Source organism: Pseudonocardia xishanensis, from assembly GCF_039541715.1.
Taxonomy (GTDB): domain Bacteria; phylum Actinomycetota; class Actinomycetes; order Mycobacteriales; family Pseudonocardiaceae; genus Pseudonocardia; species Pseudonocardia xishanensis.
In genome coordinates this window covers 1-49,395 of the sequence record NZ_BAABGT010000049.1, presented here as the reverse complement: position 1 = coordinate 49,395, position 49,395 = coordinate 1, and the positions used below count along the sequence as shown (strand labels likewise).

Annotated in this window: 46 protein-coding genes; 28 read left to right on the top strand and 18 right to left on the bottom strand. The window is 73.8% G+C overall.

All coding sequences use genetic code 11. The annotated features are described in order from the left end of the window. Positions 1-371 (top strand): ATP-binding protein (locus ABD993_RS18875; protein WP_345419882.1); only part of this gene is annotated, 371 nt, incomplete at its 5' end. 168 nt (positions 372-539) lie between these two features. Here ABD993_RS18875 and ABD993_RS18870 read toward each other — a convergent pair. After that, positions 540-791 (bottom strand): WhiB family transcriptional regulator, encoded by a 252-nt coding sequence (locus ABD993_RS18870; protein WP_345419879.1) that lies wholly within the window; start codon positions 789-791, stop codon positions 540-542. Between the two features lie 456 nt (positions 792-1,247). Beyond that, complete coding sequence (locus tag ABD993_RS18865; protein WP_345419876.1) at positions 1,248-2,198, bottom strand: diacylglycerol/lipid kinase family protein; 951 nt, start codon at positions 2,196-2,198, stop codon at positions 1,248-1,250. Positions 2,199-2,233: 35 nt separating this feature from the next. Here ABD993_RS18865 and ABD993_RS18860 point away from each other — a divergent pair, with 35 nt between their 5' ends. Then, a complete protein-coding gene (locus ABD993_RS18860) occupies positions 2,234-2,623 on the top strand; it encodes a hypothetical protein (RefSeq protein ID WP_345419873.1) in 390 nt (129 codons plus the stop codon). Here the strand turns inward: ABD993_RS18860 and ABD993_RS18855 are convergent. After that, positions 2,609-3,079: a GNAT family N-acetyltransferase gene (locus ABD993_RS18855; RefSeq protein WP_345419870.1), complete on the bottom strand. Its 471-nt coding sequence runs from the start codon at positions 3,077-3,079 to the stop codon at positions 2,609-2,611. The genes ABD993_RS18860 and ABD993_RS18855 overlap by 15 nt on opposite strands. After that, positions 3,076-3,666, bottom strand: coding sequence for an acid phosphatase (locus ABD993_RS18850; RefSeq protein ID WP_345419867.1), 591 nt, complete (start codon positions 3,664-3,666; stop codon positions 3,076-3,078). The genes ABD993_RS18855 and ABD993_RS18850 overlap by 4 nt, the downstream gene beginning before the upstream one ends. 93 nt (positions 3,667-3,759) lie before the next feature. On the opposite strand from ABD993_RS18850, the gene ABD993_RS18845 reads away from it, so the two are divergent. From ABD993_RS18845 to ABD993_RS18830, 4 genes are all read left to right on the top strand, one after another. Continuing rightward, positions 3,760-4,368: a carboxymuconolactone decarboxylase family protein gene (locus ABD993_RS18845; protein ID WP_345419864.1), complete on the top strand. Its 609-nt coding sequence runs from the start codon at positions 3,760-3,762 to the stop codon at positions 4,366-4,368. Between the two features lie 100 nt (positions 4,369-4,468). Beyond that, a complete protein-coding gene (locus ABD993_RS18840) occupies positions 4,469-5,623 on the top strand; it encodes a globin domain-containing protein (RefSeq protein WP_345419861.1) in 1,155 nt (384 codons plus the stop codon). 37 nt (positions 5,624-5,660) lie between these two features. Further along, on the top strand, positions 5,661-7,253 hold the full coding sequence (locus ABD993_RS18835; RefSeq protein ID WP_345419858.1) for a CocE/NonD family hydrolase: 1,593 nt from the start codon (positions 5,661-5,663) through the stop codon (positions 7,251-7,253). Further along, on the top strand, positions 7,250-7,819 hold the full coding sequence (locus ABD993_RS18830) for a helix-turn-helix domain-containing protein (RefSeq protein ID WP_345419855.1): 570 nt from the start codon (positions 7,250-7,252) through the stop codon (positions 7,817-7,819). Before ABD993_RS18835 ends, ABD993_RS18830 begins: the two co-directional genes overlap by 4 nt. A gap of 64 nt (positions 7,820-7,883) precedes the next feature. Here ABD993_RS18830 and ABD993_RS18825 read toward each other — a convergent pair whose 3' ends face one another. The 3 genes from ABD993_RS18825 to ABD993_RS18815 all read right to left on the bottom strand — a co-directional run bounded on the left by ABD993_RS18825 (position 7,884) and on the right by ABD993_RS18815 (position 9,934). Further along, entirely contained in the window at positions 7,884-8,135 is a 252-nt protein-coding gene (locus tag ABD993_RS18825) for a hypothetical protein (protein ID WP_345419852.1), read from the bottom strand. A 208-nt stretch (positions 8,136-8,343) separates the two neighbouring features. Beyond that, positions 8,344-9,159 carry a mycofactocin-coupled SDR family oxidoreductase gene (locus tag ABD993_RS18820; protein ID WP_345419849.1) on the bottom strand — a complete coding sequence of 272 codons (816 nt, stop codon included), beginning with the start codon at positions 9,157-9,159 and terminating at the stop codon, positions 8,344-8,346. Between the two features lie 88 nt (positions 9,160-9,247). After that, a complete protein-coding gene (locus tag ABD993_RS18815; protein ID WP_345419846.1) occupies positions 9,248-9,934 on the bottom strand; it encodes a CGNR zinc finger domain-containing protein in 687 nt (228 codons plus the stop codon). Positions 9,935-10,049: 115 nt separating this feature from the next. Between ABD993_RS18815 and ABD993_RS18810 the strand changes: the two genes are divergently transcribed. Beyond that, positions 10,050-10,937, top strand: coding sequence for a pyridoxamine 5'-phosphate oxidase family protein (locus ABD993_RS18810; protein WP_345419843.1), 888 nt, complete (start codon positions 10,050-10,052; stop codon positions 10,935-10,937). 68 nt (positions 10,938-11,005) lie between these two features. Here the strand turns inward: ABD993_RS18810 and ABD993_RS18805 are convergent, their stop codons facing one another. Continuing rightward, positions 11,006-12,037 carry a glycoside hydrolase family 113 protein gene (locus ABD993_RS18805; RefSeq protein ID WP_345419840.1) on the bottom strand — a complete coding sequence of 344 codons (1,032 nt, stop codon included), beginning with the start codon at positions 12,035-12,037 and terminating at the stop codon, positions 11,006-11,008. A gap of 46 nt (positions 12,038-12,083) precedes the next feature. Between ABD993_RS18805 and ABD993_RS18800 the strand changes: the two genes are divergently transcribed. After that, entirely contained in the window at positions 12,084-12,671 is a 588-nt protein-coding gene (locus ABD993_RS18800) for a TetR/AcrR family transcriptional regulator (RefSeq protein WP_345419837.1), read from the top strand. 61 nt (positions 12,672-12,732) lie between these two features. On the opposite strand, the gene sodN is transcribed toward ABD993_RS18800, so the two are convergent. Further along, entirely contained in the window at positions 12,733-13,140 is a 408-nt protein-coding gene (gene sodN / locus ABD993_RS18795) for a superoxide dismutase, Ni (RefSeq protein WP_345419835.1), read from the bottom strand. Between the two features lie 84 nt (positions 13,141-13,224). Here sodN and ABD993_RS18790 point away from each other — a divergent pair, with 84 nt between their 5' ends. From ABD993_RS18790 to ABD993_RS18760, 7 genes are all read left to right on the top strand, one after another. Next, complete coding sequence (locus ABD993_RS18790; protein ID WP_345419832.1) at positions 13,225-13,533, top strand: S26 family signal peptidase; 309 nt, start codon at positions 13,225-13,227, stop codon at positions 13,531-13,533. A 176-nt stretch (positions 13,534-13,709) separates the two neighbouring features. Continuing rightward, on the top strand, positions 13,710-14,897 hold the full coding sequence (locus ABD993_RS18785; protein ID WP_345419829.1) for an NAD(P)-dependent malic enzyme: 1,188 nt from the start codon (positions 13,710-13,712) through the stop codon (positions 14,895-14,897). 253 nt (positions 14,898-15,150) lie between these two features. Continuing rightward, positions 15,151-18,012, top strand: a complete 2,862-nt coding sequence (locus ABD993_RS18780) for a putative bifunctional diguanylate cyclase/phosphodiesterase (protein WP_345419826.1) — start codon at positions 15,151-15,153, stop codon at positions 18,010-18,012. Positions 18,013-18,156: 144 nt separating this feature from the next. After that, on the top strand, positions 18,157-19,221 hold the full coding sequence (locus ABD993_RS18775) for an ABC transporter ATP-binding protein (RefSeq protein WP_345419823.1): 1,065 nt from the start codon (positions 18,157-18,159) through the stop codon (positions 19,219-19,221). Beyond that, on the top strand, positions 19,221-19,871 hold the full coding sequence (locus ABD993_RS18770; protein ID WP_345419820.1) for an ABC transporter permease: 651 nt from the start codon (positions 19,221-19,223) through the stop codon (positions 19,869-19,871). Before ABD993_RS18775 ends, ABD993_RS18770 begins: the two co-directional genes overlap by 1 nt. A gap of 70 nt (positions 19,872-19,941) precedes the next feature. Then, positions 19,942-20,691 (top strand): ABC transporter permease, encoded by a 750-nt coding sequence (locus tag ABD993_RS18765; RefSeq protein WP_345419817.1) that lies wholly within the window; start codon positions 19,942-19,944, stop codon positions 20,689-20,691. Further along, positions 20,688-21,611 (top strand): ABC transporter substrate-binding protein, encoded by a 924-nt coding sequence (locus ABD993_RS18760; RefSeq protein WP_345419814.1) that lies wholly within the window; start codon positions 20,688-20,690, stop codon positions 21,609-21,611. The genes ABD993_RS18765 and ABD993_RS18760 overlap by 4 nt, the downstream gene beginning before the upstream one ends. Before the next feature lie 4 nt (positions 21,612-21,615). Here the strand turns inward: ABD993_RS18760 and ABD993_RS18755 are convergent, their stop codons facing one another. Beyond that, positions 21,616-22,521: an SDR family oxidoreductase gene (locus ABD993_RS18755; RefSeq protein ID WP_425569046.1), complete on the bottom strand. Its 906-nt coding sequence runs from the start codon at positions 22,519-22,521 to the stop codon at positions 21,616-21,618. Between the two features lie 121 nt (positions 22,522-22,642). On the opposite strand from ABD993_RS18755, the gene ABD993_RS18750 reads away from it, so the two are divergent. From ABD993_RS18750 to ABD993_RS18740, 3 genes are all read left to right on the top strand, one after another. Next, positions 22,643-23,209 carry a hypothetical protein gene (locus ABD993_RS18750; RefSeq protein WP_345419811.1) on the top strand — a complete coding sequence of 189 codons (567 nt, stop codon included), beginning with the start codon at positions 22,643-22,645 and terminating at the stop codon, positions 23,207-23,209. Continuing rightward, entirely contained in the window at positions 23,206-24,717 is a 1,512-nt protein-coding gene (locus tag ABD993_RS18745) for a multicopper oxidase family protein (protein ID WP_345419808.1), read from the top strand. The genes ABD993_RS18750 and ABD993_RS18745 overlap by 4 nt, the downstream gene beginning before the upstream one ends. A 288-nt stretch (positions 24,718-25,005) precedes the next feature. Continuing rightward, positions 25,006-25,680 (top strand): DUF5134 domain-containing protein, encoded by a 675-nt coding sequence (locus ABD993_RS18740; protein WP_345419805.1) that lies wholly within the window; start codon positions 25,006-25,008, stop codon positions 25,678-25,680. A gap of 84 nt (positions 25,681-25,764) precedes the next feature. Here the strand turns inward: ABD993_RS18740 and ABD993_RS18735 are convergent, their stop codons facing one another. After that, positions 25,765-27,060 (bottom strand): Nramp family divalent metal transporter, encoded by a 1,296-nt coding sequence (locus tag ABD993_RS18735; protein ID WP_345419802.1) that lies wholly within the window; start codon positions 27,058-27,060, stop codon positions 25,765-25,767. Between the two features lie 147 nt (positions 27,061-27,207). Between ABD993_RS18735 and ABD993_RS18730 the strand changes: the two genes are divergently transcribed. From ABD993_RS18730 to ABD993_RS18715, 4 genes are read left to right on the top strand one after another with little or no spacing between them, the layout of a single operon-like run. Beyond that, entirely contained in the window at positions 27,208-27,468 is a 261-nt protein-coding gene (locus ABD993_RS18730; RefSeq protein WP_093082274.1) for a hypothetical protein, read from the top strand. Positions 27,469-27,474: 6 nt separating this feature from the next. After that, positions 27,475-27,723 carry a hypothetical protein gene (locus ABD993_RS18725; RefSeq protein ID WP_345419796.1) on the top strand — a complete coding sequence of 83 codons (249 nt, stop codon included), beginning with the start codon at positions 27,475-27,477 and terminating at the stop codon, positions 27,721-27,723. Beyond that, positions 27,723-30,500 carry an FtsK/SpoIIIE domain-containing protein gene (locus tag ABD993_RS18720; protein WP_345419793.1) on the top strand — a complete coding sequence of 926 codons (2,778 nt, stop codon included), beginning with the start codon at positions 27,723-27,725 and terminating at the stop codon, positions 30,498-30,500. Before ABD993_RS18725 ends, ABD993_RS18720 begins: the two co-directional genes overlap by 1 nt. Next, complete coding sequence (locus tag ABD993_RS18715) at positions 30,497-30,853, top strand: hypothetical protein (protein ID WP_345419790.1); 357 nt, start codon at positions 30,497-30,499, stop codon at positions 30,851-30,853. The genes ABD993_RS18720 and ABD993_RS18715 overlap by 4 nt, the downstream gene beginning before the upstream one ends. Before the next feature lie 5 nt (positions 30,854-30,858). Here ABD993_RS18715 and ABD993_RS18710 read toward each other — a convergent pair whose 3' ends face one another. The 5 genes from ABD993_RS18710 to ABD993_RS18690 all read right to left on the bottom strand — a co-directional run bounded on the left by ABD993_RS18710 (position 30,859) and on the right by ABD993_RS18690 (position 38,429). Then, a complete protein-coding gene (locus ABD993_RS18710; protein ID WP_345419787.1) occupies positions 30,859-31,032 on the bottom strand; it encodes a DUF6104 family protein in 174 nt (57 codons plus the stop codon). Positions 31,033-31,036: 4 nt separating this feature from the next. Continuing rightward, the gene (locus ABD993_RS18705; protein WP_345419784.1) at positions 31,037-34,867 is read right to left on the bottom strand and encodes a multifunctional oxoglutarate decarboxylase/oxoglutarate dehydrogenase thiamine pyrophosphate-binding subunit/dihydrolipoyllysine-residue succinyltransferase subunit; all 3,831 of its coding nucleotides are present in this window, start codon (positions 34,865-34,867) and stop codon (positions 31,037-31,039) included. 128 nt (positions 34,868-34,995) lie between these two features. Further along, positions 34,996-35,781 (bottom strand): hypothetical protein, encoded by a 786-nt coding sequence (locus ABD993_RS18700; protein WP_345419781.1) that lies wholly within the window; start codon positions 35,779-35,781, stop codon positions 34,996-34,998. Between the two features lie 44 nt (positions 35,782-35,825). Beyond that, the gene (locus ABD993_RS18695) at positions 35,826-36,851 is read right to left on the bottom strand and encodes an LLM class F420-dependent oxidoreductase (protein ID WP_345419778.1); all 1,026 of its coding nucleotides are present in this window, start codon (positions 36,849-36,851) and stop codon (positions 35,826-35,828) included. A 30-nt stretch (positions 36,852-36,881) separates the two neighbouring features. After that, a complete protein-coding gene (locus ABD993_RS18690) occupies positions 36,882-38,429 on the bottom strand; it encodes a long-chain-fatty-acid--CoA ligase (RefSeq protein WP_345419776.1) in 1,548 nt (515 codons plus the stop codon). Between the two features lie 127 nt (positions 38,430-38,556). Between ABD993_RS18690 and ABD993_RS18685 the strand changes: the two genes are divergently transcribed. The 5 genes from ABD993_RS18685 to glmS all read left to right on the top strand — a co-directional run bounded on the left by ABD993_RS18685 (position 38,557) and on the right by glmS (position 46,347). Further along, positions 38,557-39,456 carry an ATP-binding cassette domain-containing protein gene (locus ABD993_RS18685; protein ID WP_345419773.1) on the top strand — a complete coding sequence of 300 codons (900 nt, stop codon included), beginning with the start codon at positions 38,557-38,559 and terminating at the stop codon, positions 39,454-39,456. Continuing rightward, positions 39,453-40,325, top strand: coding sequence for a hypothetical protein (locus ABD993_RS18680; protein WP_345419770.1), 873 nt, complete (start codon positions 39,453-39,455; stop codon positions 40,323-40,325). Before ABD993_RS18685 ends, ABD993_RS18680 begins: the two co-directional genes overlap by 4 nt. 31 nt (positions 40,326-40,356) lie before the next feature. Continuing rightward, positions 40,357-44,172, top strand: coding sequence for an ABC transporter ATP-binding protein (locus ABD993_RS18675; RefSeq protein ID WP_345419767.1), 3,816 nt, complete (start codon positions 40,357-40,359; stop codon positions 44,170-44,172). A gap of 61 nt (positions 44,173-44,233) precedes the next feature. Then, complete coding sequence (locus ABD993_RS18670) at positions 44,234-44,500, top strand: hypothetical protein (RefSeq protein WP_345419764.1); 267 nt, start codon at positions 44,234-44,236, stop codon at positions 44,498-44,500. Positions 44,501-44,511: 11 nt separating this feature from the next. After that, positions 44,512-46,347 (top strand): glutamine--fructose-6-phosphate transaminase (isomerizing), encoded by a 1,836-nt coding sequence (glmS, locus tag ABD993_RS18665; protein ID WP_345419761.1) that lies wholly within the window; start codon positions 44,512-44,514, stop codon positions 46,345-46,347. Positions 46,348-46,357: 10 nt separating this feature from the next. Here glmS and ABD993_RS18660 read toward each other — a convergent pair whose 3' ends face one another. Together ABD993_RS18660 and ABD993_RS18655 are read right to left on the bottom strand one after the other, a co-directional pair. Beyond that, positions 46,358-46,927: an MSMEG_0567/Sll0786 family nitrogen starvation N-acetyltransferase gene (locus tag ABD993_RS18660; protein WP_345419758.1), complete on the bottom strand. Its 570-nt coding sequence runs from the start codon at positions 46,925-46,927 to the stop codon at positions 46,358-46,360. Positions 46,928-46,958: 31 nt separating this feature from the next. Next, a complete protein-coding gene (locus ABD993_RS18655) occupies positions 46,959-48,119 on the bottom strand; it encodes an MSMEG_0568 family radical SAM protein (protein ID WP_345419755.1) in 1,161 nt (386 codons plus the stop codon). A gap of 65 nt (positions 48,120-48,184) precedes the next feature. Here ABD993_RS18655 and ABD993_RS18650 point away from each other — a divergent pair, with 65 nt between their 5' ends. Then, on the top strand, positions 48,185-49,339 hold the full coding sequence (locus tag ABD993_RS18650; protein ID WP_345419752.1) for an MSMEG_0565 family glycosyltransferase: 1,155 nt from the start codon (positions 48,185-48,187) through the stop codon (positions 49,337-49,339). The last annotated feature ends 56 nt before the right edge of the window (positions 49,340-49,395 follow it).

The following is a 49,395-nucleotide window of genomic DNA, read 5'->3' as shown; positions in this document are numbered from 1 at the left end:
ACGGCGCCACGGCCGAGGTCCGGGCGAAGGTCCGCCGCGACGGCTCGCTCGGCACCCTGAACTCCGCGATGGCGATCCCGCTGGTCCTGGTGCTCACCGAGCTGGCCCACAACGCGCTGGCCCACGGCTACGACCCGGGCCAGGCGGGGGAGGTCGTGGTGCGGGCGACCCGCAGCGCCTCGGCGTTGGAGGTCACCGTGGCGGACGACGGCCGCGGGATGCCGGAGGGCTTCGACGTGGACAGGGCCAAGGGGCTGGGCCTGCAGATCGTGCGCACGCTCCTCACGGAGCTGGAGTCCACGATCGTCCTGCGACCCCGCCCGGGCGGCGGAACCGAGGCCCTTATCACGGTCCCGATGGCGGCGCGATAGCCTTGGGGCGTGACCGTCGATCCCGGTGCCGTGGTCGCGCCGGTGCCGTGGTCCTCGGTCACAGGATCCGGGCGATGCGGTGACATCCCCGGAACCACAGAAGAGCGGGCCCGTCGCCGATGGCGTTCGGCTTCGGGCCCGCTCTTCGGGGGTTGCTGCTAGTGGATCTCAGGCGGTGCGGGCGCGGGTGCGGGAGTTGCGGCGCTTCAGGGCGCGGCGCTCGTCCTCACTCATCCCGCCCCAGACGCCGGCGTCCTGGCCACTCTCGAGGGCCCACGCGAGGCACTCGGTGACGACGGGACAACGACGGCAGACGGTCTTCGCCTCGGCGATCTGCAGGAGGGCCGGACCGGAGGTCCCCACCGGGAAGAACAGCTCCGGGTCCTCGTCGCGGCAGATAGCGCGGTGACGCCAATCCATGATGGTCCTACTCCTCGTGATGGCGATCGGGGTTCGCGCCGATCGCACGGCTGTGTAACACGGTGGTTCCGCGCTTGTGAATGATTTCACGAGCGCCGTCGCTCTTCAAGGGACAAGGTCCAGCCGGGTGAGGAGCCTCACCCACACTCCGCAACGACGCTCGACACTTTCGGTTACCGCATCGATACATCCTCACGAAGAGCGACGAATGTCCCTGCCCGTCGGTTCCGGGGGTTACCCCGTCCTCGGCGGACCATGCGGGGTTTTCAGGCCCCGCCGGTGTCCCTCGATCTCGTAGGACCTACCTTGGATCACGACTTCGCAGGATGCGAGCCCCTGGCTGCCCGACGGTCAGCGAGCATCGGTGAATGGCCGGCACGTGTCACTCGGCCGAGTGAGAGTGCCGCCCGGGATGCGACGAGGGGCGCCTTCCGCACGACGACTGTGAGTGTCCGGTCAGACCACGACGCGTAACGCCCCCGGGACGGACACGAACTCGACGTCCGTCCGCGCCCCGAGGTGGTCCCCGTCGAGCTGCAGGGCCAGTGGTTCCGCCGAGCGGATCCGGATGGAGGGAACGGCGTCCTGGCGCACGATGTTCCGCCCGTGCGGGTCCCCGTCCGGCGAGAGGATGTGCCGCAGGGTCCGCGAGACCGTGGCCAGGCCCAGGTGGCGCAGCCCGAACAGGGCCAGCCCCGCGCCGAACGTGGCGCCCGGGTTGGTGCGCACCGCCTTGCCGGACAGGTAGGTCCAGGGGTCGGTGTTGCTCACGAAGGCGAGCCGGATGTCCTCCAGCGGCGCCGCGCCGGGGATCTCGATGGTCATCGACGCCGGGTTCCGGCGCTGGCGCAGGTACTCGCCGACCGCCGTGCCCGCGTAGCGCAGCGGGCTGGCCTCCCGCCCGGAGGCCCGCTGCCGCTCGACGGCGGCGACCACCGCGGCGTCCCACCCCATCCCGGCGTTGAAGGTGAACCAGCGGTCGTCCGCCCGCCCGAGCCCGACGAGCCTGCTGCTGCGCCGCTCCAGCGCCGCCAGGATCGCTCCGGTGGCCTCCACCGGGTCCCGGGGCATGCCCAGGGCGCGGGCGAAGACGTTCGCCGAGCCGCCGGGCACCACGGCCAGCGCGGGTCGCTCGGGGTCGCTGCCGTCCGGCCGCAGCGGGCCGGTGGCCTCGCGGTCGACCAGCATCCCGTTGACGACCTCGTTGACGGTCCCGTCCCCGCCGAGGGTGATCACGAGCTCGATGCCCGCCGCGCAGGCCGCGGCCGTGGCCTCGGCCGCGTGGCCGCGGTAGCGGGTCTCCAGCACGTCCAGCTTGAGCTCGCTGGCGAGGGCGTGGGTCAGCACGTCCCGCCCCGCCGGGGTCGTCGACGTCGCCCGGGGGTTGACGACGAGCAGCGCGCGCACGACCCGAGCGTAGCCCGGCGCCTATCCTGGGCGCCGTGACGTCCACCCCTCCCGTCCAGGTCCGCGCCGCCGCCGTGCTGGTGGGCGTCGAGGCGCTGCTGGGTGTGGTCACCGCGGTGCTCTACGTGTTCTTCACCGGCCGCGGGATCGGCACCCGGCTGGTCGAGGCCTCCTACTTCGCCCTCATCGGCGCGGCGCTCGCGGCGGTGGCGGTGCTGCTCTACCGCGGCCGCCACGGCGCCCGGACGCCGGCGATCGTCACGCAGCTGCTGCTCATCCCGATGATCTACAACTCGTTGAGCACCGGGGACCTCGTCGTCGGGTTCGTCGCCCTGTTCTTCGTGGTCGGCACGTTCCTGCTGCTGATCAGCGAGCCCTCGCGGCGCTGGGTCCTCGGCGCCGACGAGGAGTCACGCTCCGAGTGAGCGCAGGGGGGCCCCGGTGAGCCGGAAGGTGGTCCACTCGTCCATCCCGACCGCGCCGAGCGCGCGGTAGAAGCCGATCGAGGGCTCGTTCCAGTCGAGGACGGACCACTCCAGCCGGGCGTACCCCCGCGCCACGCACTCCTGGGCGAGCGCGGCGAGCAGGGCGCGGCCCAGCCCCGAGCCGCGGTGCGCGGGCTGGACGTAGAGGTCCTCGAGGTAGATCCCGTGCACGCCCTCCCAGGTGGAGAAGTTCAGCAACCACAGCGCGCAGCCGACGACCACGCCGTCGACCTCCGCCACGTGTCCGAACAGCGCGGGGCCGTCCCGGAAGAGCGCGGTGTGCAGCTGCTCCTCGCGGAGCCCGCACTGATCCAGCGCCTTCTCGTACTCCGCCAGCTCCCGCACCAGCCCGACGACGGCGGGGACGTCCCCGGGCCGGACGCGCCTGACCGTCACGACGGCACCACCAGGTTGACGGCGTCCAGCCGCGGCACCCCGCGCTCGTCCCCGAGCACCGCCCAGGCGGCCGGGTCCATCGCGACGTGCACCCCGCCCTCGGCGGGCAGCCCCATCCAGCGCGCGATCAGCACGCGGGAGAAGTGGCCGTGCCCCACGAGCACGACGTCCCCGTCCGGCAGCACGGCGCGGACGTCCGCGAGCACCGCGTCCGCCCGCGCGCCGACCTGGGCCGCGCCCTCGCCGTGCGGGCACGGCCGGGTCCACACCGTCCAGTCCGGCACGGTCTCGCGGATCTGCGGGGTGGTGAGGCCCTCGTAGTCGCCGTAGTCCCACTCGTGCAGCCGGTCGTCGATCGCGTCGACCTGCAGGCCCGCCAGCGTCGCGGTGTCCTGGGCGCGCCGCCGCGGGCTCGACAGCACGCGCGCCGGCGGGGGCGACCCGCGGCGCAGCGCCGCCAGGGTCGGCGCGGCGGCGGCGGCCAGCTCCCGACCCCGCTCGGTCAGCGGGATGTCGGTGCGGCCGGTGTGCTTTCCGGTGGCGGACCATTCGGTCTCGCCGTGCCGGAGGAGGAAGACTCGTCCCACGTCTCGGACCCTAGTGGGGCCGGTCGGCCCTGGCCCGCCGTCAGTACAGCGCGGTACGATCCGATCACCATCGGTGAGCGGGGGGAGTGACTCGTGCTCGATCGCGTCGTGATCGCCCTCCTCCAGGCCGGATGTCGCGCCATGTGGGGCTTCTCCCCGCGGATGATCCCGCACATCGTCGCCGCGCTCGGGGCGGGCGGCGCGCTCCGGTGGTTCGCCGCCAACATGCCCCGCTACCTGGTCTCGATGCGCGTCCTCGGCGGCCAGCGGGTGCACCTCGCGGGCACCGTGATCTCCCTGCACAACGGCTGCCTCTACTGCGCCTACGGCCACGGCTACGCCCTGGAGCTGCTCTACCTGCGGGACCGGGACCGGCTGTTCCCGCTGGACGCGCGGGCCCTGGAGTCCTGGCTCGGGCTCCCGCCGCGGGAGCTGGGCGCCCGGATCCAGGAGGTGCTGCGCTCCGCGGGGATGCACGCCGAGGCGGTCTGGGCGGACACCGCGCTCGCGCTGGTGCGCGGCGAGCAGGCGCCGGTCGACGCCGCCGAGCACAGGCTCGCGCACCTGGTCCGGATGTTCGGCACGATGAACCGGATCGCGGTCGCCGCGGGGTGCCACGAGCCGGACGAGGCGCAGAACCCGGTCAACAAGGACGCCGCCGTCAAACGGCGCAACGCGGCGCTGCGCGCCACCGCCGTCTGACGGGCCGCCACCCGCCGTACCCCGGTCTGATGAACCTCTGTGGGCGGGCCCCCACCGGGCCGCTACCCTTCCGTCTCGTGGCCGCCCCTCGTTCACCGCGATGACGACCGGGAGCGTGCGCCCCGAGGAGACCGCCGACCTCGCCGCCCGGCTCGATCTCGCCCGGCGCAGCGTCGCCGACCTGGGGATCGACCCGGACGTCTTCGTCCCGCGCTTCTACCGCACCCTGTTCGGCTACGCCCCGGGCCTGCGGTCGCTCTTCCCGCTGTCGATGACTACGCAGCACTCGCGGTTCGGCCGGGCGCTCGTGCACGTGGTGAGCCATCTGGACGAGCCGGAGTCGCTGATCGGCTTCCTCGCGCAGCTCGGCCGGGACCACCGCAAGTTCGACGTCCGCGAGGAGCACTACGCCGTCGTCGGGCGGGCACTGGTGGCCGCGCTCGCCGAGACCGCGGGGGAGGCCTGGACGGCCGAGCTCGCCGAGGCCTGGGAGCACACCTACGGGTTCCTCGCGGGCGCGATGCAGGCCGGGGCACGCAGCGACGCCGGGCCCGCCTGGTGGGGTGCCACGGTGGTGGCACACGAGCGGGTCGACCGGGACCTCGCCGTCGTGCGGGTGCGGACGGACGAGCCGCTGGTCCACCGGGCCGGGCAGTACGTGGCCGTCGAGACCCCGCAGCACCCGCGGCTGTGGCGGTCGCTGTCCCCGGCCCGCGCGCCGGAGCGGGGCGGCGAGCTGGAGTTCCACGTCCGCGCGGTCGGCTACGGCAGCGTGAGCCGCGGGATCGTGGCCTCCGCCCGCGCCGGTGACCGCTGGCGGATCGGGCCGCCGATGGGGGCGCTGGACCGCGCCGTCGTCCCCGGCCGGGAGCTGCTGCTGATCGGCGGCGGCACCGGGATCAGCCCGCTGCAGGCGATTCTCGAGCAGATCGAGCGCGAGGGCGGGCGGCGCGAGCGGGCCGTCGTGTTCTACGGCGCCCGGGACTGGGACTCGCTGCACGCGCTGGACGGGCTGCGCCGGATGAGCTACCGCAACCCCTGGCTGGACGTGGTGCCCGTGGTGGAGGAGGCGCCCGCGGTGCCGGGCCCGCTCGTCGGCACCCTGGCCGAGGCGGTCACCGGCTTCGGGGCCTGGGCGGACTGCGAGATCCTGGTCTCCGGCTCCCCGGCGATGCTCACCAGCACGGTGCGTGCGCTCCGCGTGGCGGGGGCGGCGCCGGAGCAGATCCACTACGACCCCTTCGTCACCGACTGACCGCCGGGAGCCTGCGGATGCGACTACGGTCGGGTCCGTGATCTCCGCGCTCACCGACCGAGCCCTCGGCCTCGAGCCGGGCCGGGTCCGGTACACCCGCACCACGGTCCGCACCCCGATGCCCGACGGGGTCTCCCTCGTCGGCGACCTCTACCGGCCGGAGGGGGAGACGGGGCCGCTGCCGGTGGTGCTGATCCGGCTGCCCTACTCGCGGCGGGCCATGGGGCACCCACTGTTCGCGAGCCCGCTCGCCCGGCAGGGCTTCCAGGTGCTGCTGCAGTCCACCCGCGGCAGCTTCGGCTCGGGCGGACAGTTCCGGCCCTTCCGACACGAGCGCACGGACGGCCTGGCCACGGTGGCCTGGGTGCGCGAGCAGCCCTGGTGCGACGGCCGGATCGGCACCACCGGGGGCAGCTACCTGGGCCACACGCAGTGGGTGATCGCCGGCCACACGGACGTCGTCGCGGCGGGGCTGCACATCACCGCCTCACGGATGACGGACACGTTCTACCCGGGTGGCGCCCCGACCCTGCTCAACGCGCTGAGCTGGTCGGCGAGCATCGGGAACCAGGAGACGGACATCCCGCTGCTGCCGCACCCCGTCCGGAACCGGCGCAAGGCGGCGGCGCTGAAGCGGATGCCGCTCGAAGCACTGGACCTGGACGTCGCGGGCGGGCCCGTCGGTTTCTGGCGGGACTTCACCGGCCACGGCGCACCGGACGACCCGTTCTGGGAGGCGACCTACGCCGAGCGCAGCCGCGCCGTCCCGCCGACGTCGATGGTCACCGGCTGGTGGGACCTGTTCGTCGCGGCCCAGATGCGGGACTTCCGGGCGCTGCGCGAGTCCGGGGTGGACGCGCGGATCGTCGTCGGGCCGTGGCTGCACGGCGCGGTCGACGAGCTGCGCGAGATCCTGCGCACCGACATCCCGTTCCTGGACCACCACCTGCGGGGCGGACCCGCGCCGGACGGTGCGCGGGTGCGGCTGTTCCTGCAGCAGGCCGAGCAGTGGCTGGAGTTCGAGGAGTGGCCGCCGCCTGCGACCCCGCACGTGCTGGACCTCGGCGAGCTGGCCGGGACCCCCTCGTCGACGTTCGTGTTCGATCCCGCGGACCCCACGCCCGCGATCGGCGGCCCGCTGCTGCAGAAGCCCGCGGAGCAGGCGGACCAGCGGCCGGTCGAGACCCGGCCGGACGTGCTGGTCTTCACCGGGCCGGCGCTGGCGACGGACCTGGACGTGGTCGGGCCGGTGTCGGCGACGGTGCACGTCCGTCCGTCGCTGGAGCACGCGGACGTCTACGTGCGGGTCTGCGACGTCGGCGAGCGCGGTGTGTCCCGCAACGTCGTCGACGGGATCCGCAGGCTGGACCCGCGGACCGTGCCCGCGAAGGACGTGACGGTCGACGCGGACGGGGTGTACGCCGTCGAGATCGAGCTGTTCCCCACGGCGTACCGGTTCCGGGCAGGCCACCGGATCCGGGTACAGGTCGCGGGCGGGGCGTTCCCCCGGTTCGCGCGCAACACCGGCACGGCGGACCCGCTGGGGACCGCGACCACCGGACTGAGGTGCACCACGGAGGTGCTGCACTCGGCCGAGTACCCGTCGTCGGTGACGTTGCCGGTGCTGTGACCGACCTGGACGCGGTGCTCGACGCCGTCGGGCCCCGGCTGCGCGCCCTGCGCGCCGCCCGAGGTGCCACCTTGGCGCAGGTCAGCGGGGAGACCGGGATCTCGGAGAGCACGCTGTCCCGGCTCGAGGGCGGTGGCCGCAAGCCGACCCTGGAGCTGCTGCTGCCGCTGGCCCGGGCCTACGGCGTGGCGCTGGACGAGCTCGTCGGCGCCCCGGAGACCGGGGACCCGCGGGTCCGGTTCAAGCCCGTGCACCGCGGCGGGCGTACGTACGTCCCGCTGTCCCGGCGCCCCGGCGGGGTCCAGGCGTTCAAGATGATCGTGCCCCCGGCGGGCGAGCCGGAGCCGCAGGTGCACGAGGGCTACGAGTGGCTCTACGTGCTGGAGGGCAGGCTCCGGCTGGTCCTCGGCGACCGCGACCTGGAGCTCGCCCCCGGCGAGGCGGCGGAGTTCGACACCCGGGTGCCGCACTGGTTCGGCGCCGCCGACCCCCGCCCCGTCGAGCTGCTGGTGCTGTTCGGCAAGCAGGGCGAACGCGCCCATCTGAAGGCGCGCGCGACAGGTTAGACGGGGCAGTGCTCGTCCACGGTCTCCGTGAGCCGCGTGTAGTCCTCGGCGGACGCGGGACCGCTCAGCGACACGACGAGCCGGACCTCGCCGAACCCGGGCCGGACGGCGTCGTCGAACCCGAATACAGGGCGCCCTCGGTCTCGACGCTCACGTCCTCGAGCGGGATGCCGAGCTTGGCCGCCCGGAACCGGTAGGTGACGACGCCGTGGGCGGTGAAGACCGCGAGGGCCTGGTCCGGGTCGTCCGCGACCGCGGCGGCGGTGCCGTCGACGATCGCGCGCAGGTCGGCGTCGCGGGAGGTGGTCGTGGTCATGGGTGGGCTCCTGTCGGGCTCTCGGGAGGGGACGCGAGGCGTGCCTGCAGACGGAGGCACGCCTACCGACCGAGGTCCGGCCAAGTCCGACAGAGTCGACGTGCCTGCGCTCGGTGAGGCACGCGGAGATCACCCGCCGGGCACGCCCCGCGCCGGCCGCTGCGTCAACCGGAGTCCCGGACGGCGGGCCATCCGGTCGAATGTCCGATCAGTCGAGCCCGTTCGAGAGGATCATCGACTCGCCCGTCTTGAGCCTCCCGGTATCGGACACCAGGTAGAGCACGGCGTTCGCGACGTCCTTCGGTTCGAGCAGTCCCGGCCGCGGCCTGCCCTGTGCGAAGACCTCCTCGACGTCCGCGCGGCCGGGGTCCGCGAGGTCCGGCCGGATCATCCGGTAGATCGCCGGGTTGTGGATCATCGTGGTGCTGACGCCTGCAGGCAGCACGGCGTTGACCGTGATCCCGTGCTCGGCGACCTCGTACGCGACCGACTTGACCAGCGCGACCACCCCCGCCTTGGCCGCGGCGTAGTGCGCGGAGTTGCGCGCGCCCGTCGCCGCGACGATCGAGGAGGTGGCCACGAGCCGCCCGGAGCCGGCCGCGATCATCGGCGGCAGCGCGGCGCGGAAGGTGTGGAACACTCCCGTCAGGTTGACGTCGATCATCGTCCGCCACATCTCGGCGGACATCGTGGTCAGGGGTGCGCCGGTGGCGATGCCCGCGTTGGCCACGACGACGTCCAGCCGCCCGAAGTGCTCCCGCGCCGTGTCGACCACGCCCTCCATGGCCGCGAGGTCCCGCACGTCCGCCTGCACGGCCACGCACCGCCGGTCCAGCGCCTCGACCGTGCGGACCGTCTCCTCGAGGTCGCCCGGGGTGGCGTGCGGATACTCGAGCCCGTCGACGGGCCCCGCGATGTCGCTCACGACGATGTCCGCGCCCGCCCGGGCCAACGCGACCGCGTGCGCCCGCCCCTGCCCCCGCGCGCCACCGGTGATCAGGGCGACCCTGCCGGTCAGTGTCATGGCGCTCATTCTGGGCCGGACACCGTCGTCGACGGCGACCCGCTGGAGTCCACGCGGTCGATGGACGGCTTCGGCGTCCGAGGCGGGCTCAGGCCTGCGCCCTGTGCCGCCGGTAGTGCCGGGCGACGCGGGCCCGGTTGCCGCAGCCCGCGGAGCACCACTCCCGGCGCGGGTGCCGCTTGACGAAGTACAGCACGCACCCCGGCCCCGGACAGGCGCGCAGCTCCTGGTCGCCTGCGAACAGCTCCACGCCCTGCTCGGCGAGTGCCGCGACGACGGTCGGGGCGGGCGGGGCGTCGCCGTGTCGCTCGCGCCGAGGATGCTCACCCTCCGCCCAGACCAGGGACGACCAGGGTCTGGCGGCGGCGCAGGAGTGGCCGAGGATGCGGAGCGCTCGGGCGCGGTCGAGGGCGGAGTCCGCGCGGCCCGGCCTCGCGGTGGCGGGCGGGTCCGGCTCGGCGTCGGCGGTGGGTCGAGGGTCTGCCGGTGGTGCGGCCGCGGGTCGGGGGTCGTCGGTGGCCTCGGCGGCGAGGTGGCGGAGGGCGTCGCGGAGCTCGCGGAGCCGGCCGAGATCGTCCGGGTCGAGGGTCGGCTCGGCGAGCCACGCGGTGACATCCGCCGGCTGCGGGGCGAAGCGGTCGCGGACCGCGGCCAGCCAGGTCTCGGCGCGCCTGGTCGTGGCGAGCTCGTCGTGCACGTCGCCGCGGTCGGCCCAGACCGTGTTCATCAGCTCGACGGCGAGCGGTTCGCCGAGGAGCGGCGCGGGCGTGGTCACGGTGTCGAGCGTACCCGGTCCTAACGGTTGTGGGTGCTTCTTGCCGTTTGACGGGACCGAGCTGCTGTGCCAACCTAATGTCTGAGACGAAGAAATCCATTAGTCGGGAGGCGTCGTGGTGTTCCACGCCGGAGAGCTGGCCGTGCAGGCCCGAGCGGGTGTGCGGCAGGCCGCCGATCGGCTGTCCGGGATGCTCGAGGCCCCCGACCTGCGCGGCGGCATCGCCCACTTCCTGGTCGACCGCACGTTCGCGGCGATGACCGCGCGGGATCGGGAGGGTCGGCTGTGGATCACACCGCTGACCGGGGAGCCCGGGTTCCTCGAGGTCGCCGGGGCCGCTGAGCTGCAGATCCATGCCGCCCCCCGTGGTCCGCTGCAGGGCCTGGCGGCCGGGCAGCCGGTCGGCCTCATCGTGCTGGAGCTCGCCCGTCGTCGGCGGCTCCGGGTCAACGGCACCCTCGTCGCGGTCGGCGGCGGCGACATGGACGGCGGCATGGACGGCGACATGACGGTGCAGGTCGACCAGGCCTACGGCAACTGCCCGCAGCACATCCGCTCCCGCGCCCTCGCGCGGAGCGACGCCGCGACGGTCTCCCCGTCGGTCCGGACCGCGACGGCGTTGACGGAGGCGGACGTCGACCTCGTCCGGCGCGCGGACACGTTCCTGCTGGGCACGTCCCATGCCGAGCGCAGCGCGGACGCGTCGCATCGCGGTGGCCCGGCGGGCTTCGTCCGGGTGCTGGACGCGCGGACCCTGACCTGGCCGGACTTCCCGGGGAACGCCATGTTCAACAGCCTGGGCAACCTGGCCGTCGACTCCGCCGCCGCACTCCTGTTCGTCGACTTCGCCACGGGCGACACGCTGCACCTCTCCGGTACGGCCGAGGTCGTCTGGGGCGGAGCGGAGGACGAGAGCGGCACGGACCGGGCGGTGGCGTTCACCGTCGAGTCCGTCGTCGCGGGCCCGGCGATGCCGCTCAGGCTGTCCGAGGCGTCGCGCTGAGACTCCCGAGACGGTGGCCGGCAGCGGGGATGATCCTTCCCGAGGTCTGATGATCACCGCAGCGTTGGTCAGGCGCTGGCTCGGGCTCGGCCGTACTCGGCCAGTGCGGTGAAGGCGGCCTTCGGCTCCCACGGCATCCCCGGGTAGGCGGTGCCGGTCCGGCCTGCCGGGAGGACCTTCACGATCCCGAAGCTCCCGCGGTCGAAGTCCCGGTCGGGATCGTCCGACGTCGGCAGGTGGCGGCAGGCGAAGGTGTAGACGAACGCGGTGTCGACCCCGCCCGCGTCGTACACCTCGAGCAGGTCGCGCAGGTAGGAGGCCTGCTCGGCCTCGTTCCGCTCGACGGTCTCGGTGAGCCGCACCGCCAGCCCGGTGCGGTCGTCGTACCCGATGATGTCGCTGCGGCTGCCGCGGTCGGCGGCTCCGGTGAAGGGGGCGCAACCGAACTCGGCGACGGCGACCGGCTTGCCGAGCGACGTCAGCGCGGCGAGGCTCGCGGGGAGGGCGTCGGCGTTGGTGGCGTCCCGGTAGCCTGCGTCCGTCGCGACGACGTCGAACGGGGTCCAGTCGACCGCCTCCAGAGGGAGCGACGCGTACCCTATCGGCCCACCGAACCGCTCTCGGGCGCCCGCGACCGCGCGGGCGAGGAGCTCGTTCGTCCTCCGCTGGACCTCCGGGAGGAGCTCGCGCAGGCGCACGGGGTCCGTGAACGCGGCCGCCCGCTCGGTCAGCGTGGCGCCGGGGAGGAGGCCGAGCGTCATGATGCTGATCTCCGAGCCGGTGAGGAAGCGGACGTCCGCTCCGCCCCGACGGATCCGCTCGGCGCGGTCGGCCGCGTCGAGCAGGAACTCCACCAGCTGATCGGGGGTGAGGTCGTTGGTGAACGGGCAGTACCAGACCTCGAGGCCTGCCGCGGCGGCGTGCCGGGCGGCGATCTCGAGGCGTTCGGCGACGCCACCGGTGATCCGGACGGCGTCCGCGCGCAGCTCGCGGCGGATGATCCGCATGTCCTCGGCGACGACGTCCGCGTCGAACGGCTCGTGCGTCGTGGTCCCGGCGTTGGTGAAACCGGTGTCGTACGTGACGCCCCAGGCGCGCATGGCCCCTCCTCGGATCTCCGCCTGTGTTGAGGGTACGCTGCGTACCGTGTCCGGGAAACGGCGGCGCGGTGCGGAGCTGGAGCAGGCGATCCTGCGCGCGGCCGCCGAGGAGCTGTCGGCGTCGGGGTACGCCGGCATGACCATGGACAAGGTGGCCGGGCGGGCGGGCACGAACAAGAACGCGATCTACCGCCGCTGGCCCCAGCGGGCGGCGCTCGGTGTCGCCGCGTACGCCCACCTCGCCGACTCCCGCACGCCGGTGGTGGACACCGGCAGCCTCCGCGAGGACGCCCTCGAGCTGCTGCGTCGGGCCAACGCGACCTGGTCCTCCCCGCGCGGGGCGATCCTGCGCGACCTGCTGGCGGCGGCGGTGGACGAGCCCGCCCTGCTGGACCTGCTGCGCGAGCAGGCGGGCGGCAGCGCGATGAACGCCGCCTGGTTCACCCTGCTGAGCCGGGCGGTGGCGCGCGGCGAAGCGTCCCCGGAGGCGGTCCACCCGCGCGTCGCGGCGCTGCCGATGACCCTGCTGCGCGGCGAGTACGCCCTCCGCGGTGTCCCCTCGGTGCCCGACGTCGTCCTCGTCGAGATCGTCGACGAGATCCTGCTGCCGCTGGTCCGCGGACGCGGGGCGTAGAACCCCGGAGACGCGACGCGGCGCCGACCCGGAGGTCGGCGCCGCGTCGGCGGGCTGCGACTCAGGCGGCCTGCTTGGTCTCCCAGAAGATCTTGTCGATCTGGGCGATGTAGTCCAGCAGCTCCTGGCCCGTCTTGGGGTCGTTGGAGCCCTTGGTGCCCGCGGCACCGGCGGCCTTGGTGGCCTTGTTGAACAGCTCGTGCAGCTCCGGGTACTTCTCGAAGTGCGGCGGCTTGAAGTAGTCCGTCCACAGCACCCAGAGGTGGTGCTTCACGAGGTCGGAGCGCTGCTCCTTGATCTCGATCGCGCGGGAGCGGAACGAGGCGTCCTCGTTGCCCTGGTACTTCTCCTGGATGGCCTTGACCGACTCGGCCTCGATACGGGCCTGGGCCGGGTCGTACACGCCGCAGGGGAGGTCGCAGTGCGCGGTGGCCTCCAGCCGCGGGCGGAGAATGCGGGGCAGCCGCATCGGGTCCTCCCTGGTGGTGATCTTGTCTGGCGGCTTCCGACCCTACTCTCGGGGTCGGCCGCGGGGCACGGCGAGAGGTGGGTGATGGACACGGCAACGATCCGCTGGCGGCGCGTGACGGTGCGCGGTCCGTCCATGTCGACCGCGCTGTCGGACGGCGACGTCGTGCTGGCCCGGTTCGGCCGGACCGCCCGACCGGGGGACGTGGTGCTGGTCCGCTGGTCGGCGCGGCCGGGGCAGCTGTCGGTGAAACGGGCGGTCCGCGCGGCGGGGGCGCAGTGGTGGGTCGAGGGTGACAACCCCTTCGGGTCCACCGACTCGCGGACGTTGGGGCCCGCGGAGGTGGTGGCCGTCGTCACCTGCCGGTTGTGGCCCCGTCCGGGGCGGCTCTGAGGTACCGTTGTCGACCAGTACCCGACTGCCGTAGCTCGGTGCCGCCGCGACCCGCGGCCGGCGAGCGAGCCGGCCGTCCGGCACCCGTCCGGCGAGACCCCGCCCGAAGGTGCACGACGCGTGGGAGGCCCCTCGGTGGGCCCCCGTCCCCGCACCCGAGACCTCCGGAGTCCCCTGTGACCCTCTCGCCCGAGCGCACCCTGCCCACCCCGACCCGGGACGAGATCTTCGCCGCGCACGAGGGCGGCAAGCTCTCCACCGGCCTGTCCGCCCCGCTGCGGGACCCGCGCGACCTCGCGATCGCCTACACCCCCGGCGTCGCCGAGGTCAGCCGGGCGATCGCCGCCGAGCCCGCCCTCGCCCGCCGGTACACCTGGACCGACCGGCTCGTCGCCGTCGTCTCGGACGGGACCGCCGTCCTGGGCCTGGGGGACATCGGCCCCCGCGCGTCGCTGCCGGTGATGGAGGGCAAGTCCGCGCTGTTCAAGACCTTCGGTGGGCTGGACTCGATCCCGCTGGTGCTGGACACCACGGACGTCGACGAGATCGTCGAGACGCTCGTGCGGCTGCGGCCGAGCTTCGGCGCGGTCAACCTGGAGGACGTCTCGGCTCCCCGCTGCTTCGAGCTCGAGCGCAGGCTGGTCGAGGCGCTGGACTGCCCGGTCATGCACGACGACCAGCACGGCACCGCGATCGTCCTGCTCGCCGCGCTGGAGGGGGCCTGCGCCGCCACCGCGCGGGCGCTGCAGTCTCTGCGGGTCGTCATCTCCGGCGCAGGCGCGGCGGGGGTGGCCTGTGCGCGGATCCTGCTCGCCGCCGGGGCGTCGGACGTCGTGGTGCTGGACTCCCGCGGCGTCATCGACGCGCGGCGGGGCGGGGAGAAGGCCCTGCTCGCCGCCGAGACGAACCCGCGCGGGATCACCGGCGGGATCGCCGAGGCGCTGCACGGCGCGGACGTGTTCGTCGGGCTCTCCAGCGCCACGCTGCCCGAGGAGCTGCTGGCCACGATGGCCCCGGACCCGTTCGTGTTCGCCCTGTCCAACCCGGACCCGGAGGTCCACCCGGCGCTCGCGGCCCGGTACGCCTCCGTCGTCGCCACCGGGCGCAGCGACTTCCCGAACCAGATCAACAACGTGCTCGCCTTCCCGGGGGTGTTCCGCGGGGCGCTGGACGTGGGCGCCCGGCGGATCACCGAGTCGATGAAGCTGGCCGCGGCCCGGGCGATCTCCACCGTCGCGGCGGACGACCTCGCCGTCGACCGGATCGTGCCCAGCGCGTTCGACCCGCGGGTCGCCCCCGAGGTCGCGGCGGCCGTGGCGGCGGCGGCCCGGCGTGATCCGGCCGCCGAGATCGCCGCCGAGTGACTGACCGTCACGATCGATAAAGCCTGTACCTGGCGTTCTTCCGTCGGACGGCCTAGTCGATCACACTGTGTGGACGGGTGGGACGTACCTCACTCGGGTTGATGTCGGCCATTCGGGCACGATGCCCGGATCGAGTGCCGTGGTCGCTCGTTGTGCCCCGTGACGGCGCCTCTCCGAACGAGGCGCCGACTCGAGCACACGGGGGGACCGGGTGGGCGATTTCGGAGCACGTGACGAGGAGGTCGACCCCGGTGTGCCCGCCACGGGCGCGCCGGTGGACGCGGACCCGACCGAGCACGGCGTGACCGGGACGAACGGGTACGACCCGGTGCGCCGGGCCGACCTGCTGCGGTCGCGGTCGGCGGAGCCGGAGCCGGAGCAGGCGCGGTTCGCCGACCGGGTCGCCCGGGCCCTGGCGGCGCCGTCGGGCGGGCGGGTCCCGGCCTCGCGGCGTCCCGCGCCCACCTCCCGCGCCGACCGCGCCGACCGCGCCGACCGCGCCGACCCGCAGGCCCCCGACGCCGAGTCGGAGGCCGGGACCGACCCCGGCGCCGTGCAGGTGGTCGCCCGGCCCGAGCAGCTGAGCGGACCGCACGCACTGCCGCCCGAGACCCTCGACCCCGGCGTGCGGCCGGGGGTGCGGGACGCGGCGTTCGGCACGGCCGCGCTGCCGCCCGTCGCACTGCGCGGGGCAGGGGCCGAGGTCGTGCCGCTGCCCACCGCGCCCGCCGTCGTCTGCGACGGTGCGGACCGGATCCTGCGCGTCAACCCCGCCTTCCTGCGGCTCGCCGCGCACCACGGCGCCGACCCGCTCGGCTTGCCGCTGCCGCGGATCCTCAGCGGACCGGACCACGACGCGCGCCTGCTGCGGGCCGACGGCGTGACCGTCCGGGTCCGGGTGGTGCGCTGGGACCTGCCCGGGGTCCCGCGGCCGGAGACGCAGCGCCCGGGCTCGATCCTGCGGGCCGTGCTGTTCGTGGAGCTCGGGGGCGAGCCGGACCGGCGCTGGACCGCCGAGCTCGAGCGTCTGGCCCGCGTCGGCACCTGGGGCTACGACCTGGCCACGGCCACCCTGCGGCGCAGCCCGTCGCTCGACCGGCTCTACGCCGAGATCGGCGTGCGCCCGGACGGCCCGCTGGGCCCGATCGAGGGCGAGCTGGTGGCCCAGCTCTGCCGCGGCCTGCGGACGGGGACCGCCGCGGCCGAGCAGGAGCTGGAGCTGCGGGCGGGGGCCGACCGGCTGCTCAGCTGCCGCGCCCGCGTCGAGCGGGGCCCGGACGGCACGGCGCAGCGGCTGGTCGGCATGGTCCGGGACGTCACGGCCGAGCGCCGCACCGACCACGCGCGGGAGCGGTTCGCCGCGTTGATGTCCACGGTCGCGGATGGGGTGGCCCTGGTCGACGCCGCCGGTCGGATCGTCGACGCCAACGCCGCCTTCTGCGCCCTGCTGGACCGGTCGCTAGACGATCTGCGCGCCCGGACCGCACTCGCCCTCACCGCGGACGCCGAGGCCCAGCCGGACACCGGGCCCGCCGAGCTGCCGACCTGGCTGCACCGGGTCGCGCCGGGTGACGCCGCCTACAAGCTCGAGGCCGTCACCCTCCTGCGGGGGGACGGCACGCCGGTGACCTGCCGGGTCGCCGTGAGCGCGTCGACGTCGGACTCCGGGGACCCGTTCTGGCTGGTCACGGCGACGCGCCCGGAGCGCCGCGCGCTCGCGCCGGTGACCGGGGACGACGAGCTGACCGGCCTGCTGGGCCGGACCGGCGCGCTGGCGCTGCTGGCGGAGCTGCTCACCGGGGCCGGTCGCGACCGGGTCGCCGTCGTGTGCGGCGACCTCGACGACTTCGCCCGGGTCAACTCCTCGCTCGGCCACGACGCGGGCGACGACCTGCTCGCCGACACCGCGGACCGGCTGCGCCGCGGCCTGCCCGCCGCCTGCACCGCCGCCCGGATCTCCGCGGACCAGTTCGTGGTGCTCTGCTCCGACCACGCGCTGACCGGCGGCGCCGAGGCGCTGGCCCGGACGGTCGGCGGCCTGCTCCGCGCGACCGTGCCCGTGCACGGCACCGCGGTCCGCATCACCGCGTCGGTGGGGGTCGTGACCCCGGACCTGCTGTGCAGCGGCGAGCGCTCGACGGACTCAGGGGCCTCCGGGGACTCCGGCGACTCCGGGGACGCCGAGGCGCCCGCCGTGCGCGATCCCGAGGTCGCCGCCGCCGACCTGCTCCGCTACGCCGAGGTCGCGATGCAGCACGCCAAGCGCGCGGGCCGCGGCGGCGTCGTCGTGGCGTCGCCGTCGGTGGTCGCCTCCGCGGACCGACAGCTGGAGCTGGAGGCCGAGCTGCGCGCGGCGATCGCCGAGAGCGACGGGAACGGCCTCACCCTGGAGTACCAGCCCGTCGTCGGCCCGGACGGCACCGTCCTGTCGGCGGAGGCGCTGGTCCGCTGGCCGCACCCGGAGCGCGGGATGATCGGCCCCGGTGAGTTCCTGCCGGTCGCCGAGCGCGCCGGGATGATGCGCGACCTCGACCTCTGGGTGCTGCGCACGGCCGCGCGGGAGGCCGCGGGCTGGCCCACGCCGGCCGCGGTCGCGGTGAACCTGGCCGGGCTGCTGCCCGGCGACCCGGCCTTCCTGACCGAGGTGACCGCCGCCGTCGAGGCCGCGGAGCTGGGCTGGAACCGGCTGATCCTGGAGCTGGTCGAGACCAGCCTGGTCGCGCTGCCGCAGGCCGCGCTCGACGCGATGGCCGAGCTGGCCGACCGTGGCGTCCGCTTCGCGGTCGACGACTTCGGCACCGGCTACTCCTCGCTGGCCCGGCTCAAGCAGCTGCCCGCGCAGACGGTGAAGGTGGACCGGGCGTTCGTCACGGGCGTCGCGGCGGACCCGGCGGACTTCGCGGTCGCCCGCGCCGTCGTCGACATGGCCCGGGCGCTGGGGCGCACCACGGTCGCCGAGGGCGTCGAGACCGCCGAGCAGTTCCACGTGCTGCGCGGCCTGGGGGTGGACGCCTACCAGGGCTGGCTCTTCGCCCGCCCGCTGGCGCCCGACGCCCTGCGGCGCACCCTCGCCGGCGGCAGGCTGGCCACCCCGGCCCGCGCCCTCGGCGCCTGACCGGGGTCCACCAGGTGGTCGCTGTCCGGACCGGTCCCGATGGGATCACGGTCCGCCATTCGTGTCGCTGATGTCGGTGGGGCCGGTTAGCCTCTCGGGACCACGGCGTCCGGTAGGCGGTCGCCGCCGACGAGGGGATCCCGGGTGATCGAGTTCCGGGGCGTCACGAAGCGCTTCGCCGACGGCACGGTCGCAGTGGACGGGTTGGACCTCACCGTCGAGTCCGGCCGCATCACGGTGTTCGTGGGCCCGTCCGGCTGCGGGAAGACCACGTCGCTGCGCATGATCAACCGCATGATCGAGCCCACCGAGGGCACGATCACGGTGGACGGGAAGGACGTCATGGCCGGTCACCCGGCCGACCTGCGGCGCGGCATCGGGTACGTCATCCAGCAGGCGGGGCTGTTCCCGCACAAGACGATCCGGGACAACATCGCCACGGTCCCGCTGCTGCTCGGCTGGTCCAAGCAGAAGGCGCGGGAGCGCGCCGAGGAGCTGATGGACATCGTCGGGCTCGGCGCGGAGATGGCCAAGCGCTACCCGGCGCAGCTGTCCGGCGGGCAGCAGCAGCGCGTCGGGGTGGCGCGCGCGCTGGCCGCGGACCCGCCCGTGCTGCTGATGGACGAGCCGTTCAGTGCCGTGGACCCGGTCGTCCGGGAGAGCCTGCAGGACGAGCTGCTGCGGCTGCAGGAGGACCTGGGCAAGACGATCGTGTTCGTCACCCACGACATCGACGAGGCGGTGAAGCTGGGGGACAAGGTCGCCGTGTTCCGCACCGGCGGCCACCTCGCCCAGTACGCCTCACCCGCGGAGCTGCTCGCCCGCCCGGCGGACGACTTCGTGGACGGGTTCGTCGGCCGGGACCGCGGGTACCGCACGCTCGGGTTCCTGGAGCAGGAGGTGCCGCTGGGCACGCTGCACCCGGTCCGCGTCGGCGGCACCGCCACCGGGGGCTGGACCCTCGTGGTGGACGGCGAGGACCGGCCGATCGGCTGGGTGTCGAGCGCCGGCGTCGTCGACGAGGCGGCGGTCATCCCGGGCGGGACCCTGCACCAGGCGGGCTCCGGGTCGCTGCGCAGCGCGCTGGACTCGGCGTTGTCCTCGCCCTCGGGGCAGGGCGTCGCGGTGGACGACCGCGGCCGCGTCGCGGGGTCCATCTCCACGGACGCCGTGCTCGCCGCCCTGGCCGCCTCCCGCGAGGCCGCCTGATGGTCTGGGACTGGATCCCACGCAACACCGACCTGATCGTCCGGCTGCTCGGCGTGCACACCGTGCTGGCCCTGATCCCGGTGCTGGTCGGGCTCGTCATCGCGGTGCCGCTCGGCTGGCTCGCCAGCCGCAACCCGAGCCTGCGGGCCGTGCTCATCCCGGCGGCCGGCGTGCTCTACACGATCCCGTCGCTCGCGGTGTTCATCGTGTTGCCCGCGCTGCTCGGCACGCAGATCCTCGACCCGCTGAACGTCGTGGTGGCGCTGACCATCTACACGGTCGCGCTGCTCGTCCGGTCCGTGTCGGACGCGCTGGCCGCCGTGCCCTCGCTCGTCGTCGCCGCGGCCACCGCGATGGGCTACAAGCCCGGCAGGCGGTTCGTGTCCGTGGAGCTGCCGCTGGCGGTCCCGGTGCTGGTCGCGGGGCTGCGGGTGGCCGCGGTGTCCAACATCAGCCTGGTCTCGGTCGGCGCGCTGATCGGCGTCGGCGGGCTGGGGCAGCTGTTCACCGAGGGCTACCAGCGGGACTTCCCCACGGAGATCCTCACCGGCATCGTCCTGATCGTGGCCCTGGCCCTGGTGGTGGACGGGCTGCTGGTCCTGGCCGGGCGGTTCGCCACGCCGTGGACGCGGACGGGGGTGGGAGCGTGAGCGAGCGTGCGCGCGAACCACGGGCACAGCGCCTGGGCGAAGCGCAGGCCCAGCGAAGCGAGGACGAGCGGTGAGCCTGCTGTTCTCCTACCTGTTCGACGCGTCCCACTGGTCCGGGCCCACCGGCATCCCGGCGCGGATCGGGGAGCACCTGTTCTACTCGGTGCTCGCCCTGGCGCTCGGCGCCGTCGTCGCGATCCCGCTGGGCGCGCTGGTGGGGCACACGCGCAGGGGCGGGTTCCTCGTCGTCGGCGTCGCCAACGGCATGCGGGCCCTGCCCGAGCTGGGTCTGCTGACCCTGCTGGTCCTGCTGATGGGCATCGACCTGCTGCCGGTCACGATCGCCCTCGCCGTGCTCGCCGTCCCGCCCCTGCTCGCCGGGACCTACGCCGGCGTGCGGAACGTGGACGCCGGCGCGGTGGACGCCGCCCGTGGCATGGGCATGCGCGAGGGGCAGATCCTCACCAAGGTCGAGTTCCCGAACGCGCTTCCGTTGATCCTCGGCGGGCTGCGGGCGGCGGCGCTGCAGGTCATCGCCACCGCGGCGGTGGCCGCCTACGTCAGCTTCGGCGGCCTGGGCAGGCTGCTGATCGACGGGCTCAAGTCGCTCGACTACTCCCAGATGGCAGCGGGCGCGATCCTCGTCGCCCTGCTCGCACTGACCGTGGAGGGACTGCTGGCGCTGGTGCAGCGCGCCGTCGTCTCGCCCGGGCTGCGCGGCGGCGGACGGCGCTCGCCGACCGCCGAGATCACCGGCAAGAGCTCTGAACCCACACCCGAACCCGAACCGATCCCCGAAAAAGCAGGAGCAACACCGTGACCCTCAGACGTTCCCTCTCCCTGGTCGCCGCGGGGGCGGCCGCCGTGCTCGGCCTGACCGCCTGCGGCGGCGGGGGCAACCCGGTCGGCGGTGGCGCGAGCCAGGCCCCCGCCGCGGGCGACACCATCCGGATCGGCTCCGCGGACTTCACCGAGAGCCAGCTCCTGGCCCAGATCTACGGGCAGGCGCTGCAGGCCAAGGGCGTGCAGGTCGAGATCACCCCGCCGATCGGGAGCCGCGAGGTCTACTACCCCGCGCTCACGGACGGCTCGATCGACATGGTCCCCGAGTACACGGGCACCCTGCTGCAGTACATCAAGAAGGACGCCGCGGAGACCGAGCCGGACGCCGTGTACACCGCGCTGCAGACGGCGGTCCCGGCTCCGCTGACCGTGCTGGACAAGGCGGCGGCGGAGGACAAGGACGCCGTGGTCGTCACCCAGGCGTTCGCCCAGCAGAACAACCTGAAGTCCATCGCGGACCTCGCCCCGCTGGCGGGCACCGTGACCTTCGGCGGCCCGTCGGAGTTCCAGACCCGCCCGGACGGCATCCCCGGCCTGCAGAAGACCTACGGCGTCACGTTCAAGGGCTACACCGCGCTCGACGCGGGCGGCCCCGTCACGGTGAAGGCCCTGGCGGACGGCCAGGTCCAGGCCGCGGACCTGTTCACCACGGACCCGGCCATCGAGGCCAACGGTTTCGTGGTGCTCGAGGACCCGAAGAGCAACTTCGCCGCGCAGAACGTCGTCCCGCTGATCAACTCGGCCAAGGCGTCGGACCAGGTCAAGCAGATCCTCAACGCCGTCCAGGCCAAGCTGACCACCGAGGGGCTGCTGGAGCTCAACACCACGGCCAACGGCGCGGACAAGCCCAACCTGGACCAGGTCGCGAAGGACTGGCTGGCGAAGAACGGCGTCTGACGGACTACCGGTAGCCCGTCGTGTCGGCGGGCTCGCCGGGATCCTGCACCTCCACCAGGTAGCGCCAGGCGTCGGGTCGGGAGCCGTCCAGGTCGGACAGACCGTAGACCCGGGCGAGCTCCCCGCTCGACGTCGACCGGGCGTTCCAGCGGGCCCGCCGCGGGTCCGCGGCGAGCGCGGCGATCCCGCGGCCGACGAACCGCGGGGTCTCCGAGATGGCGAAGTGCGGCTCGCGCTCCAGCGCGTCCCGCCAGGTCTGCTCGGTGACGCCGAAGTGGTCCAGCATGGCCTCGCTGCGCAGCCAGCCCGGTGTCACCGCCACCGAGGTGGCGGTCGGCAGCTCGTGCGCCCATGAGCGGGCGAGGCGGATCGGCGCCATCTTGGACAGGTCGTAGTAGACCGAGAGCCGGTAGTTGTCCGCGTTGTACTCCGCGGTGCCGTCGGTGACCTCCACGACCAGCCCGCCCTCGTGCCTACTGAGCAGCGGGAACGCATGGTGCGCCGTGACGAGGTGGGTGTCGATCGCCAGCCTCAGCATCCGCAGCCCGTTCTCCAGCGAGTGCTCCCAGACCGGGGTCTCCCACTCCAGCAGCGGGTCGCCGCCGAAGATGTCGTTGACCAGCACGTCCAGCCGGCCCTGCTCGGCGTCGATCCGGGCGGCCAGGGCGGCCACCTCGGCCGACTCCAGATGGTCCACGCGCACGGCGTGCACCGTCCCCGGGAGGCCCGCCGCCAGCTCGGCGGTCTCCTCGATCGTCTCGCTCCGCCCGGATTCGGAGGGACGCTCCCGAGTGGTGCGCCCGGTCGCGTAGACCGTCGCCCCCGCCGCCGCCAGCTCCAGCGCGATCCCGCGCCCCGCCCCCCGGGTCGCCCCCGCCACCCATGCCACCCTGCCCCGCAGATCGTTCACGACCACGATCCTGGCGCCGATCCCTGACAGCGGCGGTCAGGGAATCCGGGGCCCGGTTCAGGGGCGGGTCGGGGTTGCGCCCGGATCCCCGCTGACCAGCACGTTCGTAGCGTCTCGTGACGTGACCGAACCACACCGACCCCGCGCCACGCTGTGGCTGCTGCGGATCCTGCTCACCGTGCACGTGCTCGCGGTGCTCGGCCAGCCGGTGCTGGCCGGGCTGTTCCTCTCCGGCGACGTCGACGCGATCGCGGTGCACGGCGCCGTCGGGTCGGCACTCGCCGCCGTCGGGCTGCTGCTGGTCGGCGCGGCCCTGCTCCACGTCCTGGGCGGCCGCGGGCGGCTGTGGATCCTGCCGGTCACGGTCGCGCTGTTCCTCGCCGAGGGCCTGCAGATCGGGTTCGGGTTCGCCGGGCTGCTGAACCTGCACATCCCGCTCGGCGTGCTGATCGTGACGGGCTCGATCCTGCTCGCGGCGTGGGCGTGGACCCCGTGGGCAGCGCGCCCGCGCGGCCGCCGCACCCCGGCTGCGCCCAACCACCCGGCGCCCGACCACCCGGCGCCCGACCACCCGGCGCTCGAGCACCCCGCCGCCCCGACCCCGACCGCGCCGCAGACCCCGGCCGGGCCGCGTCCGGCCGCGTCGCCGGACCCCGCCGCGCCGCAGGCCCCGGAGGGGCGCCGATGAACCGCCTCTCCCGCCGCGGCTTCCTCGGCGTCCTCGCCGCCGCGGGCGGCACCGCCGCCCTCGCGGGCTGCGGGGCGCTCGGCATCGACACCCCGCCCGGCCAGACCGGCGACGTCCTGCGCAGCGCCCACCCGCTGCCCGCGCCGTACACCGTGCCGCTGCCCCGCCCGGCCACACGGACCGGCACCGAGATCGAGATCGTCCAGCGCGTCGCGGACGTCGAGATCCTCCCCGGTACCCGCACCACGGTCTGGGGCTACGACGGCACCTTCCCCGGTCCGACGATCGAGACCCGCACGGGCCGACCCGTGACCGTCCGGCACCGCAACGAGCTGCCCGTCCCGACCGTCGCGCACCTGCACGGCGGCCACACCCCGCCGGAGTCCGACGGCTGGCCGCTCGACCTGCTGCTGCCCGTCGGGGAGACCCCGAGCCACGCGCACATGCCCGGCGACCTCGCGTACGGCACCCGGGACCACCACTACCCGCAGAACCAGCGGGCCGCCACGCTCTGGTACCACGACCACCGGATGGACTTCACCGGACCGGCGGTCTACAAGGGACTCGCCGGGCTGCACCTGGTGCGGGACGAGGTCGAGGACGCCCTGCCGCTGCCCCGCGGCGACCGGGAGATCCCGCTGGTCGTCTGCGACCGCTCCTTCGACGCGGACGCGCAGTTCGCCTACCCCGCCCTCGACCGCTCCCTGCGGCGCGTCCCCGGCGTCGACCCCGAGTGGATGGAGGGTGTGCTCGGCGACTGCATCCTGGTCAACGGCGCCCCCTGGCCGGTCGCCGAGGTCGACGCCGCCCGGCACCGGCTGCGGCTGCTCAACGCCGCCAACGCCCGACGCTTCTCGCTGGCCTTCGAGCCCGCCCTGCCGATCGTCCAGATCGGGTCCGACGGCGGCCTGCTCGCCGCGCCCGTCACCCACCGGAGCCTGGACGTGGCGCCGGGGGAGCGGTTCGACGTCGTCGTCGACTTCGGGCAGGTCCCCGTCGGCACCGAGGTGACCCTGGTGAACCTGCTCGGCACCGGCGGGACCCGTGAGGTCCTGCGGTTCCGCGTGGTCCGCGCCGCCCGCGACGACTCGGCGGTCCCCGCCCGGCTGTCCGAGGTGGAGACCCTCGTCCCGGGCCCCGTCAGGCGGGAGTTCGTGTTCCGCCGCGGGACGACCGGGGACCACCGCGGCTGGACGATCAACGGGCGGCCCTTCGACCCGGACGGCTCGCAGGCCGACACCCGGCTCGGCGAGACCGAGGTCTGGCGCTTCCGCACCGACGTCCACCACCCCGTGCACGTCCACCTGGACCCGTTCCAGGTGCTCGCGCGCAACGGCGCGGGCCCCGGCCCGTCCGACGGCGGCTGGAAGGACACGGTGGACGTCCGACCGGGCGAGATCGTGGACGTCGCCGTACGCTTCACCGACTACGCGGGCCGGTACGTGATGCACTGCCACAACCTCGAGCACGAGGACATGGCCATGATGGCGACCGTGCGCACGCGGTGACCCCACGTTGTGTGAGACGGGCCACATCGCTCACGCGCAGCCGAATGTCCGGTGATTCCGGGTTCACGATCGCCACACGGTCGGTCATGGGGCCGTCATACGAGCAGGGCGGCAATGTCCGGACGCCCTCGAGCGGTTCCATTCCGGTCATCGATCCGTAATCTGGCTGGGCCGCGCCCCTGGTCACAGGGTGTGGACGGGTGAGTACGGAGTGGATTCGACTGCTCCGTTCCGCCTACTCTCCGACACGACCGACGAGTTCCGCCGCGCGAGGGAGTCGACCCGTACATGGCCTGGTTCACCGCTCTGCTCGCCGCCGTCTCCCTCGGTCTGGGCCTGCTGCACCTGCTCCGGCTGGTCACCGCTCGGCGGGACGGCCGGTCCGTCGTCGGCGAGGCCTCGCACGCGGCGATGGGCTTCGGCATGGCCGCGATGTTCTCGCCCGTCGGTGACCCCGTGCCGCCCGCCGTCTGGATCGCGGTGTTCGCACTCAGCGCGGCCTGGTTCGCGGCCTCCGTGCTGCGGACCGGGCTCGTCGCGGACGACGCCGGGCACCACGTCGTCTGCGGTGTCGCGATGCTGTTCATGCTCGGGGTCGGCCTGCAGGCCGAAGCAGGCGGAGCCGCCGGAGCGCACGCCCACCACGGCGGCGGGGTCGCAGGCCCGGGCGCCTGGGCGTCCTTCGTCGCGATCGGGCTGGCGGGCTACTTCGCCTGGCACGTCATGCGCTGCGGGGACCGGTTCGCGATGGCCCGCCGGGCCCGCCTCGCGGTCCCGCAGCCGGTCACCGTGGGCGCCCCCGCCCCGGCGGTCGAGACGGCGTCGGTGGTCCCCGGCTGCGCCGCCCACGCGCCCGCCGCCGAGGGCAGCACCCTCGGCGCCCTGCGCACCCCCCAGACCGCCGCGGTCGCGCACCTGGTGATGGCCGCCGCGATGGCCGTCATGCTGTTGACCATGATCTGAGCGGCGCAACCGCCGGGCCACGCACCACACGGCGAGGTGCAAGCACCGCCGACGACCGTCGCCGACCCCGGTCTCCCGGGAGCACTAGAACCGGTTGGCGACGTCCGTCACGAGCAGGGCGAGGAACAGCGCCGACGCCGCGCCCAGGACGAGGTTGGACAGCCAGCCCGAGCGGCCCCTCCCGGTGACCCGCTTCGAGTTGAGCAACAGCATCAGGGTGATCGCGAGGAAGGGCATGAACACCGAGCCGAGCACGCCGTAGACCAGGGTGAGGCCGAAGGGCTTGTCGATGAACAGCAGGCCCATCGGCGGGATCGTCAGCCACAGCAGGTAGCCGCGGAAGGGCAGCGACCGCTCCGCCTCGCCCGAGGCGAAGCGCTCCATCGCGTCGCCGTCGTCCGCGGCCCTGCCGTGGGGCAGCCGGATCGCGCGGGTCCAGTCCGTGAACATCAGCGAGACGCCGTTCCAGACCCCGAGCAGGGACGTCGAGGTCACGGCGAGGAAGCCGACCAGGAAGAGGATGCGGGCCCAGCCGCCGTAGCGCTCGTCGAGCGCGGTGCCCAGGGTCAGCAGGCCGCTGTCGGACTCGGTGAGGTTCTGGCCCAGCAGCATCGTGGAGCCGACGACCAGCATCGCGACCACGAAGATGCCCGTCATGACGTACCCGACGGCGTTGTCCAGCCGCATCATGGACAGCCAGCCGGTGCCTTTCCAGCCCTTGGCGAACATCCAGTAGCCGTAGGCGGCCATGGTGATCGTGCCGCCGACCCCGCCGATGAGGCCGAGCACGTAGACCGTGGACCCCTCGGGCAGCCGCGGGACCAGCCCGGACGCCAGGTCGCCCAGGTCCGGCGCGACCAGCACCGCGATGGAGACGACGGTGGCGAACTTGATCAGCACCAGGACGGTCATGAACTTCTCGAAGAAGGCGTAGCGCTGCGTCCACACCAGGGCCACGCCGAGCACGCCGGCGATCATCGCCCAGTACCGCACCGACAGGCCGCCGAACAGCGCGTTGAGCGGGAGCCCGACGGCGGACATCGCGGTGGCGCCGTAGACGAAGCCCCACACCACGATGTAGATCCCGAAGAACACGGTCGCCCAGCGCCCGAGCCGCCGCCAGCCGTCGAGCAGGGTGGTGCCGGAGGCGAGGTGCCAGCGCCCGACGCCCTCGCCGAGGGCGAGCTTGAGGACCGTGCCGAGGATCGCCGCCCACAGCAGCACCGTGCCGAAGCGGGCGCCCGCGACCATCGTGGCGACCAGGTCCCCGGCGCCGACGCCGGTGGCCGCGGCGAGCAGCCCCGGACCCACCTGCCTGATCTTCGCGCCGAACCCGACGGGCGGCGCGGGCTCGGTCGTGACCTGCTGTTCGGTGCTCATCGCCGCTCCCCGTCGCCGACCCCGGTGTTGCGTGTCACGGTAAGGATGTCCGGTCTGTCCCGCATGACGGAGGCTTCACGACGGTGGTGGGCCGGGGGCTGTACGTTGTCACCGAGATCCAGCCCGAAGAGAAGGACGACCGCAGCCGTGGCGAGCATCGAAGAGGTCCGGTCCGGGATCGCGCAGGCCAACGACAGGGCGTCGGAGAGCCTGGGCGCGCTGCAGCAGGCGCAGGACTGCATCGAGCAGGCGCAGACCGCGCTGGCGCAGGTGACCGAGGGCAGCAGCCAGAGCGACGTCGAGCAGGCCAACGCCTACTTCGCGGACGCCGCGAGCAAGATCGGCGACGTGCAGCAGGCGGTCAACGCGGCCATGGAGGCCGCCGAGGGCGTCTCCGCGCGACTCTAGACACTGATGTCCATCGGGGAGCTGCGGGCCGCGCTCGACGGGGTGACCGGGCTGGCCGTCGAGGCGCGCGGGCACGCGCAGGTCGCCGCCGAGCGGATCGCCGAGGCGGCGCGCATCCTGGGGGAGCTGGCGGAGCGGTCCGGCACTGACCTGCCCGCGGAGCACCTGGCCGAGGCGGGCGAGGAGGTCGAGACGGTGATGGCTGCCCTCCACGAGGCGAGCGAGCTGGTCAGCGGCCTCGGGGCCCGGCTGTAGTGGCCCCTGGCAGGAAGGCGAAGCGCGAGCGCGTCACCGCGGCGTTCGACGCGTTCCACGCCGCGGCCGCGCGGGTGCTCGGCGCGGCGGGGGACCTGCGCGAGGAGGCGGTCCGCCGCCAGGCCGTGGCGATGGTCGATCTGTGGCTGCGGCGCGAGGGGATCGAGGCGGCCGCCCGGGACCCGGGCCTGGCGCGCACCGTCCGGTCCCCGCTGCTCGCCCCCGTGGTCGCGCAGGCGCAGGCGGAGCGGCGCGCGGCGCTGGCCGGGTGGGGGGACGACAGCCCGCGGGAGCTGGCGCGGATCGTCGCGGACCACGCGACGGGAGCCGCCGGAGACCCCGGGACCGCGTGGCTGGGCGACGTGCCGCTGCCGCCCCACAGCGGCCGGACGCGGAGCGAGGAACGCGCCAAGGACGGCCTCGACGGCTTCCCGAGCCTGTGGCGGATCGGGTCCGGGCGGCTGCAGGGCGGCCCCGAGTTCCCCGTCGCGATCCCGTTCCTGGACGAGGCGCACCTGCGGGTCGACAGCGTCCCGGACACGCGTGCGCAGGCCGAGGCGCTGGTGGAGCGGCTGCTCATGCGGGTGCTGTCCAGCTTCCGGCCGGGGGTCGTGCGCGTGGACGTCTGGGACGGCAGCCAGTACAGCCTGTTCCCCGCGCTGCACCCGTTGTCCCGAACGGACATGCTGGTCGCCCACGACCCCAACCGGCTGGACGACCTGCTGGAGGAGCTGGCAGCCCGGATCCGCCAGGTGAACCAGCGGGTGCTCGTGGCGGAGGGACACGCGTCGCTGGCCGCACACTCCGCCGCGCAGGAGAAGCGGCGCAGCGAGCCCTGGACGGTCGTCGTGGTGGCGGGCAACCGCACCGCGCTGCCCGAGGAGCAGCAGCGGAGACTCCAGCGGATCGCGCGCAGCGGCCTGACCTGTGGGATCCAGCTCATCCTGCTCGACCTGCCGATCACCGTCGCCGCGCCCGTCGAGACCGTGCGGTTCACCGCGCAGGGGGTGCGGGCCTCGATCACCGGGTCCGAGGTCGAGGTGCTGCCCGATCCCGAGCTGGACCGCACCGAGCTGACCTCGGCGTGCACCGGGATCGCGGCGGCCCACGAGCAGTGGCGGGCCATGGTCCAGAGCTTCGACGATCTCGTCGTGTCGCCGGAGGACCGCCGGAGGGCCAGCTCCGCCGGCGGGCTGATGACCCACATCGGCTTCAACGACGGCAACACCGTCGAGCTGCGGCTGGACGACAGCTCGCCCCACGCCCTGATCGGTGGGCCGAGCGGCTCGGGCAAGACGAACCTGCTGCTCGGCATGATCGGCTCGCTGGCGGCCCGCTACCGGCCGGACCAGCTGCACTTCTACCTGCTGGACTTCAAGGAGGGCGTGTCCTTCGCGCAGTTCGCGCCCGGCCGCCGGAACTCCTCGTGGCTGCCGCACGCCAAGCTGATCGGGATCAACGTCAACACCGACCGCGAGTTCGGGCTGGCGCTGCTGCAGTTCCTGGCCGACGAGATGCGCCGCCGCGCGGACGTCGCGAAGGCGCACGAGGTCACGAAGCTGCAGGAGCTGCGCGGGATCGACGGCCAGGAGGACCGGTGGCCGCGGATCGTCGCGGTCATCGACGAGTTCCAGTACCTGTTCGCCGAGAACGACCAGCTGGCGAAGCGGGCGACGAACCTGCTCGAGGACGTCGCCCGGCGCGGCCGCTCGCAGGGCATCCACCTCGTGTTCGCCAGCCAGGACGTCTCCGGCATCGAGGCGTTCTGGGGCAGGCCCGCGATCTTCGAGCAGTTCGTGCTGCGCATCGCGCTGCCGCGCGCCCGGCGGGTGCTGGCGAACCTCAACGACGCGGCGCTGAGCCTGCCCCGCTGGCACGCGGTGATCAACCACGAGTCCGGGATCAAGCACGCCAACGAGATCGTCCGGATCCCGGAGGCGGGCGCGGGCTCGGCGGTGGTCGAGGTCCAGAAGCAGGCCTTCGCGGAGTTCCCCGCGGAGCGGCCGCGGGTGTTCGACGGCGCCCGCTCGCCTGCGCTCGCGGACCTGCTGGAGGACCTGGTCTCGGACGTCCCGCTCGCGGTGCTCGGGCAGGTGATCGACATGGACGGCAACCCGGCGAGCGTCCGGCTGCCGGACGCCCCGGGGCGCAACGTCGCGATCCTCGGCGGCAGCGCCGACGCCGTCCGGGTGCTGGTGGCCGCGGCCCTGTCGCTCGCGGCGACCGCCACCGCGCCGGGTGCCCGGTTCCTGGTGGCCCCGCTCGTCGGTGAGCCGGAGGCGGTCCCGTCCGCCCTGCGGCGTGCGCTCGGCGACCGGGGGGACGCCGTGACCACGGTCCCGCTCACCGAATTCCGCGCGGCGGTCGAGGAGCTCGCGGGCGAGGTGCGCGCCCGGGCCGCGGGCGGCGACCGCAGCCCGGTGTTCCTGCTGGTCCAGGGCGCGGACGCCGCGGACCCGCTGCTGGAGCGCAGTGGCACGGAGGCCCTGCGCACGGTGGTCCGCTTCGGGCCGGAGGTGGGAGTGCACGTCGTCGGGTGGTGGCGCTCGCCGATGCGCCTCAAGCAGCTGCTGACGATGTCCGCGAGCCCGGACGACGTCGGGGCCTGGATCGGGCTGGACGTGCAGGGCGCCGAGCTGGCCCCCTTCGCGTCGATGACCGCGATCAGCTGGGCCCCCCGGCCCGGCCGAGGCCTGTTCTTCGACCGCTCGCAGCACGCCCGGCCGGAGGTCGTGCTGGTGCCCGGTCCGGACGCGACGGGGGAGGAGCCGTCGTGACCGCGGCGGACGACTACCGGGCCGAGATCCGCAAGATCACCGCCGTGGCGGAGGAGCTGCGTGCGCAGGACGAGGTCCGCGCCGCGGCCCTCGAGCGGCAGCTCGCCGTGCTCGACGACCGGATGGGTCGGGTCGGGGAGCGGGTCGCGATGAGCGAGCTCGCCGTGCGCACCCACTGGGAGACCGCGCTGGACGCGCTGTGGTCCGAGCCCTGGATGACGGTCCCGCGCTTCCCCCGGCCCGATCCCGAGGCCGATCCCGCCCGGCTCACACGGTACGAGCAGGAGATGTACGAGGCGCACGCTGCGCTGATGGCGCTGGTGCACCGCACGCGCTTCGGCTTCCGGCGCTAGTCGGCTCAGTCGTTCTCGTCGTCCCTGGCCAGGTAGGTCGCCAGGCGCTCGACGGCGTCCTCGTAGGTGGGGTGCTCGTCGACGAACGCCCGGAGGCGGGCGGCCAGCCACTCGACGCTGACCGCCTCGCCCTCCCGGCGGGACTCGAGCTCCTCGATGCCCCTGTCGGTGAAGTACACGGACTTACGAGAACGCCTTGTCGATCAGCTCGCGCTGCTCGACCTCGTGCACCTTCGACGAGCCCGCGGCGGGCGCGGCCATCCGGCGCCGGGAGACCCGCTTGATGCCCGCGAGCCGCTCCGGCAGCTTCTCCGGCAGCTCCAGGCCCATGTGCGGCCACGCGCCCTGGTTGGCGGGCTCCTCCTGGACCCAGCGGACGTCCTGCGCGTTCGGGTAGCGCTCCAGCACCGACGCCAGCTGGCGGTCCGGCACCGGGTACAGCTGCTCGACGCGGACGATCGCCGTGTCGGTGATCTCCCGCTTCTGCCGCTGCTGGTGCAGCTCCCAGAAGATCTTGCCGCTGCACAGCAGGACCTTCTTCACGCTCGCGGCGGGGCCCTCCGCGGTGCGGAACTCCGGGTCGTCGATCACCGGGCGGAAGCGGCCCTGGGTGAAGTCCGAGACCGAGGAGACCACGGCCTTGTTCCGCAGCATCGACTTCGGCGTGAAGACGATCAGCGGGCGGCGGACGCCGTCCAGCGCGTGGCGGCGCAGCAGGTGGAAGTAGTTCGCGGGCTCCGACGGGAGCGCGACCGTCATCGAGCCCTCGGCGCACAGCTGCAGGAACCGCTCGATGCGCCCGGAGCTGTGGTCCGGGCCCTGGCCCTCGAGGCCGTGCGGCAGGAGCAGCACGACGTCGCTCATCTGGCCCCACTTGGCCTCACCGGACGAGATGAACTCGTCGATGATCGACTGGGCGCCGTTGACGAAGTCGCCGAACTGGGCCTCCCAGAGGACCAGTGCGTCCGGGTTGGCCACCGAGTAGCCGTACTCGAAGCCCACGGCCGCGAACTCCGACAGCGCCGAGTCGTAGGCCAGGAAGCGGCCCTGGCCCTCGGCGAGGCTGCGCAGCGGGTAGTACTCCTCGCCGGTCTTGCGGTCGATGAGCACCGAGTGCCGCTGCACGAACGTGCCGCGCCGGGAGTCCTGGCCGGAGAGCCGCACGAGCTTGCCGTCGAGCGCCAGCGACCCGAAGGCGAGCAGCTCGCCGAAGGCCCAGTCGATGTCCCCCTCGCGGGACATCTTCTCCCGCTTGGCCAGCACCGGCTTGACCCGCTGGTGCGGGGTGAAGCCCTCCGGCAGCTGGACGTGCGCGTCCCCGATCTTGTGCACGACCTCCACCGGGATGGAGGTGTCCAGGTCGCTCGGGACGGACTGTTCCTGCTCGACCGAGGCGGAGACGACCGGCGGGGTCCTCTCCAGCTCGCGGACCTCGTTGAACACGTGCTCGAGCTGGTTGGAGAAGTCCTTGAGCGCGTGCTCGGCCTCCTCCATGGTGATGTCGCCGCGGCCGATCAGCGACTCGGTGTAGATCTTGCGCACCGAGCGCTTGGCGTCGATCACGTCGTACATCGCGGGCTGCGTCATCGAGGGGTCGTCCCCCTCGTTGTGGCCGCGCCTGCGGTAGCAGATCATGTCGATCACGACGTCGTTGTTCCAGCGCTGCCGGTACTCGACGGCCAGCTTGGCCACCCAGACACAGGCCTCGGGGTCGTCCCCGTTCACGTGGAAGACCGGCGCGCCGATCATCTTCGCGACGTCCGTGCAGTACTGCGAGGAGCGCGAGTTCTCCGGCGCGGTGGTGAAGCCGACCTGGTTGTTCACCACGACGTGCACCGTGCCGCCGGTGCGGTAGCCGCGCAGCAGCGCGAGGTTCAGCGTCTCCGCGACGACGCCCTGGCCCGCGAACGCCGCGTCCCCGTGCATCATCAGCGGCAGGACGGTGTACCCGCCGTCGCCCTTGTCCAGCAGGTCCTGCTTGGCGCGGACGATGCCCTCGAGCACCGGGTCCACGGCCTCCAGGTGGGAGGGGTTGGACGCCAGCGACACGACGGTCTCGCCGTCTCCGAACATCCGGAAGTACTTGCCCTCGGCGCCCAGGTGGTACTTCACGTCCCCGGAGCCGTGCGCCTGGCCCGGGTCGAGGTTGCCCTCGAACTCGCGGAAGATCTGGCTGATCGGCTTGCCGACGATGTTCGCCAGCACGTTGAGCCGCCCGCGGTGGGGCATGCCGATGACGACCTCGTCCAGCTCGTTCTCGGCGGACTTGTCCAGCACCGCGTCCAGCAGCGGGATGACGGTCTCGCCGCCCTCGAGCGAGAACCGCTTCTGGCCGACGTACTTCGTCTGCAGGAAGGTCTCGAACGCCTCCGCGGCGTTGAGCTTGCTCAGGATGTACTTCTGCTCGACGACCGTGGGCTTCTGGTGCGAGACCTCGATGCGCTCCTGCAGCCAGGCGCGCTGCTCCGGGTCCGCGATGTGCATGTACTCGGTGCCGACGGTGCGGCAGTACGAGTCCCGCAGCAGGCCCAGGATGTCCCGGAGCTTCATCCGCTGCTCGCCGCCGAAACCGCCGACGGCGAACTCGCGGTCGAGGTCCCACAGGGTGAGCCCGTGGCTGAGCACGTCCAGGTCGGGGTGCTTGCGCTGGCGGTAGTTCAGCGGGTCCGTGTCGGCCATCAGGTGGCCGCGCGTGCGGTAGGACTCGATCAGCTCGAGGATCCGCGCGGTCTTGTCGACCTCGCCCTCGGGGAAGTCCTGCACCCAGCGGACCGGCTCGTACGGGACGCGCAGCGAGGTGAAGATGTCGTCGTAGAAGCCGTCGTCGCCCAGCAGCAGGCGGTGCACCCGGCGCAGGAAGTCGCCGGACTCCGCGCCCTGGATGATCCGGTGGTCGTAGGTCGAGGTCAGCGTGATGATCTTGCTGACGCCGATCTGCGCCAGCCGCTCCTCGCTCGCGCCCTGGAACTCGGCCGGGTACTCCATGGCGCCGACCCCGATGATCGCGCCCTGGCCCTGCATCAGCCGCGGCACCGAGTGGTTGGTGCCCAGCGTGCCCGGGTTGGTCAGCGAGAGGGTGGTGCCCTGGAAGTCCTCGGCGGTGAGCGTGCCGTTGCGGGCCTTGTGGACCATGCCCTCGTAGGCGGACCAGAACTGCGCGAACGTCATGTTCTCGCAGCCCTTGATCGACACGACCACGAGCGAGCGCTGGCCGTTCCTGCCCGGCAGGTCGATCGCCAGGCCCAGGTTCACGTGCTCCGGCTGGACTACCTGGGGCTTGCCGTCGACCTCCTGGAAGTACCGGTTCATGCCGGGGAAGTCGGCGATCGCCTTGACCAGCGCGTACCCGATGAGGTGGGTGAAGGAGATCTTCCCGCCGCGGGTCCGCTTGAGCTGGTTGTTGATGACGATCCGGTTGTCCGCCAGCAGCTTCGCGGGGACCGCGCGCACGCTCGTGGCCGTGGGCACGGCGAGCGAGGCGTTCATGTTCTTGACGACGGCGTTCGCCGCGCCGCGGATCGGCATGACCTCGTCGTGGCTCGGCTCGGCGGGCTTCGCAGCGGCCTTCGACGTGCTGCCCGCGGCCGGCTTGGCGGGGGCGGGGCGGGTCCCGTTGGCGCGGGTCTCGGTGGAGGTGGACGTGCGGACGGGGGCCACGGTCTGCTTTCGGGTCTCGGCGGCGGGGGAGGAACCGTTCGTGGACGGCTGCTCGGTCCTCTCGGGGGCGGACTCGGCGGCGCGAGCCTTCGCGGCGGTCTTCGCGGCGGTCTTCTCGGCGGCGTCGGCGGCCACCTGCTCCGCGGCGGCCTGGGCCGTCGGGCTGTCGTCGGCGGGGGCGGCACCGGACAGCGAGCCGCCCGGTCGGTAGTCGGCGAAGAAGTCGTGCCAGGCGGGGTCGACCCCCTGCGGGTCCTCGAGGAAACGCTGATACATCTCCTCGACGAGCCACTCGTTCGGACCGAAGTCGTTCGACCCGAACTCGCCGGTATGGCCGGTCGTACTGCTGGTGGACACGCGCTCTCAACCGCCTTGGTTTCGCCTGTGCTGATCGGTCGCCGATGACCGGGTTCCCAGGGTAGTCCTCTTCACTCCTCGGGACGTAGAGTGCTCGGCCCGCGTCACGTCGTCGGCTCGGACACGTCTCAGAAGCCCGGGGGCGCGCCGATGGAGGGCACGACCGCGGTCCGCACCGAGGTCTCGGCGATCACCGTGCCCTCGACCAGCCCGCAGGGCGAGGCCCGGCGCAGGGTGTCCCGTTCGCCCGCGTACTGGCCGTCCACGGGGTCGACGAGCAGCTCGGTGCGGGTCGGTCCGAGGTCGTGCACCAGCGCGTGGCAGAGGTTGCCGTCGAGATCCTTCACCTCGTCGACGAACGCGACCTCGGGCAGCTGCAGCAGCGCGGCGTACAGCGCGGCGCGCAGGTCCGCGGGGAGCATGCAGGAGCGCAGCGCGTCCACCGCGCTGCGGAAGGGCCCGGTGTAGGTGCGCCCGGGCGGCGCGTCCTCCTCCAGGCGGGCGCGCAGCGCGGCGGGATCGCGGGGGAGCAGCGCGACGAAGGCCGGGGTGGGGGTGGCCCAGTCGCCCGACGGCCTGCGCGGCGCAGTCTCGTTCAGGTCGGCGTAGAAGTCCCCGAACGGCGCCCGGAACCGGCCGACGGGCCAGTGGTCGGCGAGGTCGAACCCCGAGTCCGCGGCCCGCTCGGCGGAGCCCGCCAGCCAGGTCACCCGGCCGGTGACGACGCGGTCGAGCAGCCAGTCCGCGTCCTGCGCGGCGGGGGTCCACTGCTGCAGCAGGTGCTCGGAGAGATGGGCGTGGCAGTCGCCCTCCTCGTCGTAGAAGGTGCCCATCCACCACGCGTGCGTCGCGATGTACCGGTACGCCTCCGGAGCGAGGGGCTCGTCGGACGTCCGCACGGGCAGGTCGGGCACCACCCCATTGTGGAACCCCGCCTTCACAGCCGGTGACCGACCCCCTACGGCAGCCACTCCTTGAGCTGCCCGAGGATCTTGGGGGCGTCCTCGGTGACCGGGGTGACCTGCAGGTGCGTCACGCCCGCCTCGTGCAGCGCGGCGATCCGCTCCTTGACGAAGCCGGGCTCGCCGACGAGGGTGACCGAGTCGATGAAGTCGTCCGGCAGCGCCGCCGCGGCCTCCTCCTTCCTCCCGCCTAGGTACAGGTCCTGCACCAGCTTCGCCGCGTCCGGCCAGCCCTGCCGCTGCATGACCGTGTTGTAGAAGTTCTTCCCCCGCGCACCCATGCCGCCGATGTAGAGCGCGAACATCCCGCGTGCGGCGTTGCGCGCGTGCTCGAACATCTCCGGCTCCAGCGCGAGGAAGCCGCCGCCCGCGATCTGCAGCGGCCCGAGCGCCGGGTCCCGCTTCGCGAAGCCCCTGGCCAGGGGCTCGCCGAACGCCTGTTGCATCCGCTCCGGGACGACGGCGTGGGGGAGCCACCCCTGCGCCAGCTCGGCGGTCATCTCGAGGTTCTTGTCGCCCAGGGCGGCGACCCAGATCGGGATGTCGCTGCGCCGCGGGTGGTTGATCAGCTTGAGCGGCTTGCCCAGTCCGGTGCCCCCGGAGAGCGGGATGTCGTAGATCCCGTGGTGGTCGATCTTCTCCCGACGCCACACCCGGCGGCAGATGTCGATCACCTCGCGGGTGCGGGCCACGGGCCTGTCGAACGGCACGCCGTGGAAGCCCTCGATCACCTGCGGGCCGGACGTCCCGAGCCCGAGCAGCATCCGGCCGTTCGACAGCGCGTCCAGGCCCGCCGCCGTCATCGCGGTGAGGGTGGGGGTGCGCGAGTAGATCGGCAGGATCCCGGAGCCGATCTCGATCCGCTCGGTGCGGGCGGCGAGGTAGCCCATGAGGGACACGGCGTCGTAGCTGTAGGCCTCGGCCACCCAGACGACGTCCAGACCGGCCCTCTCCAGCTCGACGATCCGCGCCGCCCCGCCCACCGGGTCGTCGGAGTAGGGCAGCTGAGTCGAGAGCTTCATGACAGTGAGACTGTCACATCAGGCACGGGTTCAGACAGTCCTCCGTTCGCGGCCCGCCCAGAAGGGGGCGCGGAGCTCCTTCTTGAGGATCTTTCCGGTGGGGTTGCGGGGCAGCTCGTCGACGACGTCGATGCCCGTGGGGCACTTGAACGCGGCCAGCTCGGCGCGGCAGTGTGCGAGGACCGCGGCCTCGTCGATCCCCTCCGGCGCGACGACGACCGCCCGCGGCACCTCGCCCCAGCGCTCGTCCGGCACCCCGATCACGGCGACGTCGGCGATCCCCGGGTACTCGGCCAGCACCCGCTCGATCTCGGCCGGGTACACGTTCTCCCCGCCGCTGACGATCATGTCCTTGATCCGGTCGGTCACGTAGACGTAGCCGTCCGCGTCGAGGTGCCCGCCGTCCCCGGTGCGCAGCCAGCCGTCCTCGGTGATCGCGGCCTCGGTGGCCTCCGGGAGCTGCCAGTACCCGGCCATGAGCTGCGCCGAGCGCACCCAGATCTCACCCGGCGCATCCGTCGGCACCGGCGCCCCGGTCGCCGGGTCGCGGACCTCGATCTCGCAGCCGTGGATCGGGGTGCCCGCCGAGACCAGCCGGTGCGCGACAGCGGGGTCCTCGTGGTCCGCCGGGCCCAGCGCGGAGACCACCCCGCAGGCCTCGGTCATCCCGTAGACCTGGTGCATCCGGCCGGGGAACAGCGGCAGGCAGGCCCGCATGACCGGCAGCGGCATCGGCGAGGCGCCGTAGGACATCGTCCGCATCGCGGACAGGTCGAGCTCGGCCACGCCCGGGACCCGGGTGATCGCGGCGAGCAGGGCGGGCACGAGGAAGGTGTGGGTGATCCGCTCGTCCGCCATCTGCCGCACGACGGCGGCCGGGTCCGGCGTCCGCAGCATCACCATCCGCGCGCCGTGGGCGATGGCGAGCAGCGCGTACGAGGTCCCGCCGACGTGGAACAGCGGCATCGCCACCTGCACCACGGCCGTCGGGTCCACCTCGAAGCTGTGCGCCACGTTGTCCGAGTGCGCCAGCATCGCCCGGTGGGTGAGCATCACGCCCTTGGGGAAGCCGGTGGTGCCCGAGGTGTAGAGCTGCACGAAGCAGCCCTCCGGGTCGACGGGCGCGGCGTCCGCCTCCGGCTCGTGGGCGGCCAGCCATCCCTCGTACTCGTCCGCCGTGACGATCCGCTGCACGGTCGGCGTCCGGTCCGCCAGCCCGGCGGCGGCCGCGGCGAACTCCGGCCCGACGTAGAGCAGCTTCGCGCCCGCGTCGTTGACCACGTACACGATCTCGGGCGGCGCCGACCGGAAGTTGACGACGGCGTTGGCGGCCCCGATCCGCGCGCACGCCAGCGTCAGCTCCAGGCAGGACGGGTGGTTGAGGTCGAGCACCGCGATCCGGTCCCCGCGGCCGATCCCGCCCGCCCGCAGCGCGGTCGCGAGCCTGCGCACCCGCTCGTCGAGCTGCGCCCAGGTCCGCCGGACCTCGCCGAACCGGAGGGCCTCCGCGTCCGGCCGTTCGGTGGCCCACCGGGCCAGCAGACCGGGAACGTCGGTGACGGCGGGGCTGAGCGTCACGGGGTCCTCCTCGACGGTGAGTGAGCCGGGTCACAAGCTAGCGAGCGGCGGACCGGATCGGAAGGACGGGACGGGCGGGTAGAGGATGGACGCGGACGGCCACGAGCAGACGCGACGAGGGGGCGGTGTGGATCCCGACGGGAGCGGGCGGATCCGGGTCGAGGGGCTGGCCAAGCGGTTCGGCGCGGTCGAGGCGGTGCGCGGGCTGAGCTTCACGGTCGAGCCCGGCGCGGTCACCGGCTTCCTGGGGCCGAACGGGTCCGGCAAGACGACCACGCTGCGGGCGATCCTCGGGCTCGTCCGGCCGACCTCGGGGACCGCGCTGGTCGAGGGCGTGCCCTATGCCGCGCTGCCCCGGCCGGGGCGCGTGGTCGGCGCGGTCCTGGAGGCGCAGGGCGTGCATCCGGCGCGGACCGCGCGTCGGCACCTGCAGGCGACGGGGGCGGCCGTCGGCGTCGGGGACGAGCGCGTCGCGGAGGTGCTCGGGCTCGTGGGCCTCGCGGACGCCGCGGACCGGCCCGCGGGCGGGTTCTCGCTCGGCATGAACCAGCGGCTCGCGCTGGCCACCGCCCTGCTCGGCGACCCGCGCATCCTGGTCCTCGACGAGCCGGGCAACGGTCTCGACCCGCAGGGCATCGCCTGGCTGCGGGAGTTCCTGCGCGGCTGGGCGCACGCGGGCCGGACGGTACTGGTGTCCAGCCACCAGCTCGCCGAGCTCGGCCAGATCGTGGACCGGCTCGTGGTGCTGGACGCCGGGACCTGCGTCTACCAGGGCGGGACGGACGGGATGCGCGGGCGGGCCGCGGTCCGGGTGCGCTGCGCGGACCCCGCCCGGCTCGCCAGGGCCCTCGCCGCGCGCGGTGTCCTGGAGATCGACCACCTCGCGGAGGGGGAGCTGGCCATCGCCGCGGACGCCGTGCTCGTCGGGGACACCGCGCTCGCCGCCGGGGTGGCGCTGTACGGGCTGACCGAGGAGCGCGGCGACCTCGAGCAGATGTTCCTGCGGCTCACCGGGGGTGCGGCATGACGGTGTCGGAGAGGGGCGGGCGCCCGGCCGTGCTGCCGACGCCCGGCCTGCTGCGCTCCGAGGCGCTCAAGACGCTCTCCGTCCGGAGCTGGTGGGCTCTCGCGCTGCCCGTCGCCGCGCTGGCGCTGTCGGTCAACGTGTTCGGCGGCCTGTTCGGCGCGGCGGTGGGCGGCCTCAGGGACGAGGCGGCGGGGATCCTGCCTGCCTCGCTCGCCTACTCGCTGTCGCTGGCCTCGGTCTTCGCCGCCGTGCACGGGGTGGTCGTGGCCACCGCGGAGTTCCGGCACCGCACCGTCAGCGGCACCTACCTCGTCGGCGGCCGTGTCCCCGTGCTGCTCGCGAAGTCGGCGGTCGCGGCGGGGACCGGGGCGGTGTACGCGCTGCTCACCGCGGTGCTCGGCCTCCTCGCCGGGCTGCTCGGGCAGGGTGCGGCGCGGCTGCCGTCGGTCGGCGTGCTGCTCGCGGTCGTCGGCATCGGGATCGCGGTGTGTGCGCTGTGGTCGGTGCTCGGTGTCGCACTGGGGACGACGGTGGTGAACCAGGCGGGCGCCGTCGTCGGGCTGCTGGTGTACGTCCTCCTGCTGGAGAACCTGCTGTCGCTGGTCCTGCGCTCCGGGACCGAGGACGGCCGGGCGCCCGCCGCCGTCGCCCGGCTGTCGTCGTTCCTGCCCGCGAACGCCGGGGACATCGCGCTGTTCGACCTGCCCGCCCGACAGCTCGGTGGGCGCTTCGGGCCGTCGATCGTGGAGAGCCTCGCCGGGGTGGCCGGGCCGCCGCCGGGGTGGGGCGCGCTGCTGGTCCTGCTCGTGTGGACGGCGGCGGGGCTCGCCCTCGCGGGCGTCGTGGGGGAGCGGCGGGACATCACCTGAGCCGCCGGGCGCGCGGGCGTACGTTGGATCGGTGCCCGACGCTCCCCCCACCACCTCCTGGATCCGTCGGCTGATCCGCGAGTGTCTCCGACACCGCGGGATCGCCGTCGGTGCGCTCCTGGCGTCCGTGCTCGGCGTCAGCCTGGACGCGATCGGCCCGCTGCTCACCCGGGTGGCCGTGGACGACGCCGTCGCGGGCGTCACGGACGCCCTGCTCGCGATCGTGCTCGCCATCCTGGGGCTCGCGGTCGTCCGGTTCGGGGCCTCGTTCCTGCGCCGCTACCTCGCGGGCAGGCTGGCGCTAGACGTCCAGCACGACCTGCGCCGCCAGGTCTTCGCCGCCGTCCAGCGCCTGGACGGGCGCAGGCAGGACGCGCTGCGCACCGGCCAGGTCGCCTCCCGCGCGATCACCGACCTGCAGCTCGTGCAGTCCCTGCTGTCCATGGTCCCGCTCACCGCGGGCACGATCGCCCTGGTCGTCGCCTCGGTCGCCGCGATGCTCTGGCTGTCCCCGCTGCTCACGGTGATCTCGCTGGTGATGCTGCCGCTGGCCGCGTTCGTCACCACCCGGGTGCGGCGCTCGCTCTTCCCGGCCACCTGGTCCGCCCAGCAGCGCGCCGCGGACGTGGCCCAGCAGGTCGAGGAGACGGTCACCGGCGTCCGCGTGGTGAAGGGCTTCGGGCAGGAGAACCGCGAGGTCTCCACGCTGGAGGGGCTGGCGCGCATGCTCTTCGGCGAGCGGTTGCGCGCCGCCCGGATGACCGCCCGGCTCAACCCGGTGCTGCTGGCGCTGCCCACGCTCGGGCAGGTCGCGGTGATCGGTGTCGGCGGCTGGATGGCGGTGGGCGGGTCGATCTCGCTGGGCACGTTCCTCGCCTTCACCACCTACGTCGCGCAGCTGGTGGGGCCCGCCCGGCTGGTCGGCTCGCTGGTGGTGTCCGCGCAGCTCGCGCGCGCCGGCGTCGAGCGGGTGTACGACCTGGTCGACGCCGAGCCGGACGTCCAGGACCCGGCCGCCCCGCGCACGCTGCCGGAGGGGCCCGTCGCCGTCGAGCTCGACGCGGTTCGGTTCGGCTACCAGCCCGGCCGCCCGGTGCTCGACGGCGTCTCGCTGCGCGCGGAGCCGGGCGAGACCCTGGCGATCGTCGGCACCGCGGGCTCGGGCAAGTCCACGGTCGCGCAGCTGCTCCCGCGGTTCTACGACCCCTGGGAGGGGAGTGTCCGGATCGGCGGGGTGGACGTCCGCGAGCTCGGCCTGCGGGCGCTGCGCTCCGAGCTGGGCGTGGTGTTCGAGGAGGCGTTCCTCTTCTCGGACACGATCCGCGACAACATCGCCTACGGCAGGCCGGACGCCACGGACGCCGAGATCCGCGCCGCCGCCGAGGCCGCGCAGGTCGCCGCGTTCGTCGAGGCGCTGCCGGAGGGCTACGAGACCGAGGTCGGCGAGCGCGGGCTCACCCTCTCCGGCGGGCAGCGGCAGCGGATCGCGCTGGCCAGGGCCCTGCTCACCGACCCGCGGGTGCTCGTGCTCGACGACGCGACCTCCGCCGTGGACACCGCCACCGAGGCGGCGATCCACGAGGCGCTGGAGACCCTGATGCGCGGCCGGACCACGGTCCTGGTCGCGCACCGCCGGTCCACCATCGCGCTGGCGGACCGGATCGCGGTGCTCGACGCGGGCCGGGTCGTGGACGTCGGCACCGAGGACGAGCTGCGGGCCCGCTGTCCGCTCTTCCGCGAGCTGCTGGCCGCGGGCGCGGAGCGGCAGGCCGCCGCGGCCGAGCCCGAACCCGCGCTCGCCGAGCCCGCACCGGTCGTCGCGGTGCCCGCGGACGGGGTCACGGCCGAGCTCTGGCCGGAGCCCACCGCGGTCGCCGCCGAGTCGGACCGGGCCCTGCGCACCGCGGCCGCCGAGGCCGGGAGCGGGCGCGGCGGGCCGCCCTCGCGCGGCGCGGCGGGCGCGACGGGCATGGTCGGCGGGATCGCCGCCACGCCCGAGCTGCTGGCGTCGGTCGCCGCGCTGAGGCCCGCGACGGACGTCCCGCGGCTCGGCGGGGTGGACCCCGCCGCCCCGGACCCCGGGTTCCGGCTCTCCCGGCTGCTGCGTCCGGTGCGGTGGACCCTCGCGCTGGGCATGCTGCTCGTCGCGCTGGACGCGCTGGCCACGCTCGCCTTCCCGACGGTCGCCCGGTTCGCCGTGGACGACGGGATCACCGCCCACGCCACGAGCGTGCTGCTCACCGCCACCCTGATCGGGGTCGGGATCGTGCTGGCGGACGCCGTCGTCGTCGGGTTCCAGACCGTCGTCACCGCGCGGGCCGGTGAGAGCCTGCTCTACCTGCTGCGCATCCGCAGCTACGCCCACCTGCAGCGGCTCGGCCTGGACTTCTACGAGCGCGAGCTCTCCGGCCGGATCATGACCCGGATGACCACGGACGTGGACGCGCTGTCCACGTTCCTGCAGACCGGCCTCGCGCAGGCCGTGGTCAGCCTGCTGACCCTGGTCGGGGTGGCGGTGGCGCTGCTGCTCACCGATCCCGAGCTGGCGCTGGTCGCGCTGGCGGTGCTGCCGGTCCTGCTGGTGTCCACGGTCGTCTTCCGGCGGCTGTCCTCGCGCGCGTACGCCGAGGCCCGCGAGCGGGTCAGCATCGTCAACGCGGACATGCAGGAGAACGTCACCGGCGTCCGCGTGGCGCAGGCGTTCGTCCGCGAGGAGCGCAGCGCCGCGGTGTTCGGCGAGCGCAGCGACGCCTACCGCCGCACGCGGATCCGCGCGCAGGGCTACATCGCGACGTACTTCCCCGGGGTGGCGTTCCTCAGCGACGTCGCCCAGGCCGCGGTGCTGGGCGTGGGCGCGGCGCGGGTCGCGGGCGGGGACCTCACCCCCGGCATCCTCACCGCGTTCCTGCTGTACCTGGGGCTGTTCTTCGCGCCGGTGCAGCAGCTGTCCCAGGTGTTCGACGGCTACCAGCAGGCCCGCATCGGCCTGCTGCGGATCCGGGACCTGCTGCGCACGGAGTCCTCGATCACCGACGACCCGGACCCGGCGCCCGCCCCCGCGCGGCTGCGCGGCGCGGTCGAGCTGCGGGAGGTCACGTTCACCTACCCCGGTGTCGAGGAGCCCGCGTTGGCGGACGTGTCGCTGTCGGTCCGCCCGGGCGAGACGGTCGCGCTGGTCGGGGCCACCGGCGCGGGCAAGTCCACGCTGGTGAAGCTGCTCGCCCGGTTCTACGACGTCGGCTCCGGCGCGCTGCTCGTCGACGGCGTGGACGTGCGCCGGTACCGGCTGGAGGACTACCGCCGCAGGCTCGGGTTCGTGCCGCAGGAGCCGCACCTGTTCACCGGGGACGTGGCCGGGAACATCGCCTACGGCCGCCCGGACGCCTCGCCCGCCGAGATCGAGGCCGCCGCCCGCGCGGTCGGGGCGCTGGAGCTGGTCCGGTCGCTGCCCGCGGGGTTCCGCCAGCCGGTGGGGGAGCGCGGGCAGGGGCTCTCGGCCGGGCAGCGACAGCTGGTGGCCCTGGCCCGCGCCGAGCTCGTGGACCCGGACGTGCTGATCTTCGACGAGGCCACCGCCGCGCTGGACCCGGCCACCGAGGCGGCCGTGCTGGCGGCGGGGGACCGGCTGACCGCCCGTCGGACGGCGTTCGTGGTGGCCCACCGGCTCGCCACGGCGGCCGCGTCGGACCGGATCGTGGTCTTGCACGCCGGTCGGATCGTGGAGGAGGGGCCGCACGCGGAGCTGCTCGCCGCGGGGGGTCGGTACGCCGCCCTCTGGCGGGCCGGCGAGCTGGAACCGGCCGCGGACGCCTCGGACGAGGACCGCTCCACGGCGGTGACGGCCTGATTCCTGCCCGATATCGGGCACGGATTTGTCGTCCGGTCTCGGATCGGGCAGTCTTCGCGGGGTGCCGACCACTCACACCGACCTGGTGACGCATCTCGCGGGCACCACGTCGCTGAGTGCCGGGGAGGCGGCCCGGGTGGTCGACGAGGTGCTGGCGTACTTCGCCGAGACCACCGAGGCCTTCGTCCGGCGCAGGCACACCGAGCTCCGCGCCCGCGGACTCCACAACGACCAGATCTTCGAGCGGATCGGCGCCGAGCTCGGCGCGCGCAGGGTGGCGCCGCGGGCGTTGACCGCGCGCCAGCTCCGGCGACTCGTGTACGGCTAGGGGGACCTCTCATGTGTGGGATCGTCGGCTACGTCGGGGCTGCCGAGGCGGCGCCCGTCCTCATCGAGGGACTGAACCGGCTGGAGTACCGCGGGTACGACTCCGCGGGCATCGCGGTGATCGACCGCGGGCAGCTGAAGGTGCGCAAGGTCAGTGGCCGGGTCGCGGACCTGGCCGAGGAGCTGCCCAAGCGGTTCAAGGGCTCCGTCGGGATCGGCCACACCCGCTGGGCCACCCACGGCGAGCCGACCGTGGCCAACGCCCACCCGCACGTCGACTCCACCAACCGGATCGCCGTGGTGCACAACGGGATCATCGAGAACGCCGAGGAGCTGCGCGCCAAGCTCACCGCGGACGGGGTGGAGTTCACCTCGCAGACCGACACCGAGACCGTCGCGCACCTGGTGGCCGCGGCCTTCGTCGCGGGCGCCGAGGACCTGGAGCAGGCCGTCCGGTACGCGCTGCGGCAGGTCGTGGGCGCCTACGGCATCGCCGTGGTGGACACCGCGCACCCGGACCGGATCGTGGTGGCGCGCAACGGGTCCCCTGTGCTGCTCGGCGTCGGGGAGAAGGAGATGTTCGTCGCGTCGGACGTCGCCGCCCTGGTCGGGTACACCCGTCAGGTCGTCTACCTGGACGACGGCGAGCTCGCCACGATCACCCCCGGCGGCTACCGCACCTTCACCCTGGACGCCCGCAGCACCGCCAAGCAGGTCTCCGAGGTGGACTGGGACGTCGTGGGGGCGGAGATCGGCGACCACGCCCACTTCCTGATCAAGGAGATCGGCGAGCAGCCGCGGTCCATCGAGCGCACCCTGCGCGGCCGCATCGACGAGCGCTTCAACACCGCCCACCTCGGCGGGCTGAACCTCACCGTCCGCGAGGCGCGCGAGTTCCGGCGCGTGAAGATCCTCGGCTGCGGCTCGGCCTGCTACGCCGGTGACCTCGGGGCCCAGCTGATCGAGGACCTCGCCCGGATGCCCGCCACGGCGGAGTCGGCGTCGGAGTTCCGCTACCGCAACCCGGTCGTCGAGCCGGACACGCTGTACGTGGCGGTCTCCCAGTCCGGCGAGACCGTCGACACCCTGGCCGCGGTGCAGGAGCTGCAGCGCAAGGGCGGCCGGGTGATCGGGATCGTCAACGTCGTCGGCTCGACGATCGCCCGCCAGGTGGACGGCGGCATCTACATCCACGCGGGCCCCGAGATGTCCGTCGCGGCCACCAAGTCGTTCACGTCCACGGTCGCGGCGTTCGCGCTGCTCGCGGTGCACCTGGGCCGGATGCGGGACCTCGCGCCGACCGAGGGCAGGCGCATCCTGGACGCGCTCGCCGCGCTCCCGGGGCAGATCGAGGAGATCCTGGACGCGGAGAAGCGCACCGGGCTGATCGCCGAGGTCGCCCGGGGGATCGCCCCGCACAACAGCGTGCTGTTCATCGGGCGCAGGCGCGGCTGGCCGGTGGCGAGGGAGGGAGCGCAGAAGCTCAAGGAGGTCTCCTACGTGCACGCGGAGGCCTACGCGAGCGCCGAGCTCAAGCACGGCCCGCTGGCGCTGGTCAGCCCCGAGCTGCCGACGGTCGCCTGCGTCCCGGCGGACGACCTGCTGGACAAGAACACCTCGACGCTGGCCGAGATCCGGGCCCGCCGCGGCCCGGTGGTCGCGCTGGCGCACCGCGAGCTGTCGACCGACCTGGCGGACCGCACGATCGTGGTCCCGCGCAGCGAGCCGGAGCTGGACAGCATCCTGATGAGCGTCCCGCTGCAGCTGCTGGCCTACCACGCCGCGGTCGCCCTCGAACGCGATGTCGACCGCCCGCGGAACCTGGCCAAGTCCGTGACGGTCGAGTGACCCGGTCGGACTAGGGAACCATGGTCCGGTCCCTGCGGGGGCCTGCCAGCCACTCCGTCATCGGGCTCTGCAGGGTGATGGTCATGGGGACGTGGGGGGCGCCCACGTAGGTCTCGACCTCGCCCGCGGTGCTCCAGCCGAGGCGGTGGAAGAAGCGTTCGTTGGCCACCTGGACGTGAGCGTGCATCCGCCGCCCGTCCCGCGCGCCCGCGGTCTCCACGGCGAACCGCACGAGCGGGCCGCCGATCGCGGCCGTGCGGAACTCGGGGAGGACGGCGAGGCGGTCGCCGAGCCACTCGCCGGGGCCGACCGGGTACAGCCGGACGGTGCCCGCCGGGCGGCCCTGGTGGGTGGCCAGCACGTGCAGGACGTCGTCCCGCGCGTCGTGGGCGTCGAGGTCCGATCCGTCGAACAGGCCCTGCTCGGCCACGAACACGGCGTGCCGGATCGCGTGGTGCGCGGCGCGAGCGGTCGCGTCGAGCGCGGGCCGCACCGCGACCGGATCGACCCCGACCAGCACGTTCACCGCGCGCACCGGACGGATCCGGGACACCGGCCGCTCCGGCATCGTGGCGGTCACGAGGCCACCACGGGCGTGAGCACCTCGGCGCTCACGCGCCCGGCCGCTTCCCGATCTGGAACAGCCCCGGGGTCCCGCCGCCGGTGCCGCACGGCGTCCCGCCGCCGGACTGCTGGACCAGGTTCAGCGACGAGCAGGCCTGGCACCGCGCGCAGCCCGCGACGGCCGTGTCCGCCCCGAGCCCCTTCGCCTCCAGGAAGCCCGCGACCTTCCGGTAGATCGGTTCGGTGCACTCCCGCGCGGGCGCGGGCACGTTCTCCATCAGCGAGCCCGCCACCGGCCGCAGCGGTACGACGAACGGGTACACGCCCATGTCCACCGCGCGCCGGCACATCTCGACCGTCAGGTCCGGGTCCTCACCCATCCCGAGGATCACGTACGTCGACACCCGGCCCTCGCCGAACAGCGACACCGCCCGCTCCCAGGCCCGGAAGTACGTGTCGATCCCGGTGCGGAACTTGCCGGGAGCGACGCGCGCCAGCACCGCCGGATCGAAGGTCTCGACGTGGATGCCCACGGAGTCGATGCCCATGTCGTGCACCTGGTTGATCACGTCCAGGTCGCGCGGCGGCTCGAACTGCACCTCCACCGGCAGCCCCGCGGCCTCCTTGACGGCCTGCCCGCAGCGCGCGACGTAGAGCGCCCCGCGGTCCGGCGCGACCGACGAGCCGGTGGTCAGGGTCGCGTCGACCGCACCGTCCAGGTCACGGGCGGCCACCGCGACCTCGGCGAGCATCTCCGGGGTCTTCTTCGCGATCGTGCTGCCCGCGGCGAGCGAGAGCCCGATGCCGCAGAAGCCGCACTGGTCCGAGTTGCCCCAGTAGTTGCACGCCTGGACCACCGTGGACGCGAGCGAGTCGAGGTGCAGCAGCGCGATCCGGTGGTACGGCACGCCGTCCGCGGTCTCGAGGTCGTAGAAGCGCGGGCGCTTCGTACCGGAGACGGAGGCGACCTTCACGCCGTCCCGGAAGATGGCCTGGCCCTCGTCCTCGGCGCGCAGGGCATAGGGCGAGGTCTCGTTCGGTGGCACGGTGACCGGGACGCCCTCGATCCACAGCATGCCGGAGTCCGACGGGCCCGCCCCGCCCTTGCGGGCGGTCTCCAGCACCGTCTCGATCCGCAGCCCCACGGCCTGCAGATCCATGATCAGCGCAGCGGTGTCGCTACCGGTCCGCTCGTCCGTCACGGTCATGCGCGAGGGCTCCTCCACTATCCGACATGCTCGTCTCTCATCAGAGAATTCACTATGATGGACGCGTGCGCAACATCGGAAACGCCGTGTTCACCGGCCGTCCCGCGGCCCGGGTCGCGCTGCTGACCCACTCCACGTCCCCCCGCGGCGGCCACGTGCACACCCTCGGGCTGGGCGAGGCACTGCATCGGGCGGGGGAGTCGGTTCACCTGTTCGCGCTGGGTACGCAGCTCTACCGGGAGGTCGACCTGCCGCACACGCTGGTGCCCGGGCCGCGTCGCGAGGGGACCACGCTGACCGAGCGCACCCTCGACGGCATCGAGCGCCTCGCCACCGCGCTTGCGGCGAGGATCACGGAGTTCGACGTCCTGCACGCCCAGGACTGCATCGCCGCCCGCGCCGCGCTGATCGCCCGGGAGCGCACCGGGGCGGCGGTGTCCGTGCTGCGCACCGCGCATCACGTGGACGACTTCACCACTCCGGTCCTCGTGGACTGCCAGCGCCGCGCGATCACCGAGCCGGACCGGGTGCTGGTGGTGTCGCGGATGTGGCGGGACATCCTGGCGCGGGACTTCGGCGTCGGGGCGACGGTCGTGCCCAACGGCGTGGACCTCGCCCGGTTCGCCTCCGTCGTCCCGGCGGAGCGAACGGGCGGCTTCCTGCTGCTGGCGGTGGGCGGGATCGAGCCGCGGAAGGGCTCGGTGCACCTGATCCGCGCGCTCGCCCGGCTCGAGGACCCGGCCCCGGAGCTGGTCGTGGTGGGCGGGCACTCGTTCCAGGACTTCGCCCCCTACCGCGAGGCCGCGCTGGCCGAGGCGGCGGAGCTCGGGGTGCGGGTGCGCGAGGTGGGCACCGTGTCCGACGCCGAGCTGGCAGGCTGGTACGCCGCGGCCGCGGGCGACGGGGCTCTGGTCTACCCGTCGACGGCCGAGGGTTTCGGCCTGGTGCCGATCGAGGCGATGGCGCTCGGGGTGCCGGTGGTCGCGAGCGACCTCCCCGTGTTCCGCGAGCACCTCACCGACGGCGTCGACGCGCTGCTGCCCCCGGTCGGGGACGACGAGGCCCTCGCCGCCGCGCTCCGCCGGGTGATCACCGAACCCGCGCTCCGCGACTCCCTGCGCACCGCGGGCCACACCACCGCGGCACGGTTCACCTGGGCGGACGCCGCCGAGGCGCACCGCGCGATCTATGCGGAGCTCGCCCGGACGCCGGCCCTCTAGTTGTCGCCGCCGCAGAGGTTGTTGACGCGGTGGGCGGGTGGATGTCCGCCGATCGC

Bases quoted from the DNA above. Each gene is read 5' to 3' on its own strand.
- glmS (WP_345419761.1), top strand. From the start codon at position 44,512: ATGTGTGGGATCGTCGGCTACGTCGGGGCTGCCGAGGCGGCGCCCGTC.
- ABD993_RS18825 (WP_345419852.1), bottom strand. From the start codon at position 8,135: ATGACCACGACCACCTCCCGCGACGCCGACCTGCGCGCGATCGTCGAC.
- ABD993_RS18740 (WP_345419805.1), top strand. From the start codon at position 25,006: ATGGCCTGGTTCACCGCTCTGCTCGCCGCCGTCTCCCTCGGTCTGGGC.
- ABD993_RS18870 (WP_345419879.1), bottom strand. From the start codon at position 791: ATGGATTGGCGTCACCGCGCTATCTGCCGCGACGAGGACCCGGAGCTG.
- ABD993_RS18840 (WP_345419861.1), top strand. From the start codon at position 4,469: ATGACGACCGGGAGCGTGCGCCCCGAGGAGACCGCCGACCTCGCCGCC.
- ABD993_RS18695 (WP_345419778.1), bottom strand. From the start codon at position 36,851: ATGAAGCTCTCGACTCAGCTGCCCTACTCCGACGACCCGGTGGGCGGG.
- ABD993_RS18655 (WP_345419755.1), bottom strand. From the start codon at position 48,119: ATGACCGTGACGGACGAGCGGACCGGTAGCGACACCGCTGCGCTGATC.
- ABD993_RS18725 (WP_345419796.1), top strand. From the start codon at position 27,475: ATGTCCATCGGGGAGCTGCGGGCCGCGCTCGACGGGGTGACCGGGCTG.
- sodN (WP_345419835.1), bottom strand. From the start codon at position 13,140: ATGCGGCTGCCCCGCATTCTCCGCCCGCGGCTGGAGGCCACCGCGCAC.
- ABD993_RS18805 (WP_345419840.1), bottom strand. From the start codon at position 12,037: ATGCGCGCCTGGGGCGTCACGTACGACACCGGTTTCACCAACGCCGGG.
- ABD993_RS18745 (WP_345419808.1), top strand. From the start codon at position 23,206: ATGAACCGCCTCTCCCGCCGCGGCTTCCTCGGCGTCCTCGCCGCCGCG.
- ABD993_RS18735 (WP_345419802.1), bottom strand. From the start codon at position 27,060: ATGAGCACCGAACAGCAGGTCACGACCGAGCCCGCGCCGCCCGTCGGG.
- ABD993_RS18820 (WP_345419849.1), bottom strand. From the start codon at position 9,159: ATGACACTGACCGGCAGGGTCGCCCTGATCACCGGTGGCGCGCGGGGG.
- ABD993_RS18680 (WP_345419770.1), top strand. From the start codon at position 39,453: ATGACGGTGTCGGAGAGGGGCGGGCGCCCGGCCGTGCTGCCGACGCCC.
- ABD993_RS18770 (WP_345419820.1), top strand. From the start codon at position 19,221: ATGGTCTGGGACTGGATCCCACGCAACACCGACCTGATCGTCCGGCTG.
- ABD993_RS18790 (WP_345419832.1), top strand. From the start codon at position 13,225: ATGGACACGGCAACGATCCGCTGGCGGCGCGTGACGGTGCGCGGTCCG.